Consider the following 41,653-nt stretch of genomic DNA (forward strand, 5'->3'; position numbering starts at 1 on the left):
TCTCTAAACACCGTAAAACAAAAAAGCCCTGCCGAATTGGCAGGGCTTTCTCAATCTAAAGGACCGAGGCCTTAAGCCGTCTGGTCGTCAACTTTCGCATCCGGCGCATTCTTTGCCACGGACGCAATGCCGTTCTCGCAAGCCGAATTGCTTTCGTACATCTCGGACGTGCCGATCACCTGACCGTTCGACGCTTTCAGGTTGAACATCGGCTTACCCGACTTCGACTCCTTGCGCTCAAACCGTGCGTCGCTGGCCGAATTCTTGCGAACGGACTCGATACCGTTCATGCAGCTTGGCTTACGCTTGTAGCCTTCGCTTGCCAAAATCGTCTGGCCATTGCCAGCCTTCAGACGAAAGCGGAACTCACCACCCTTGTCCTTATAGACTTCAAATTTCCCTGCCATCCTGACTGGACCTCTTGCTCTTGGTTAATAGGAGGCACTTCGAGAGTGCGTACCGCCCACTCTACCGCATAGTTTCGTTTCGCCAAGATGCCGCAAGACGTTTTTTTTGACCAGCCCTTGCATTTGGGACTCGGCTGCGGGTTTGGTGTCGCCGTGTTCTTGCCGAGAACAATGCTATCCCCCCAACCCGAATTGTCGCGAAAGCCCGCAAATGGCTCGGCGGGTCTTCGCGTGTTTGTTTAAATTGGATTGATCCGCCTTACGGCTGCCGCAATCTCTTCACAATCGCCTCCCACCTTGATGTCACTCCCAAAGCATAAGTCTTTGGCAAACAAGGGGGCGCAGAAGGCGCAGAAAATGAGCAAAATTCATCGAATTGCAGGTCTCAAAATATCTCGTGTAGCATCGCGGGCCAAATCGACGGATCCGCTTACGGATTACTGGACGCCCGCAGACGCGCTTCCGGACCTTGAGCCGCCCGAGGACAAACTGCGCCGCAACACCCGGCATATCTTCTCTTCAGACACAATCACACTGTCCCATAGCTCTTCTATGGAAGACGTTTTTGATCCGCAGAAACGACCCGAACACAAGAACGTAGTCGCCCGGCTCACGGTCTACGTGCTCAACCTGATCGTCATGGTGATGGCGCTTCCCGTCGGCCTTGCGCTGTTGTTCTTCAATATTCTGTTCGGAGAGAACCTCCGGACGACGGCCCATGTCATCGCTCTGACTGGCATGGCAATGGCCCTATCGACGATGCCCGGCGCGAACGATCTTTTCCGGTTCATCTGACCGAGTAACCAAACGTCTTCCGGCGCACCGCATCCAATCCGGTGCGCTGATCCTCAGTCAAACTGTCGACTTTTACCATGTAGGTGTGGATCAAAAACGCCACGGCACCGCTTTTCGCCAATCGCCGCAGCGTCTGACGCTCTGATCTCAGAAACCGCGGGTTAGCTCCGGTCGTCCGAGAAGGATCGCCCTCGCGGCGCGGCGTAAACAACTCCGGCGTCTCGTATAAAAACGCATTGGCCCGCCACATCGGATACCCGACCTGTATCCGGTCAAACAGCCGCTGCACCCGCCGAGCCGTGTCGTCGTCGTACTCGGCGACCGGGCGGTGAATACGCACCAAAGGCCGCCCGATCTTTTCCGCCAGCGTCCATGCCGACGGAAAACACAAAAGTGCGCCCGTCAGGATATGCCCATCTGGCCCCGGCTGCATCAGGCAGACGTCCTCCTGAATGAGACGCCCCAGAGTGATCAAGGGCGCCTCGCGATCTAAACGGACCTCAACCCCATCCGGGCGGACAACCACGTCGCCATCGACGCGATAATCAGGCTGATCCGCCAGGAACGCCAGACCCAGATCCAGACACTCCTCAGCGGCGGCACGCCCTTCCGGCAATACCGCGTGCACCGCCTTTGGTCGGTCGGCGATGAGGTGGTCGCGCAACGCCATTTGGCCGGAAAATGCCTCGTCCACCAGCAACCATGTCGCGGGATTCAAGACCTGAATTCCCGGCATTTTCCACGTCTGTGGCTGCGACCAAGGCGCATGCGGCAAACTGTTTTGCAAAACGTAAGAATCCATCCGCCTGACTTAGCCGGACAACCAGACCTTCGCCAGTGCGTGTCGCAGACGACCCCTGCTCGTGTCGGTTTCGCATGTGACGACACCGAAATCTCGGACAATCCTAAAAGGAACAAAGGACCGGCGATGAACCAGCATTTTAGCGACTCCCGCAAAATTGATCCGACCCGTGCCGCGACCCTTGGCGATGGCACTCCGAACGACGCCAATCGGATTGAAATCGGCCCGACACGCCTTGCGTTCGGCGAATGGCACGCCGCGGGTCTCGACCTGCCAGACCTTGCTGAAATGCGTCGCTATCGCTGGCAACGCCTGACCGACCATATCGTGGATCGCGACTATGGCGGCCTATTAATGTTCGACCCCCTCAACATCCGCTACGCTACCGACAGCACCAACATGCAACTGTGGAACACCCACAACCCGTTTCGCGCCGTTCTTGTCTGCGCCGACGGCTACATGGTAATCTGGGATTACAAAAACGCGCCCTTCCTGTCGTCCTTCAATCCCCTTGTGCGCGAGGCCCGTGGGGGGGCATCGATGTATTATTTCGCAAAAGGCGACAAGATCGAAGAAACGGCGGAAACCTTCGTCGGCGAGGTCAAAGAGCTCTTGCGCGAGCACGGTGGCTCCAACAATCGGCTTGCGGTCGACAAAATCATGGTCCCCGGCTACCGCGCGCTGGTCGCGGCCGGGATCGACGTTATGGAAGGCGAGGAAGTCACTGAGAAAGCCCGCAGCATCAAAGGCCCGGACGAAATCAAAGCCATGCGCTGCGCCTCTCATGCCTGCGAAGCCTCGATGTACGCGATGGAGGACTTCGCGCGCGCAAACGTGTCGCTTGGCAACACAAGCGAAGACGACATCTGGGCGGTTCTGCACGCCGAAAACATCAAGCGTGGCGGGGAATGGATCGAAACCCGGCTTCTGGCCTCGGGTCAGCGCACCAACCCGTGGTTTCAGGAATGCGGCCCCCGCACGACCCAGAACAACGAGATTATCGCCTTTGATACCGACCTTGTCGGCAGCTACGGCATCTGTGTCGACATCTCGCGCACATGGTGGATCGGCGACCAAAAGCCGCGCCCCGACATGATCGACGCGATGAAGCACTCGGTCGAACACATCATGACCAACATGGAAATGATCCGACCCGGCGCACGTATCGAAGACATGTGTCGCAACACCCACGTACTTGATGACAAATTTCAAGCCCAGAAATACGGCTGTCTGATGCACGGCGTCGGCCTTTGCGATGAATGGCCACTGGTCGCGTATCCTGACAAAATGGTGCCGGGCGCGTTCGACTACGAGCTTGAAGCCGGCATGGTCCTATGCGTGGAAGTGCTGGCCGGCGAAGTCGGCGGGGATTTCTCGATCAAACTGGAAGATCAGGTCTTGGTGACCGAAGACGGCTTTGAAAACCTGACGACATACCCATTTGATCCAGCCTTGATGGGGGAGAGCTAAGCCCTCTCAGTGCCAAGGCATCACCCGCCAATTCCGGCGGCCCACGTGACCGTATCGACCCCAATAAACCGCCGCATCCGGTCCAACTCTGACGTCAGCCTTTCATGGCGGCTGGCGGGCCAGCGAACGCCGTCCTCCGGCCAAAAGCCGATCACTGACAAAACAGATTTCTTACGATCGGCCTTGATCTCGATCCGGCCCACAAACCGGCTCCCCTCAATGATTGGAAACACGTAATACCCCCAGATGCGTTTGGCCGCAGGAACAAACATTTCCACCCGGTAGTCGAACCCGAACAATCGGCTCAGGCGGTTGCGGTCGCGGATAACCGGATCAAATGGATTGAGAATCCGAAGCCGGTTTGTCGGTGGCGTCACCGCAGCCAGCCGTTCCTCGATATTTCCTGGTGCATACCCTTTAACCCACGCGCCCTGCGCCGTTTCGATTTCCACCGCCTGAAGCTTGGACCCAGAGTGTTCCAGCCAACCGCGCACTTCCTTGGCGCTTACCGCGTCCCAGTATCGCTGAACATCACCGGGCGCACCGAACCCGATACGGTCCAATGCGGCATGACACAGCCAGTCGACCTGATCGTGATCCGTCAATCCACCCTCAGACAGGGCCTGTGGGAACACACGCTCGGCAAGGTCATAATACTTGTTGAAATGCACCCTGTGGCACGTCGCAAGCTCGCCGCAATACCACATATAATCCAGCGCCAGTTTGTGCGGCGGGCGCGACCACATTTCCTTCGGCCCGGTGATCTTCGTGTCAAAGGCCTGGGTCGACAAAGCCCCCTCGCGGCGGATGCGTTCTTTGATCGCGTCCCGCGCCGCCAAATCCGGCAGGCTCTTCCACCATCCCCCACGATCCATCTGCGCTTTCTTCCGACGAAACTGCCGCTCCCACATCGGCAAGTAGTCCATCGGAATAACCGAGGCATCATGCGTAAAATGCTCGAAAATCGATCGGTCCTCGGCAAGTAATTGATCAAGCATCGGCTCGCGGTAGTTCTGATTGCGGCTCCAAAGGATGTGGTGATGCGCGCGGGACACGACCTGGATCGAGTCCAATTGCACGAACCCAAGCTTCTTTATCGTCCCCAATACGTCAAGCGTACCAGTCGGCGCTAAAGCAAGTCCCTGCGATGTAAGCCAAAGCTGGCGCGCCGCTTTGTTATCAATCCGTAAAGGTTCCATCCGCTCCACCTCGCGTGCCGAAGGAGCCGCAGTGAATGCGACGGCACGGCACAAGTCCAGTCCCGATCAGCCCAGCCGAATCAAAAACCTGACGTAGGGGCCATCCTACGCCCCGTAACTCTCAGCCCAAAGATGGTGACGTTCTTGCGTAAGTTCACCTGCCTGAGACATCTCGTGCCCTATACATCACGACGTTGACCGGGTAGAGGCGGCCCAACAACGGCGCGCTCGAAACGTGCGCCGCCCATGACTCATTCAGATACCGGAAGTAGAATAGCCGTGAAACAGGCTCTTGCAGATGCTTTAGAAGCACGTGGATACACCACACTCACCGCCGTTCAGGAAGCAGTGACCGATGCCGAAGTGACTGGCAAAGACCTGCTGGTCTCTGCTCAAACTGGCTCGGGCAAGACGCTTGGGTTCGGCCTTGCGATTGCGCCAAACCTGCTTGGCGACGCAGAAACGTTTACTTCTGCAGGGGCGCCTCTGGCTCTTGTCATCGCGCCGACCCGGGAACTTGCGCTGCAGGTCAAACGGGAATTGGCGTGGCTTTACCAAAAGGCAGGCGCGGTTCTTGCCTCTACCGTTGGCGGCATGGACATGCGCGATGAACGTCGCGCCCTGGCACGCGGCGCCCACATCGTTGTGGCGACACCCGGTCGCCTGCGTGATCACATCATGCGCGGTTCCATCGAACTTGGCGGGCTGAAAGCGGTCGTCTTGGACGAAGCCGACGAAATGCTCGACCTCGGCTTCCGCGAGGACCTTGAGTTTATCCTCGAACAGGCCCCGAGCGAACGCCAGACGCTGCTGTTCTCGGCCACAGTGCCGGCCTCGATCGCGAAGCTTGCCAAAAGCTATCAAAATGACGCCGTGCGAATCGCAGCGACATCCGGCGCCTCGCAACACGCAGACATCGACTATCGCGCGCTGCGCGTGTCCGCGCGTGACGGCGAGAACGCCATCATCAACGTGCTGCGCTACTATGAGGCCCCGAACGCCATTGTGTTTTGCAACACGCGCGCCATGGTCAACCGCCTGACCACCCGCCTGTCAAACCGCGGCTTCTCGGTCGTTGCCCTGTCAGGGGAGTTATCCCAAAACGAACGCACCCATGCGCTTCAATCCATGCGTGACGGACGTGCACGCGTTTGTGTTGCGACCGATGTGGCGGCGCGCGGTATCGATCTGCCGAACCTTGAACTGGTGATCCACGCCGAGCTGCCAACAAACCAGGACACCCTTTTGCACCGCTCGGGCCGAACTGGCCGCGCTGGGCGCAAAGGCGTCAGCGTGATGATCGTCCCGCCTGCCGCAGCCAGAAAGGCCGAGCGCCTTCTTAGCTGGGCAAAACTGCGCGCGGACTGGGCCGACGCCCCCTCTGCGGAGGAAGTCTCTGCGCGTGATGACGACCGGATGCTGGCCGATCCTGACTGGATGTCTGAGGTCGAGCCTTCAAACCTTGAGACCGTCGACAAACTCGTCGCAGCCTTCTCAGCTGAACAGATTGCGGCGGCTTACGTTCGCCTCTACCGTGAACGCCATACAGCTCCAGAAGAACTCTCGGACGTCTCAGAGCCGGCCAAGCCTCGCGCCGCGTTTGGGCCAAGTGTCTGGTTCTCGCTTGAAGGTGGCCGCGCAGCCTCAGCTGAGCCGCGTCGCATCCTGCCGATGCTGTGCAAGCTGGGTAACCTGTCGCGCGAAGACATCGGAGCCATCCGCATTCAGCCAGACTCTTCGCTGATTGAAATCCGCGAAAGCGCCGCAAAGAAATTCGTCGACGCCATCGGCCCGAAAATGACCGTAGAAGGCGGCGCGAAACTCGCCCGTCTTGCAAGTCCGCCGAAACTTGATCGTGGCCCACGCCGGGACGGCCCGCCGTCGAAAGATAGAAAACCGCGTTCCTCGGATACGGCTGCTCCTGCCTCCGTTAAACCTGCAAAACCCGCAAGCCATGGTACCACGAAGCCCGTCGACTGGAACGATGATCCGGCACCTCGCGTCAAAAAGCCCAAGGCTGGCGCAAAGCCAACAGGCGGCGCAAAGCCAAAGCGCGACTTTAAGAAGCCTCCAGAGGCTGGAAAAGCTGAACCGTGGAAACCGCACAAACCGAAATCGACCGGGCCAAAAGGCGGGGACGGGAAGCCAACCCAATCGGGCGGCCCGAAGACCCCTGCGGGAAAACCTTCCAGCAAGAAAAACCGCGCGCGCCAAATGGCTAAGGGGGGTGGTGGCGGCACAGGCGCCGCGGCCCGTCCGCATCGGTCGTCAAAACCAAAACCGAATAAGAACAGCGGCAATAGCTAAGCCACGAAGGCGTTCGATCAGCCGTTTTCTTTCATCAACCGCGCTTTCTGGCGGTTCCAGTCGCGCTTGGCCTGCGTTTCACGTTTGTCCGGCGCGGCCTTACCCTTGGCGATACCGATCTTCACCTTCGCCTTACCGCGATGGTTGAAATACATCACCAACGGCACAAGCGTCATGCCCTTGCGCTGCGTCGCGTTCCACATGTCTGAAAGCTGCTTTTTCGACACGAGCAATTTGCGCCGACGCCGATCCTCATGGCCGAACATTGCCTGCTTATATGGCGCGATATAGCTGTTCACCAACCACAATTCGCCATCATCGACTGTGGCGTAGCTTTCGGCAATATTCGACTGACCCGTGCGCAGAGATTTGACCTCTGATCCCATCAGCATGATGCCACACTCAACATCATCCTCGATGGCATAGTCGTACCTTGCGCGCCGGTTCTCGGCGACAACCTTGTAGTTGGGATTGTCTTTTTCTTTTGCCATTATCGAATGCAGATAGGCGCTCGGACGATCCAAGTCCAGTCCACTTGACCTTGCCGCTCAGGCGCGGAACATAGCGGACATGTTTGCACAACTCTTCATCGGCAGCCTGCTTATTCTCTGCTCAATCATGATCGCGACGACCTCGTGGTGGGCGCTTGAGGCGATCCTAATCCGGCTGCATGGATGGTCGGTCCGACCACCGCACGGGCCAAAACTGGTCGCTATCCTGTCGCTTGCGCTGTTTTGGACATTGTTGATGATGACCGTGTCGGTTTGGCTATGGGCGATATCGCTTTATTGGCTGGATATATTCATCACCCTCGAAGCATCTGTCTACTTCGCGCTGGTGGCCTTCACCACGCTTGGCTTCGGCGATATCTTACTTCCGCAGGAATGGCGCCTGCTCGGCGGCTTGGCCGCGGCCAACGGCCTTCTCGTGTTCGGGCTTCTGACGGCTATTCTCGTGGAAATTCTTCGGGATACCCGCGCGCGTCAACGCAAATACTAACGCTGCCCACGCGCCAGAATATAAAGCCCCGACGCCACAATAATCGCGCTTCCTAGCAGCATCTGCGGTTCAAGCACTTCACCGAAAACCAAAACACCAAAGCAGACTCCGAAAAAAATCCGCGAATAGCGAAACGGCGTCACAGTTGACACATCGCCAGTGCGCATCGCGCGGGTCAGGGACGAATAGCCGACCACACCAAACATGCAGGCCCCGATCAAAGACAGCCAGACGCCCGTCGGCCAAACCAGTGCAGCACCTTCCCAGATCGAAAACCCGACGCCGGCAATCAAGATCATCCAGAAGCCCCAGACCCCCAGAACTGACCCGCTCAACGTCTTCGGCGCGGCCCGTGTTGCAAGGTCCCGCCCCGCAAAGCCCAGCATCCCCAACACCGCAAGAAGCGACAAAGGCGCGAAGCTTTCCGCCCCAGGGCGCAAGATCACCAAAACCCCAGAAAGCCCGACCAAAATCGCCGTCCAGCGCCGCCAACCCACTGCCTCGCCAAAAAATAGCGCAGCACCCGCGACCACGACAATTGGCGTCGCCTGCAAAATTGCTGTCGCCGACGATAAGGGCGTCAACACAAGCGCCAGTGTGAAAAACAGCCGCCCCATGATTTCGAAGGCATTGCGCACCAACATCGTGCGCTCGACCACCGCGTGCGGAAATAGCGATTGCCCCTGTGAGATCGCCAAGGCGGAAAAGATCAAAGACCCGCCCAGCCCGAACCAGATCATTACCTGACCAATTGGAACCGTCGCAGCCGCTGATTTCAGAAACATATCCTCAACCGCAAACCCGGCCATCGCGGCAACCATCCAAAGGCTGCCGGTCAGGTTCGCATCTGTGATGCGGGAACGGCCCGCGTTCAGTTGATTAGTCCGGCAAACACCATAGCCTCTTTGATCTTTGCTTTCGTGCTATCCGTGACAGCCAACAACGGCAGGCGCACGTCTTCCGAACACTTACCCAATAGCGACAGCCCATATTTTACACCGCAAAGCCCTGGCTCGGTAAAAATCGCGTCATGCAGCGGCATCAATCGATCCTGAATGGCCAGACCGGTCTTGAAATCGCCTGCCAAAGTGGCGTCCTGGAACGCGGCACACAACTTCGGTGCAACATTCGCCGTCACCGAAATACACCCGTGGCCGCCATGCGCGTTAAACCCAAGCGCCGAAGCATCTTCCGCCGAAAACTGCAAAAAGTCCGTGCCGCACGTTCGGCGCTGCTTGGAAACCCGCGTCACATCCGCCGTCGCATCCTTCACACCGATGATCCGCGGCAGCTTCGCCAATTCCCCCATCGTTTCCGGGCTCATATCGATCACCGAGCGTGGTGGAATGTTGTAAATGATGATCGGAATATCCGCAGCATCGTGCACCGCTTTGAAATGCGCATAAAGCCCGGCCTGCGTCGGACGGTTGTAATACGGCGTCACCACCAGAATCGCATCCGCTCCAACCTTCGCGGCATGTTGCGCCAAACGCACACTTTCAGCGGTGTTGTTCGATCCGGCTCCGGCAACCACTGGAATCCGCCCAGCAGCCGCTTTCACCACAGCTTCGACCACCGCGTCATGCTCGGAATGGCTCAACGTCGGGCTTTCCCCTGTCGTGCCCATAGGAACAAGGCCTTTCGAACCCTGTCCAATGTGCCACTCAACAAGGCGCTTCAGCGTGTCAAAATCCACTTCGCCATTGTGAAATGGAGTAACAAGCGCCGGCATCGACCCTCTTAGCATGACACGCTCCTTAAATGTATGTTCGCTGTGGTTTTACCGCGCGCGGACATTATCCTTGAAGGGATGAATTGCCAAGGCACCGTGACTTGGTTTAGACAGAACCTGCTGAGGGGCAAAGATTGAGCGGACCTGCATCCATGATCAAAACCCTTTTCACATCGATTTTCTTGATTTGGATAGGAATCGGAGCGCCGGCGCAAACCACGCGCGAGGCCGAAGCTTTGTCGCGCGCGTTTGACGCGATGAAGGCTGGAGACTGGTATGGTTCCCTGCGCACCGCCGAAGGCATCAATCCTGTCGCCCGCGACATTATCGAATGGCACCGCCTGCGCGCGCGGCAAGGCGATTTCGACAGCGTCCTGCGGTTCCTGGACCGCCGCCCAGACTGGCCAGGCCTTTCCTACCTACGTCAACGCTCCGAAAGCACTTTGCCGCTCTCGGCCCGCGCCGATGACGTGATCCGTTTCTTCCGCGGTGCGCACCCGCAAACTGGCACCGGCGCCGTCGCGCTGATCGCGGCCTTCCGTGCAAAAGAAATGAACGCCGACGCTGAAACCGAAGCGCTCCACGCCTGGCTCACCCACCGTCTCTCCGAGGCAGACCAAACGAAATTGCTCACGTGGTATGGCCGCGCGCTTGCTCCACACCACGCCGCCCGGATCGACATGCTCCTCTGGCGGGGGGCCGACCAAGACGCTCGTAAAATGATCCCGCTGGTGCCCAATGGCTGGGCCGAACTCGCTAATGCTCGCCTTGCATTGCGTGCGGATAAAAACGGCGTCGACGGCCTTGTGGCCGCCGTCCCCAAAGCCCTCACCGATCATCCGGGCCTGCTCTTTGAACGTATGCAATGGCGCGCCCGCAAAGGGCGCAACGACGGCGCAATCGAGATCATGCTCGCCCAAAGCCCAGACCAACTTGGACAACCCGATCGCTGGGCCGGATGGCGGCGCAGCTTTGTGCGTAGCGAAATGCGGGCCGGGCGCACGACCCAGGCCTACAAACTCGCCTCCGTCCACGGCCTCCAGGCAGGCTCAAGCTTTGCCGACCTCGAATGGCTCTCGGGCTACCTCGCGCTTACGTACCAAAAAGACCCGAAGACAGCCCTTGGTCACTTCCTGCGTTTCCGGGGATCAGTCGACACGCCGATCTCGCTCGGCCGCGCAGGCTACTGGGAAGGCCGCGCGCACGAAGCCTTGGGAGATGCCGAAAACGCAAACCTCGCCTATGCCTTTGGAGCCGAATACCAAACAAGTTTCTATGGCCTCCTTGCCGCAGAAAAAGTGGGCCGCCCGATGGATCCGGCCCTTTATGCACCGGTGCCGCTTCCTGACCTCACAAACGCAGGTTTCGCCGAAAGCTCGGTGTTTGCAGCCGCGCTTATCCTTGATGCTGCGGGCCAAAAAACCCTCGCCAAACGCTTCCTCACCCACCTGACCGAGTCCCTTTCGGAAGGCGACATCATTCGGCTCGGGGCTTTCGTCAACGCCAAGAAGGAACCGCACTACGCCACGATGATCGGAAAGCGCGCAGCCTCCTTTGGCATCACGGTGCCCTTCGTGTACTACCCGGTCACCGACCTCGGCGTAGACCCGATGCCGGTTCCGACAGAACTGGCCCTCGCCATCGCCCGCCGCGAAAGCGAATTTGATCCCATTGTCACAAGCGGCGTCGGCGCGCGTGGCCTTATGCAAGTGATGCCCGCAACTGCCCGCGAAGTCGCGGGCTTCCTCGAAATCCCCTACGACGCTGACCGCCTTCTTGCGGACCCGGTCTACAACGCCCGGATCGGAACCGCCTATCTCGACGAATTGATGACCGTTTTTGATGGCAACATGTTGATGGTCTCGGCGGCCTACAATGCAGGCCCCAGCCGCCCTCTGGGCTGGATGCGTGAGCGTGGCGATCCCCGCCGCGGCGAGGTCGACGTCATCGACTGGATCGAACACATCCCCTTTAATGAGACCCGCAACTACGTGATGCGCGTTGCCGAAAGCCTGCCCGTCTACCGCGCCCGCCTCACAGGACAGCCGCAGCGCATGAACTTGTCACAGGAACTTATGCTTATGCCGGGTCACTCCCGGGCTGCCGCGAAAGGTCTGCTTGTACGCCCCAAGGCCCGCCCGGCATTGCTCACGGACTGATCGGGTATCGCCCGGCGCATTAACGGCCCTACAGCCCGGGCCTTGCACCGTGACATGCGTTAGCAAATCCGTCCCACCAGATCTTTCTGCCGATACATCTTTGCCGGACACCTCCAACGTACCAAAACGCTGAGGGCTCACTTTCCGGCGTTACCCCTAATACCCATTAACCTTAATTGCGGTTCACCTTAACGCGCGCGCCACGCCCCTCCTTCTTTGGGTCCAAAAAAAACCGGGGAGCAGCGAAAGCGGCGGGGGCAGCGCCCTGCAAAACCCTCACCGAAGCGCGCGTCCCTTCACAATTGCATCCGGACCAAATCGTGCACGAATGCTATCCGACGCCCGCTCTGCTCCCGCACGCACACCGGCCCCCGGATCCAAAAGGTCCCCCTCCACGTCCGCTGTGGCCGCTGCGGACAAATGCGAAATACCGACGCCAAGCAGACGAAATGGCCCCTCATTGTCCACTTGATCAAACAGCCGGCGCGCCGTGCGATAAATCCGATCCGCAATCTGCGTCGGACTCCCCAGAGACACCCTCCGCGTCAGCGTCGAATGGTTCGCCCGCTTCAACTTCAACGTCACCACACGCCCCGCCTTGTCCTTCGCTTTTGCCCGGTCCGCGACATTTTCAGCAAGCCGCCAGATATGCCCGTCAAGGATATCCACGTCGCTGGTATCTTCCCCGAACGTCGTCTCATTCGAGATTGATTTCACCGATGCACTTGCTGACACACGGCGCCTGTCTTCCCCGCGCGCCAGATGCCAAAGCCGCTCGCCCATCCCCCCAAAACGCGCGACCAAATCCACCTTCTCCCAGCGCAGTAAATCCCCAAACGTTCGTATCCCGGCCTTGTCCAAAGCCGCTTGGGTCTGCCCGCCGACGCCCCAGATCAAACGCACTTGGCGGTCTTGCAGAAACGCAGCAGTTTCCGCCTTCCCGATTATCGAAAACCCCCGAGGCTTATCCAAATCCGATGCAACCTTTGCCAAAAACTTGTTGTGTGACAAACCGATAGACCCGGTCAGCCCCAGCTCGTCTTCCATTCGCTTCACCAAACGCGCCAACATCACTGCGGGCGGTGCGTGGTGCAATCGCGCGGTCCCGGTAAGGTCTAAAAACGCCTCATCCAAAGACAAAGGTTCCACAATCGGGGTCATGTCATCCATCAGCGCGCGAATGCCCCGCGACGCCTCGACATAGGCGCTCATGCGCCCCTTCACCACCACCGCGTCGGGGCAAAGCTTCAGCGCCTGAAACATTGGCATTGCGGACCGCACGCCTCGAATGCGCGCGATATAGCACGCGGTGGAAACTACCCCGCGCCGCCCACCGCCGATGATCACGGGCTTGTCGCGCAGGCTGGGATCGTCACGTTTTTCGACGCTTGCGTAAAACGCGTCACAATCCATGTGCGCAATCGACAGATCGAACAATTCAGGATGCGACATCACACGCGGCCGCCCGCAATCAGGACAGCGGCTCCCGGAGTCAAAAGTCGTGAGGCAATCGCGGCAAAGGGCGGGCATCGGGCAAACGCTTAGGCTAGGATGACCCCAGACTATCGAACCGGAGCCCCCTGTGACAGAGCCTTTCCACGGCGCAAAAATTGCCATTCTTGTCGGCGATCAGATCGTCACGATATTGCGCGATGACATCCCGACAATACCCTGGCCCGGCCACTGGGATTTACCCGGCGGTGGTCGCGAAACAAGTGAAACACCCACAGAATGCGCCCTGCGCGAGCTTCACGAAGAGCTTGGTCTGATACTCGACCCCAAACACATAACGTGGTTAAGGCGGTATCCATTACCCCCAAGTTCTGTCTGGTTTCTCGCCGCTGAATGGCCCGGCTTTGACGCCTCAAAGGTAAATTTCGGCGATGAAGGGCAGGAATGGCGCCTTGCGACGCTCGGGTGGTTCCTGAATCACGACAGGACTATCCCTTATCACAAAGAGCGTCTGCTCGAGTATCTCGAACAGCGAAAGCCTGACTGTCGATGATCCATTTGAAAATATTCTTAGACACAGAACGCCTAGTATGGCTTGATCTGCTATTTCATGAAACGACCTGAATCTACGGGCAAAATTCGGGTTGTTGCACTGCAAACACGGGCGGCATGCATTCACGTCTCCAGTCCATAAGTCATTGAAACGACGCAATCCAATCCCCATATTCCTTCAATAAATAACAAAAACTATGGGACATTTGATGGAAGAAATTTTTGCAACGCTTGGCGGCGGCGGAATTGCGACGCTTCTTATTGCGGCGTTCATCATTATCTGCCTCTACAAAGGCATCCGGATTGTGTCGCAGTCCGAAAAGCACGTTGTGGAACGCTTTGGACGTCTGCGCTCTGTTTTGGGACCGGGTATTAACTTCATCGTGCCATTCCTCGATCGCGTTGCGCACCAGATTTCAATCCTCGAACGGCAACTTCCAAACGCAAGTCAGGACGCAATCACCGCAGACAACGTGTTGGTGCAGGTTGAAACAAGCGTGTTCTACCGCATCACCGAGCCTGAAAAGACGGTGTACCGAATACGTGACGTGGACGCTGCGATCGCGACCACTGTCGCGGGGATTGTGCGTGCCGAGATTGGCAAGATGGAACTGGACGAAGTGCAGTCCAACCGTTCGACTCTGATGTCGACGATCAAAGAAGCGGTCGAGGGACAGGTCGACAACTGGGGCATCGAAGTGACCCGCGCAGAGCTTCTCGACGTCAATCTCGACCAGGCGACCCGCGATGCCATGCTTCAGCAGCTAAATGCCGAGCGTGAACGCCGTGCCGCTGTAACGCGCGCCGAAGGTGAAAAGCGCGCGGTTGAACTGAACGCGGATGCCGAACTTTATGCCGCCGAACAAGGCGCCAAGGCCCGTCGTGTTCAGGCAGATGCCGAAGCCTATGCGACAAGCGCGGTGGCGCAGGCCATTCAGGACAATGGCTTAGAGGCTGCACAATACCAGGTTGCTCTTAAGCAGGTTGAAGCGCTCAATGCGCTTGGGGCAAGCCCCTCAAGCTCGACCATCGTTGTTCCGGCAAATGCGCTGGAAGCCTTCGGCGATGCGTTCAAAATGCTGAAAGGTCGTGGATAATGCTATCAACGTGGTGGACATGGATTATCGCCGCGATGGTCCTCGCGATCCTCGAGGTGTTCCTGCCGGCGCAAATACTGCTTGGCTTTGCCATCGGCGCCGTTGGCGTCGGGCTTGGCCTGCTGATCGTTGTGCCGGGACTGGCCGGTTCATTCCCGGCGCTGATGCTGGCTTTCGCGGTTATGTCGCTCCTTGGATGGCTCGTTTTGCGTCGGGTTCTTGGCGTCTACAAAGGTCAGGTGAAGGTCTGGAAACGCGACGTCAACGAAGACTGATTGCGTCGCGGGCCCAGTTTTCGACTACTGCACGTCGCCAAACGCTACCTCAAGCCGCGTGATGGCTTCGATCATAGCCGTACGTGGAAGTGCCACATTATATCGCAGATGCCCGGACCCACCGATCCCAAACTGAGTGCCAGGGCTGGGGATGACTTTGGCGTCCTGTGCCGATCGTTTCAACAACTCGGTATCAGCCATGCCCAACCCTTCGAAGTTGACCCATGTCAGATAAGTAGCGTCCATATTCATAACGGTCACACCCGGGATCGCGTCCATACGGTCCTTAAAGATACGGAAGTTTTCACCCAGATAAGCCTGTGCCGCGTCCATCCAGTCGTGGCCACCAGCGAACGCGGCCTTCATCATCACCATGCCGTAGCGGTTCGGCGTGCTTTCCCGGTCCAGAATGACAGGGGCGACCCGCTTTCGCATTTCGGCGTCCGGATAGATCGCGATACCGGTCTCGGCGCCGGCGATATTGAACGCCTTTGACGCGGCCGTCAGGATCGCAATCCGGTCCGCATGTTCAGGGGCTGCGACAAGCGTCGGAACAAAGGTCACGCCCGGAAACGTCAGATCCATATGAATCTCGTCCGAGATCAAAAAAAGATCATGCGCGGCACAGAAATCGGCCACGGCGCGAAGCTCCTCAACGCTCCAAATCCGGCCGCCGGGATTGTGGGGCGAACACAGTGTGACGATCTTTTCATGTCCCTTTAAAGACGCGGCCAGCCCCTCAAGGTCCATCATGAAGCGGCCGTCTTCAATCACCAGAGGGCTTTCTACCACAACGCGGCCCATCGCTTCGATCTGCCGGAAAAAGGCATGATAAACCGGGGAAAACACAATCACCCCATCGCCAGGCTCGGAATAGGCCGAAATGACATCCCCATAACCGCCGATAACGCCATGCGTGTAGCGAACCCACCCAGGATCGATCACGCAATTATGCCGATCTTTCAGCCAACCCGCGACTGCCGCGTCCACAGGCTGAGTATTGCCAAAATACCCACAATACCCACGGTCGATTTCCTCGCGCATCGCATCAAGGATCACCGGTGCCGCTTTGAAATCCATATCAGCCACCCACATCGCAATCGCAGCCGGATCATCTACGCCGTAGTTGCGCGCGATATTGTCATATTTCGAGGTGTGTTTGCCGCGCAGCAGAAGCGGAGTATCAAAGTCGAATGCCATCGTTAGTCCTTCGGTCCTTCTGAGTTAAACGGGACCCTAGCTTTATTAGCACGCGCTGCAAGGTGCCGCATGACTTGTTCGGCGCGGTAGGTTGTCTTAGATGAACGGTATGGCACTTAAATCGATCCTCATTCATCCCGATCCACGGCTAAAATCCGTGGCTGATCCGGTATCCGCGTCCGAGGTCGACAAGGCCTTGAGGCGGCTTGCCGATGACATGCTTGAAACCATGTACGACGCGCCGGGTATCGGTCTTGCCGCACCGCAGGTCGGCGTGGGCAAACGCCTGTTGGTGATGGATTGCGTCAAAGAGGAAAACACCCCACCGCGCCCAATGGTTCTGATCAACCCCGCTGTGACATGGTCGTCAGAAAATCTGAACACCTACGAGGAAGGCTGCCTTTCGATCCCGGAGCAATACGCCGATGTCGAACGCCCCGCCGAGGTTGAAGTCATATGGATCGATCTTGAGGGTGTCACCCATACCGAACGCTTTGACGGCCTTTGGGCGACCTGCGTCCAACACGAGATTGACCACCTGAACGGCAAGCTGTTCATTGATTATCTCAAGCCCCTCAGACGCCAGATAATCACTCGTAAGATGGTGAAGCTGAAACGCGAGCAGGCCCGGGCGTGATCCGTGCTATCGTGCTGTGGCCCGACCCTGTCCTATCCGAAGTCTGTGCGCCAGTGGCTCAGATCGACGCGGCAACTCGCACGCTATGCGACGATTTGCTGGAAACCATGTACGATGCCCCGGGTCGCGGCCTTGCGGCCCCGCAAGTCGGCGTTCTGCAAAGGGTGTTCGTCATGGACACCACTTGGAAAGACGGCGAACGCACTCCGCGTGTGTTCATCAATCCCGAGATCACCGACCGCTCCGAAACGCTCGTAATTGGTTCTGAAGGCTGCCTCTCCATTCCCGGCCTCGCCGCAGATGTAGAGCGCGCGGAGGCAATCACTTTGCGTTGGACCGCACCGGACGGTAGAATCTTAGTCGAACGTCTCACCGGGTTTGACGCAGTCTGCGCGCAGCATGAGTTTGACCATCTTGAGGGTCTGGTGATCTTCGACCGAGTGGCCCCCGAGCTGCGTTCGGCACTGCAAGCCGAGTACTCGCAATGACCCGCCGCCCTTTCGTGCCATGGCCCGACAACCGTTTGCGCACTGCCGCTTCGACAGTCGACACCGTGACCGACGAGATCCGGGTAATTTGGGACGAGATGGTCGAGACGATGGACGCCATGCCCGGATATGGTCTAGCCGCGCCACAACTCGGCGTCATGCTACGCCTCGCGGTCGTCGATTGCTCGACCGACCGTGGGCAGGCCATCCGGCTTGCGAATCCGGAAATCATCCAAGCCTCTGACAGCACCAGCGATTGGGACGAAGCCTCCCCGAATTTGCCGGGAATTGCCGCCAAGATCACTCGACCGGCTGAAGTTACGGTCGCGTTCACAGATATTGCGGGAAATCAGGTTACCCGTGATTTCTCGGGCCTCTGGGCAACGTCGGTCCAACATCAGATCGACCACCTCGCAGGGCGTATGTATTTCTATCATTTAAGTGGGGTAAAACGTCGGATGCTGTTGAAAAAGGCAGGGAAACTCAAGCAATGAAATTAGCATTCATGGGAACCCCGGATTTTTCGGTCCCGGCACTTGAGGCGTTGCATGCGGCAGGTCACGACATTGTGGCCGTTTATACCCAACCCCCAAGACCAGCGGGGCGCGGCAAAAAAGACCGACCCTCGCCGATCCAGCGCCGCGCAGGCGAACTGGGCCTCATGGTCCGCCATCCCAAAAGCTTCCGCGATACCGACGCGCAGGGGGCTTTCGCCGACCTTGATGTAGATGTGGCTGTGGTTGTGGCCTACGGCTTGATCCTACCGGCCCCCGTGCTCGCCGCACCCCGCCTTGGGTGCCTTAACATTCACGCCTCGGTCCTTCCGCGCTGGCGTGGGGCGGCACCAATCCATCGTGCGATCATGTCTGGTGACGCCGAAACAGGTATTTCGATCATGTCGATGGACCTCGGCCTTGATACGGGCCCGGTGCTTTTGACGAAGAAGACACCAATTGGCCCGGCTGAAACCACTGGGGACCTCCATGACCGACTGGCGGCAATCGGGGCAGAGTTGATCGTCGAAACGCTTGCAACGTTCGACACTCTGACGCCGGTTCCGCAACCGGAAGCCGGTGTCACCTACGCGGTGAAAGTCGACAAGTCCGAGGCGCGCATCGACTGGACCTGCGACGCTGATGCGGTGGATCGCCAAATTCGGGCCCTCTCGCCCTTTCCGGGTGCCTGGTGTGACATTGGTGGTGAGCGGGTAAAGCTTCTCAGATCAATCAAAGTTCAGGGTTCCGCTCCTCCCGGAAAGCATCTTGGCGCCTTCACCATTGCCTGCGGTGAAGGCGCGGTACGGATCCTCGATGCTCAACGACCTGGCAAACGCCCGATGACAGCGGAGGATGTCCTGCGGGGCATGACTTTGCCGAAAACTCTATCCTGACCCTTTTACACCCACCCTTTCGAAAATACTTTTAAGGGGTGAGGAAATAGGGACGAGCGCCTGTTTTTCGCATTTTGGGGTTCACCGGTCACAGGCGGCATTACCGCCTACGTCGCCGGAAAATGGGACTTCACCCATCACGGCTACCTTCAGGCGATCATCATCGCGACCGGCGGCGTCCTCTTACTGATCATGACGCGTGTGATGTTCGAACTTTCGTTTGGCAGCCACGGTGGAAATGCCATTGTTGGTGCCTTGGGAGCGCTGATTCTGATCCCTTCCGAAGCCATTGCCCGCAAGCGTCGCAACAAACGCTAGCGCGGCGGGCGCGAGCGATAAACTGGCAAACCCCAGCCAAAGGCAAGCGACCCTGCGCGCAGAAAAAACGTGACCAATCCAGCAACGATCAACGCCGGTCCGGTCGCAAGATATCCCGAGACGTACCACCCCGCCAAGGCGCCCAAAAACGCGGCCGTCATGTAAAGCTCGCCCTGTCGCAGTACCATCGGCACCTCATTGGCAACAACGTCGCGCAGCAAACCTCCAAACGTGCCAGTCAGAACGCCAACGATCGGGGCGACAAAACCTGATTGTCCCGTCGCCAAAGCGACCGCCAGCCCCGCAGGCACAGCAATCGAAAGCGCTGCCGCATCCAGCCAGGCAAGCCAGCGTGCGCGACTTTCAACAAGATGGGCGCTGAAAAAGACAAGCACAGCAGCGGCTGCCGCGATGAATAAGATGGCAGGCTGGTTGATCCAGAACACAGGATTTCGATCTAAAAGCAGATCGCGAACAGTGCCGCCGCCAACCGCCGTCAAGGCCGCAAAAAACAGGAAGCCAACAATATCCAGCTGCGCGCGCGACGCGGCCAACGCGCCTGTCAGTGCAAAAACAAAAACCGACGCCGCATCAAGCGCGAACGAAAGGGTCACAGGTCTTTCGAGGGTTTGAACGCCGCCATGCCTTCGCGCGCCAATTCGTCGGCGCGTTCGTTTTCGGGATGCCCCGCATGGCCTTTGACCCACGCCCAAGTCACATTATGGCCAGCCTGCGCGGCGTCCAGACGTTTCCAAAGGTCATCGTTCTTCACCGGCTTTTTCGCCGAGGTCTTCCAGCCATTGCGCTTCCACCCGTGGATCCAGCTTGTCACGCCGTTTTTCACATAGGTGGAGTCTGTCACAATAGTGATTTCCGTCTCGCGGCCCAAAGCCTCAAGCGCATTGATCGCGGCCAAAAGCTCCATCCGATTGTTCGTGGTCAAGGCTTCGCCGCCCGACAGCGGGCGTTCTTTCACGACCTCATCGCCGTTTTTTGCCTGTAACAAAGCCCCCCAACCCCCGGGTCCGGGATTTCCGGAACACGATCCGTCGGTGTAAGCGAAATACATAGTCATGTGGGGATATCGTCCAGTTCTATATAGCCGGGCAGCGCGGAAATCCGCGCCAGCCAGTCGTTTATTGCCGCGAAACGATGCATCTCAAAGCCACCTTGGGACCCTGCGGTGTGGGTGCACGCATAGAGCGCGATGTCTGCGACGCTTGGGGTGTCGCCAGCCAGCCATGCTTGATCTGCCAGGTGATCTTCCATCACCCTCAAGACCCTATGACCGCTGTCCAATAATTCGACCATTCGCTGGGGAGTCGCCAGATGGGCGCGGCTTTCGTAATTTTGCAAAGCGGCACGCACTGCAATGACTGTCTCATGGCGGTTTTGCTCGAAGAACACCCAACCCAAAGTCCGCGCGCGACCCAAAGCATCGCTTGGCATCCAAGACGTCCCGTCCGCCAGATAGCACAGGATTGCGTTGGACTCGGGCAGTGCCGTGCCGTCGTCCAAAATCAGAACCGGCACTTTGCCCATTGCCAAAGCCCCGGTCGTATGCGCGTCGGCAAGCTCGGGCGTTTCGTATTCCAGTCCGACATGGCTATATGTGCGATCCAAAAGCCCAAGCATCAGCCTGACTTTGCAACTATTACCGGACGAAGGCATGGAATAAAGCGTTAGGGTCATTTGACCTTGCCCGCCAGCAAAATGATCCACGGCGCCAGTGTTCCATCCAGCCCCTCATCGGCGCCAAAACTGCGTTCGATCACAAAGAAACCCGCGTCTACCAGTAACCCGGTGATCTCGGCGTCCGTGTAGTAAGCGTAAAACCGTCCCAGAGCATCCCGCTTTTCGCCGGTTCCTGTCTTCAAGCCTATATGAAGAAAACCACCCGGAACGATCGCCTTTGACACACGGCCCAGATGCTCGGGCATTTCTGCTTTTGGCGCATGCAGCAGAGAGAAATTCGCATAAATTCCATCGTAGGCCGCGTCTGCGTCCAAAGTCTCAAATCCGCCGACAGCCACGTCAACACCATTGGTCTTGCGCGCCAGATCTGCCATTTCAGCCGAGGCATCCAGACCCTCGGCGCGCAAACCAGCCTTGATCATGAAAGCGGTCGAGCGCCCGGTCCCACACCCCAAATCCAGCACACGCCCGTTCTTCGGAACGGCCAACATGAAGGCCGCAAGGTGTAGATCCGGCTTGGCCGTCGTGAACCGTTTCGCGTACTCATCGGCCTTTGCCGCATAGACGTTCAGTGTTTTTTCATCAGGCATCACAGCACCAGTAAGCTTAAGCTGGCCACGACCACTACGGTCAAAAGCACACGCAAGCGCATCCACCATTCAGGCGCAAGCTCCTGGCGCCAAAAATGCCAGTCCAGGGCCAAAAGTCCAAGGAACCCCGCAATCAGGTAAATTGCTGAACTCGCAGGTCCACCTCCGACAGTGAAAAAGACCCACAGTGCTGGCAATACTGACAACCCATATCCTAGGGCCGCGGCCTCTCCGGTGGCGCGGGTGGCAAATCCCCAAAGAACTCCAGACATGAACGCCAATATGATCGTGCCATATTGCAGCAAGACAAAGGGTCCGGCGAACCGTGGCCCGATCGCACGCATGCCCCATTCGGCAAGGCCCGACGACACAAGTGTGGCCGCGCCCCAAAGAAATGGGATCAGGCCAAGAAGTCCCAAAAAAAGCGGTGCGCGCGGGATCGTCATACGCGTTCCAGTGCGAGCCGCCCGGCAAGCGTGGCGAATATGGCGGCAAAGCCGCGGTTTAACCAACGCATTGCACGCTCGCTTTGAAGCAAATAGTCGCGCGCCGCGGCTGCAAAGACGCCATAGGCGACGAAGACTGCAAATGTCATCACCACGAAAACGGCGCCCATCGTCATCATCTCGAAAATGGCTGTCGCCGGGTTCCCGGACAGGAACGGTGGCAACAGGGCGAGGAAGAAGATCGAAAGCTTCGGGTTCAGAATGTTGATCAAGGCACCCTGGCGCGCAATCCGCCAGTCCGCGTCACGGTTGCGGTTGGGTTGAATGGCCATAGCGCCATCCGACCGCACGGCTTGCCAGGCGAGATAAAGCAAATAGCCAACGCCGGCGAATTTGACAGCTGTGAACAAGATCGCACTTGTGTGCAAAATTGCGGCCAACCCAAAGATCGCGGCAAGAAGATGCGGCACGATCCCGAATGTGCACCCGAATGCCGCCGCGACAGACGCACGCCGTCCCTGCCCAAGACCAAGCGCCAGAGTGTAAATCACACCGGCTCCGGGTGCGATCACCACCACAAAGGCGGTCAACAGAAACTGCAGCGTCACGTCACTGGCTCCCGCAGAACACGGGGCACTTTAAATTCGACCCGTTCTTTCGCGGTTTCGACAAGTTCCACAGTGATGTCATAACGGTCCCGGAACGCGTCGATGACTTCATTCACCAGCACTTCCGGCGCACTCGCGCCGGCGGTCAGTCCAACTGATCCGATGCCCTCGAGAGCGCGCCAATCAACTTCGGTTGCGCGCTGAACAAGCTGCGCATAGCCGCAGCCCGCCGTCCGCCCAACTTCAACCAGACGCTTCGAATTGGACGAGTTCGGCGCGCCGATTACCAGCAAGGCATCAATCTTCGGAGCAATGGACTTCACAGCTTCCTGCCGGTTCGTCGTCGCGTAGCAAATGTCTTCTTTGTGCGGGCCGACAATGCTTGGGAACCGCGCCTGAAGGGCAGCGACAATCTCAGCTGTGTCATCAACCGAAAGCGTGGTCTGCGTGATAAACGCCAGCTTTCTAGGATCACGCGGCGTAACGCCGGCAACATCGTGAGGCGTCTCGACAAGGATCACTTCGCCATCTGGAAGTTGGCCCATCGTACCAACCGTTTCGGGATGCCCTTCGTGCCCGATCATCACCATCTGCAGGCCGTTGGCGTGGTGCCGTTCGGCTTCGATATGGACCTTGCTGACAAGCGGGCAGGTTGCGTCAACGAAAAGCATTTCTCGCTTGATGGCGGCTGCCGGAACCGCCTTCGCTACACCATGGGCCGAAAAGATCACCGGGCGATCATCGGGGCAATCGTCCAGTTCTTCGACGAAGATCGCACCTTTTTCACGCAATCCGTCCACCACATATTTGTTGTGAACGATCTCGTGCCGAACATAGACCGGCGCACCCCATTTCTCGATTGCCAGTTCGACAATCTTGATGGCACGATCAACACCGGCGCAGAAACCACGCGGCGCGGCAAGATAAAGGGTCAAAGCTGGTTTGGTCATTGTCATGTTCTCCGCTGTCGAGATCTATGCGTTGCGCGCGGATGCGTCCAGTCCCGGCTTGACCTTCCTGTAGGGCAAACTGGTATCGGTAGGACAATTTTTAAGGAGACGATTCGATGCAGCGGGTTTTGATGCTTGGTCTTCTGGCGATCGTCATCCTTGGAGGGGCCTATTTCTTCGCCACCCCCAAAGAGAGCGATCAAGTAGCTCTCCATCGCGACGCAGACGTCGTGGCTCTCGGGCTTGGCCTATATGAGGAAAACTGCGCCGCGTGCCATGGTGCCGATCTTGCGGGGCAGGCGGATTGGCAGAGCCGCGATGCAGATGGCTATCTTCCAGCACCTCCGCACGACGAAACCGGTCATACATGGCACCACCCAACCGAGCAATTGTTCGCAATCACCAAACTTGGGACCGAAGCGATAGTCGGAGGTTCCTACAAGTCGAACATGACAGGATTTTCGGATCTGATGACAGACGCTGAAATTTACGCCGTTCTAGCCTATATTAAAAGCACATGGCCCCGGCGAATTATCGATCGTCACGATCAATTGGACGTCGATTACGCTGCGGCCACGCGCCCTTGATCATTCTTCGCCAGCGTGCGGCTCGCGTGTTGGCCGCCCGATGACATCGCGCAAGTCTTCAAGTTCGATGAAATTGTCAGCTTGACGGCGCAACTCGTCGGCAATCATCGGTGGCTGGCTGCGAATGGTCGAAACGACCGAAACGCGCACGCCCTGACGCTGAAGGCTTTCGACCAAAGGCCTGAAGTCCCCGTCCCCCGAAAAAATCACGACGTGATCAACATGCGGGGCAAGCTCCATCGCATCGACTGCCAGTTCGATGTCCATGTTGCCCTTCACCTTCCGGCGACCCTGGCTGTCGGTGAATTCCTTGGCCGGTTTGGTGACCATTGAATAGCCATTATAGTGCAGCCAATCGACCAGCGGACGGATTGGCGAGTATTCCTCGCTATCAAGAAGCGCGGTGTAATAAAACGCTCTGAGAAGTTTCCCGCGCCGCATGAATTCCTGGCGCATTAGCTTGTAGTCAATATCAAAACCAAGCGATTTCGCGGCGGCATATAAATTCGCGCCATCGATGAACAGCACAAGGCGTTCGTCCTTGTAGAACATAAATCGTCCTTCCCGACTTTATTGACCGTCGGGGCGATTTTCGTGAGTGTGAGTGGAGAGAAAAGCCCGATCAGTAAATTATTTAAGTCGAAAAAATAGTTAATTGCAACTATCTATTTGACGAGTTCACGAGAGCTAACTTGCCTGCGATTTGGCAACAAAATCGCCACCGCCACAGAAAGTCGGACGCTGGACCTCTTTTCCGCGTCTGTCGTGGCGCGAAATTCGGCGGATTGTAGTGTTTCGGCTCTAAAATTTAGAGCGATGGCATAGAATCAACTTGTGTTTCGCGCGTGTCCCCCCTAGGTGTCCTGCCTGATCCCCTTCTGGACGGAGAGACAAATGGCCCGCGTGACGGTTGAAAACTGCGTTGACAAAGTACCGAACCGGTTCGAGCTGGTAATACTCGCAGCGCATCGTGCCCGCGAAATTGCGGCGGGTGGCGCGCTCACTGTCGAGCGTGACAACGACAAAAACCCTGTAGTCAGCCTGCGCGAGATTGCTGACGAGGCGCAATCCGCCGACGATCTGCGCGAGCGGATGATCGAAAGCCATCAGACGCAGATCGAAGTCGACGAGCCGGAAGAAGACGCCATGGCGCTTTTGATGGGTGCAGAGGCTGACAAGCCGTCTGAAGATGACATGAGCGAAGAGAAACTGCTCCGCGCCCTGATGGAAGCCCAACGGCAGCCATAAGGACCAAAGCGCGGTCCGAGGGGTGGGCCGATGATTGACGCCGACGATCTGATCGCGCTTGTCCGCAACTACAATCCAAAGACCAACGCAAAGCTAATTGAGGCTGCCTATAACTATGGGCAGGAGATGCACGAGGGCCAAAAACGCCACTCGGGGGAGCCCTATTTCACGCATCCCGTCTCGGTTGCGGCGATCCTCACGGAACAACAACTGGATGATGCAACCATCATCACGGCGCTTTTGCACGATACAATCGAAGACACTCGTTCGACCTATTCTGAGATTGAAAAGCTGTTTGGCCGCGAGATCGCTGAATTGGTTGATGGCGTTACCAAACTGACCAACCTGCAGTTGTCGTCCACAGAAACAAAGCAGTCCGAAAACTTCCGCAAGCTGTTCATCGCCATGTCGAAAGACTTGCGCGTGATCCTTGTGAAGTTGGCAGACCGTTTGCACAATATGCGCACGATCCGCTCGATGCGTGCAGACAAACAAGCCCAGAAGGCACGCGAAACAATGGATATCTTTGCGCCGCTTGCCGGTCGTATGGGTATGCAGTGGATGCGTGAAGAACTGGAAGACCTCGCGTTCCGCGTTCTCTACCCGGATGCGCGAAACTCGATTATCCGCCGCTTCATCACGCTTCAGCGCGAAACCGGCGACGTTATTCAAAAGATTACGACAGATATTGAAGGCGAACTGGATAAGGCCGGTATCAAGGCGGAAACATTCGGCCGCGCGAAAAAACCCCACTCGATCTGGCGAAAGATGCAGGAGAAAGACATCGGGTTTTCCCGGCTTTCGGACATCTATGGCTTCCGTATTTTGGTCGACACCGAGGCCGATTGCTATGCAGCGCTGGGCGCGGTGCATCAGCGTTGGCGGTCGGTGCCGGGGCGGTTCAAGGACTATATCAGTCAACCGAAGTCTAACGGCTATCGATCCATTCACACCACGGTATCGGGCCGCGACGGCAAGCGAGTCGAGGTGCAAATCCGCACCCACGTCATGCACGAAGTGGCCGAAGCGGGTGTGGCTGCGCACTGGTCCTACCGCGATGGTGTGCGCGCCGAAAACCCGTTTGCTGTTGATCCGGCAAGCTGGATCGCCACACTGACCGAACGCTTTGACGAGGAAGACCACGACGAGTTTCTCGAGCACGTGAAACTTGAGATGTACGCTGACCAAGTCTTCTGTTTCACGCCCAAAGGCGAGGTGGTGAAGCTGCCACGCGGGGCAACGCCACTCGATTTCGCCTATGCCATTCATACGCGGATTGGCGACGGTTGCGTCGGTGCAAAAGTCGATGCGATTCGCGTGCCGCTTTGGACCCGGCTTAAGAACGGGCAGTCGGTCGAGATCATGACCGCCGAAGGTCAGCGCCCCCAGGCCACATGGATCGACATCGTGGCCACAGGGCGCGCAAAGGCCTCAATCCGACGCAGTTTGCGCGAAGAAGACCGCGAGCGGTTTATCAAACTTGGCCGCGAACTGGTACGCGTGGCGTTCGAGCACGTCGGAAAGCGCGCCACCGAGAAAGCGCTTAGCACGGCCGCCAAACAGCTCAGACTTGAAGACCGCGACACGCTTCTGGCACGAATTGGCTCTGCGGAATTGAACGCGCGGCAGGTGATCGAAACGCTTTACCCCGACCTTGCCCGTAAAACTGGTGACGAGATCGATACGGCCCGGGCCATCGTCGGCCTGAAACCAAGCCAGACCTTTCGCCGCGCCGACTGTTGTCAGCCGGTCCCGGGTGAACGCGTCGTTGGCATCAGTTATCGTGGCAAAGGTGTGATGATCCACGCGATCGATTGCGAAGCTCTGGCCGAGCTTGCCGAGCATTCCAACCGCTGGGTCGACCTCCATTGGCAGGAAGGTCGGCACCCGGCAGCGCATGGTGTCAGCTTTGATTTAACGATTGCGAACGATAGTGGTGTCCTTGGGCGGATTTGCACGTTGTTCGGCGAGCAAGGGGCGAATATCTCTGATCTTGTGTTCATTGACCGAAAACCGGACTTTTACCGCCTCATTGTCGACGCGGAGCTGCGGGATATTGAGCACCTTCATGCAGTGGTGTTGGCCCTTGAAGCCGACAGCGATGTCGCTGCGATAACGCGGCACCGAGATTTGGGCCGCAAACCTTGAGGCGGGGATGGACTAGAAAAAGTGGTTTTTAAGCGACGCACACCAAGGACGTATTTGCAGGCAGTCGTGCAGGCTCTCTATCCGCGCGGAGGATGGTCGCGTGCTGTGCAATACTTGATCCATCGTGTCCGGCGGCTTCCTGACCCAGCCCATAAAATCAGCCGCGGCATCGCCGTCGGCGTATTCACCTGCTTCACACCATTCTTCGGTATGCACTTCTTTGTGGCGGCATGGCTTGCGTGGGTGATCCGTGGAAACGTCATGGCAGCGCTTATGGCGACCTTCTTTGGCAACCCCCTGACGTTCCCATTGATCGCGGCGGTTTCCATGGAGCTCGGCGCGTTCATGCTGGGCCGGCCACCGATCCCGCTGCAATATGTAGTCCCTGCGTTTTCAGACGCGGCGGTCGAGTTGTGGCGCAATCTCATGGCGATCTTTACGACTACTCCGACAGCTTGGGGAAGCCTGTCGGGCTTTTGGTATGAATTTTTCCTACCCTATCTTATCGGCGGGATTATCCCTGGCATTCTGATGGGAATGGCTGGCTATCTACTCTCCAATCCGTTGCTGAATGCCTACCAAAAAGCCCGCGTGGCGCGTCTCAAAAAGAAATTCGCTAAGAAACGCGAGAAGGCGGAAGCCCGGCGCGCAGAATCGCGACTTCTGCATGAGGTAGAAGATCCGCACGACCGCGCTGCCGAGTAACCCCGACTGACTTGCCCTGCGGGGTCAGTCATGCGACCTGATCGTTATGGCGAAGAAAACCACACCCCGAAAACCGCGCAGAACGTCGAAGGCAGCGACCGCTTCAAAGCGCCGTCCGTTGCGTCACGTCACACGCGCCCTTGTGGCATTTGCGGGTGCCATTGTGCTCAGCGTCGGCGTCTATTCGGTCCTACCACCGCCAACCACGCCCTATATTCTAAGCGAAGGTGTCCGTCTTGGCGGTATACGTCGCGACTGGGTTTCGGCCGATACAATCGCCCCAGAGGCGCTTCAGGCCGTTGTTGCCGCTGAGGATGCGAATTTCTGTCTCCATTGGGGGTTCGACATGGCGCAACTGCGTGCCGCCATTCAGGAAGGCGCGGATCGCGGCGCCTCGACGCTGACACAGCAGACGGTGAAAAACGTCTGGCTCTGGCAAGGACGAAGCTGGCCGCGCAAAGCTCTGGAAGCCCTGATGACGCCAGTCGTTGAAGCGATGTGGTCCAAGCGGCGCATCGTCGAGGTTTACATAAATGTCGCGGAATTTGATGAAGGCATCTTCGGCATCGAAGCTGCCGCGCAGCATCACTTCGGGGTCCGCGCGGCAGATTTAACATTGCGCCAAGCCTCGCTTCTTGCCGCCGTCCTGCCCAATCCGAAAGAGCGCCAAGCCGTCAGCCCGTCAAGCTTTGTCGACCGTCGCGCTCGCGCTATTGCCGACGGAGCGGCAACGATCCGCGCAGATGGACGTGCCAGGTGCTTTGCCCGATAGGCATTACACGCGCGTCAGTGTTGAAACCGCGCGCCCGCTGGGGCATTGAAGGAACAGGCACTCAAACAGGCACCGCACACAGATGATCCGACTTTATCACGTCCCTTTGTCTCCGTATTGTCGCAAGGTGCGGCTATCGCTTGCTGAAAAGAAGCTTGAGGTTGAACTTGTCGAGGAACGTTATTGGGAGCGTGATCCCGATTTTCTGCGGCGTAATCCTGCGGGCAAAGTCCCGGTTCTGAAGATTGACGGCCTGACTTTGGCCGAAAGTGCCGCGATTTGCGAATACATCGAAGAGGCGTATCCAGATCCGCCACTTTTGCCGAAGGATTTTGCCGAACGCCACGAAGTGCGTCGCCTCGTCGGTTGGTTTGACGATAAATTCCACTTCGAGGTGACGTCCAAACTGCTTTACGAGCGGGTGAACAAAAAGATCACCAAAGAAGGCTACCCCGACAGCGCGAACGTCAAAGCGGGCGCCCGTGCGATAAAAAAGCATCTGGCCTACATGAGCTGGCTTTTGGATCAACGTCGGTGGCTTGCCGGAAATGAATTGTCGCTCGCTGATTTTGCCGCTGCGGGCCATTTGTCCGCGCTGGATTACATTTCGGATGTGGACTGGAACGCGTATCCGACCGTGCGCGACTGGTATGCGCGGATCAAATCCCGCCCTGCCTTCCGGCGTCTGCTGGCAGACACGGTTCCTGGGTTCCCGCCTCCGGCGCACTATGCCGATCTGGATTTCTGAGGGCCGATGTTTCGGGGAAAAAAGCACTGGTTCGGACCGTTTTCAAGTCGTGTATGGCCCTAGGTGATCTGAAATCTCGCCTTGCCGAAGAGGCGACAGACGCCGGGTTTGCGATGGCGCGCATATGCACGCCCGACTCTGTGCCAGAAGTGCCGGGGCGGCTCACGGCTTTTCTTGAAGCGGGTCGGCATGGGCAGATGACGTGGCTCGAAGATCGCGCGACCTGGCGAGGTGACCCGGCAGCCCTTTGGCCCGACGCGCAGTCGGTCATCATGTTGGCCGAGGCCTATACGCCGGACCACGACCCCCTCGAAGATTTGAAGCGGCAAGATCGTGGCGTTGTCTCTGTCTACGCGCGCAACAAAGACTACCACGATATTGTCAAGAAACGCCTGAAGCGCGTTGCACGCTGGCTTGTGGCCGAGGCGGCTTGCGAGGTGAAGGTTTTCGTCGATACTGCCCCGGTACCAGAAAAGGCCTTGGGGCAGGCGGCAGGTCTGGGCTGGCAGGGCAAACATACAAACCTTCTCAGCCGCGATCTGGGAAACTGGTTTTTTCTAGGTGCAATTTTCACCACTGCGAAACTTCAACCAGATGAACCCGAAGTCGATCATTGCGGCAGCTGCCGCCGTTGCCTGGATATCTGTCCCACCGACGCGTTCCCGGCGCCTTATCAACTTGATGCGCGGCTTTGCATTTCCTACCTCACGATCGAACACAAAGGCCCGGTGGACGAGGCTCTTCGCCCCAAACTTGGCAACCGAATTTATGGCTGCGACGATTGCCTTGCGGTTTGTCCATGGAACAAATTCGCAAACACCGCGCGCGATTATCGCTATGCGGCGCGCGATGATCTGAACGCTCCGCCCCTTGCAGACCTCGCCATGCTGGATGAAACTCAATTCCGCGCCTTCTTTTCAGGCTCCCCGATCAAGCGCATCGGACGAGACCGCTTTGTGCGCAATGTACTCTACGCGATTGGGAACTCGGGCGACCCAGCTCTTTGCGACACTGCCCGGCAGCTAATCGCCGACCCGGACCCGACCGTGAGCGATGCAGCGCTTTGGGCGGTCGGGCGACTTCAGGGGACTTCGTCAAAATAGCGATTTGTGCTAGGATAGGGTGATAAGAGAAAGAGAGGATCAAACATGAACACCCTTCTCTTGCGCCGCAAGCGCACGCGCGGGACGGCTCGCATGAAGCATTTTCGAAGCGACGCAAATGGAATTTCCACTGTATTTCAAAGCTTTCGCAATACGCGGATGCGGGGTGCCGCAAAGCTGAAAGGATACCTGCGGATCGCACGAGCGCAAACCTAGACGACTGGTGGCGCGGCGGAACGGTTGATAAGGGAAGGGCATGAGTATTGCCCAGCCCAACCCCTTTCGCGCCATTGCCCTGAAGGTCGCCTCGGTCATTTTATTCGTTCTGATGGCGACTTTGATCAAGGCAGCATCAGCCGAGGTCCCGCCCGGACAAACCGTGTTTTTTCGATCGCTGTGCGCAATGCCGGTGATCCTAGGATGGCTGATTTGGCAGGGCAACTTCCCGAAAGGACTGTGGACGACAAATCCGGTAGGCCACTTGTGGCGCGGGTTGATCGGATCGACCGCCATGGGTCTCAGCTTTGCAGGGTTGGCCATTTTGCCGCTGTCAGAAGTGAAGGCCATTCAGTATGCGATGCCACTTTTCGTGGTGATCTTGGCCGCATTGATGCTTGGCGAGCGTGTGCGCGCCGTGCGGTTGGGGGCCGTGGGAATGGGGATGGTCGGGGTTTTAATCATTCTGTGGCCGCGCCTTACGTTGTTCACTGGCAACAACGTTGACCCACAACTGGCCTATGGCGCTTTGATCGTCCTGACCGGGTCGATGTGCGCGGCGTTCGCTCAGATATTCGTGCGCAAACTGGTCGAAACGGAACACACAGCCGCCATCGTCTTCTGGTTCTCCGTGACGGCGACGCTTTTGTCGCTGTTCACGGCCCCGTTCGGGTGGAAGGTGCCGTCTGCGATGGTGCTGGCCTGCCTTGTTGGGTCGGGTCTTCTCGGTGGTCTTGGCCAAATTCTCCTTACAAGTGCATATCGGTACGGTGACGCTTCTATCATCGCTCCGTTCGAATATGCCTCGATGCTATTCGCTATTGCCATCGGCTATGCCGTGTTCGGAGAAGTGCCCACAATGTTCATGCTTCTTGGGGCCAGCATTGTGATCGCTGCGGGTGTGATGATTATCCTTCGCGAGCATTATCTGAAGTTGAAGCGCGGCAAGGGTCGCCAACATGTCACAAAATACGGCTAGGCTTTGGTGTGGTGTTGTTGTCCTGACGATAATCTGTTTCCGCCCATTCGGAACTCTTTCATGGACCTGTGCCACAGGCGTGGTGCAGAGTATCGGCATTGATTTAGGTATATTAATGCGGGGTTTCCTTGGGCTACGACCTTCATATAACCCGAAAAGACGATTGGTCTGACACTGACGGGCCGGCGATCACCCGTGAAGAGTGGTTGGATTATGTTGGCAGTGACAAGTCGATGCGTCCCGAACGCGAGGCCGTCGTCGTCGCAAACGAGCGCGGCGAAGAATTCAGCGTACAGGATGAGACACTGGCCACATGGAAAGACTGGCCGAACCGTAAAGATGGAAAAAGCGCCGCGCTGCTGTGGTATTCCGCTGGAAACATTGTGGCGACAAATCCGGATGATCTGATGATCCAGAAGATGTTCCTGATTGCGGATGCCCTTGGCGGCAAACTTCAGGGCGACGATGGCGAGATCTACAATTCCATCGGCATGGTGGACCGGCAGGATCGCTCGAAGAAGCGGTGGTGGAAATTCTGGTAGGATGGCGATTGTCTTCTGGGCGTTCGCCTACTTAGCCGTGATTAATCTGCTGGCTTTTCTAGCGTTTGGTTGGGACAAGAAAAAAGCCCGGAACGATAAACAACGCATTCGCGAAAGCGCGTTGCTGAACTTTGCATTTTTTGGCGGCAGCATTGGGTCCAAGATCGCGCAGAGGCGTTTTCGGCACAAAACACGTAAGCAACCCTTTGCCCTACAACTGAATGCAATTATCGCGCTTCAGGTCATCGCCATTTGCGCCGTGATCTTTTGGCTTTGGCGCCGTGGGATTGATCCCTGAAACACAAAACGCCCGGCCAATGAAAGCCGAGCGCTGTGTTAAGTTCAATCAGCGGATCAGATCCGAACCAACTTCTCATAGCTCTCCGCTACATCGCGCGCCAGCGCGCCAACCTCGAAGTTGTAGTCGCCGATATGACCAACGGGCGTCACTTCAGCAGCCGTTCCGGTTAGCCAGCATTGCTCGAAGCTTTCAAGTTCCTCGGGCAAAATGTGGCGTTCATGCACGATGATTTGCCGATCCTTAAGCATTCTCACGACGGTCTGCCGCGTGATGCCGTTCAGGAAGCAATCGGGAGTTGGCGTGTGCACTTCCCCGTCTTTCACAAAGAAGATATTCGCGCCGGTCGCCTCGGCAACATAGCCACGATAATCGAACATCATGGCGTCTGAGCAGCCCTTGGCTTCGGCGGCGTGCTTTGAGAGCGTGCAGATCATGTAAAGGCCGGCCGCCTTCGCGTGACATGGAATAGTTTCAGGCGAGGGGCGTTTCCATTTGGCAATATCAAGCTTCGCGCCCTTCATTTTCGCATCGCCATAATAGGCACCCCATTCCCACGAAGCGATGGCAAGGCGGACCGGATTTCTGGCGGAAGCGACTCCCATATCTTCGCCCGCACCGCGCCAGGCAATCGCGCGAACATAGGCGTCGGTGTAGCCGTTTGCGGTCAGGACTTCCTGTTTTGCAGCCTCGATTTCGTCGACGGTCCAGGGGATCTGAAAGTCGAGCTGCCCGGCCGAAAAATGCAGACGCTCTGAATGCTTCCGACTTTCAAAAATCTTGCCGTTGTAGGCCCGCTCACCCTCAAAGACGCTGGAAGCATAGTGCATCGCGTGGGTCAGGATATGCACATTTGCCTCGCGCCAATCCACCATTTTCCCATCCATCCAGATCAGTCCGTCGCGATCATCATATGCGCCTGCCATAGCGGCCTCCGTTTGCAAAAGTTGCGCGTTTAGGTCCACAACGGTCATAAAGTTGCGGAAAATTCGAGAATCGCTACCAGTAGAGGCTTGGAATGTCAACAAGGCTGACATAATGTTGGGGCCAATGATGAGAGGTCGTGATGGCAGACAGCAGTGGTTCCCCAAGCGGCGAGAACCTACTTTTTTTGACCGACGATCAGTTGCGCAAAGGCATTGAGGCGATGTTCTTTGCCTATCGTGGCTTCACGGCGGATCCCGATCGGATCCTCTCCGAAAAAAGCTACGGTCGCGCCCATCACCGGGCCATCCACTTCATCAACCGTTCCCCCGGGACAACTGTGAACAATCTTCTGTCCATTCTTGGTGTGACCAAACAATCCCTCAATCGCGTGCTTCGCACACTGATCAGCGATGGTTTGGTCGAAAGCCGGATTGGAAAACAAGACAAACGGGAACGTCATCTCTTTCTCACTGATCTGGGCCAGGCACTTGAGCGCGAATTGTCCAACGCACAGCGTGACCGGATGCGCAGCGCCTTTCGTCAGGCCGGTCCTGACGCGGTATCAGGTTTTCGTCAGGTCCTGGAAGCGATGATGGACGCCGACATACGACGGCACTACAAGCGCCTTAAGGAGGGCGGCACATGAGCCAGTCTGATGTCCATCTGCTAATCGTCGATGACGACGAACGAATTCGCGGCCTGCTTCAGAAGTTCCTGATGCGGAATGGGTTCCTTGTGACGTCTGCGCGCGACGCGGCCCACGCTGAACGCATTCTCAGCGGGCTGGATTTCGACCTTCTGGTGCTTGATGTGATGATGCCCGGCGAAGACGGCGTCAGCTTCTGCAAACGCCTACGCGAAACCCGCGACCTTCCGATCATGCTATTGACTGCCAAGAATGAAGCCGATGATCGCGTTGCGGGTTTGGAAGCTGGTGCTGACGATTATCTTGCTAAACCGTTCGAGCCGAAAGAGCTTCTCCTCCGGATCAATTCTATTCTACGACGAGTTCCTGCGGCCGAACCGGTCGATGTTGCGCCGAAAGTTCTGCACCTTGGGGCACTGCGCTATGACGTCGAAAAGGGCTCGCTTTGGCAGGGTGAAGACCCTGTGCGATTGACGCCCACAGAATCCCAACTGATGCGAATTTTCTCTGGCTGTGCGGGCGAAGCGATCGCGCGCGCGAAGCTTGTCGAAGATCTGGGTCGCGACGGCGGACAAGCGCAGGAGCGCGCCGTGGATGTGCAGATCACACGCCTACGCCGCAAGCTAGAAACCGATCCGAAACAACCTCGCTACCTTCAGACGGTGCGCGGTGCGGGATATATGCTGTCCCCTGACTGAGGCGACGCAACGCCTCCCGCTCTGTCTGCGCGTATTTGGATTTAGATGAAAATGACCACAGCGCTTTATTCCCACAAATCCGCCCTCAGTCACGTCACGCCGACGGGCCATCCGGAAAGCACGCTTCGCTATGAAGCGGTGCAAAATGCTCTGTCCGCGAGCCGCTTTGCGTCGCTTGATCGCCGTATCGCACCGCTAGCGGATCGCGCCGAAGTATTGCGGTGCCATCCCGAAAGATACGTCGATCGGGTCGAAGCCTCGATCCCTAAATCGGGATCCGCCGCCCTTGACGGCGACACCCACGTTGTGCCGGGTTCGCTTGAAGCGGCTCTGCGCGGCGTCGGCGGGTGTTGCGCCGCAGTGGATGCGGTCCTTGCGGGCGAAGTGGCCAACGCCTTCGTTGCTATGCGCCCACCCGGACACCACGCGGAAGCCGAAACCGCGATGGGGTTTTGCCTATTTGGGAACGCGGCCATCGCTGCTAAACGCGCGCTGGACCATCATGGCCTGACGCGTGTGGCCGTACTTGATTTCGACGTCCACCACGGCAATGGCACACAAGACCTGCTTTGGGACGAGGCGCGCTGCCTGTTCGCGTCTTCGCATCAGATGCCGCTTTATCCGGGGTCCGGTGCGGTGCATGACACTGGCCTTCATAATAACATCCTGAATATGCCATTGGCTCCGATGACGGGTGGGGCCGAGATGAAGCGCGCCTGGGGCGACATCATTCTGCCCGCCGTTTATGATTTCGCGCCCGAGCTTGTCATTGTCTCGGCAGGCTTTGATGCTCACGCTGCTGACCCATTGGCCAACCTGAACTGGAGCACCGAGGACTTCGCTTGGTTAACCCATGCAATCTGCGACGTGGCGGACGCGCAGGCAAAGGGTCGCGTGGTCTCGACACTTGAGGGCGGGTATGATCTGAGCGCATTGGCCGCAAGCGTTGCGGTGCATGTGGATGTGCTGATGGAGCGAGGGGCATGAGCGACAAACCTGTAGCCGAAATGAGCTTTGAGGACGCAATGGGCGCCTTGGAAGGTGTCGTAAATCGCCTTGAAGCCGGAGATGTTCCGCTTGAGGACTCGATCAAACTCTACGAGCGCGGGGCCGAGTTAAAGGCCCACTGCCAGAAGAAACTGGCCGAGGCCGAAGAGAAGGTCGCTCAGATTACGCTGGACGAAAGCGGCCAGCCCAAAGGGACGACACCGGTCGATCCGCAGTGAGCTTTGAAAGCGAATTGAAGGCAGAAGGTGCGCGCATTGGAGCGGCGCTTGAGGGTTATCTGTCCGCTCTTGGCGCAGACAACGTCGCCGAAGGAATGCGTTATGCGGCCACCGGCGGGAAACGGTTGCGCGGATTTCTGGTTACACACACCGCGAAATTGTTCGAGCCCGCGCGCGAAGGCCACCTGATTGCCGCCGCCGCCATCGAATGTATCCACGCCTATTCGCTGGTCCACGACGATCTGCCTTGCATGGACGATGACGACTTGCGGCGCGGCATGGCCACGGTTCACAAGAAATGGGACGACGCAATTGCGGTTCTTGTGGGGGACGCGCTGCAAACTTTTGCGTTCGAGTTGTTGGCGCGCGACGACGTGCATCCTGATGCGGACGTGCGTATCAAGCTCATCCGCACTCTCGCCAAATCGTCAGGTGCCGAAGGCATGGTGCTTGGTCAGGCGCAGGATATCGCGGCCGAAACCGCAGGGCGCGCGCTGACGCTTGAACAGATCATGACGCTTCAATCCAACAAAACCGGCGCTCTGATCCGATGGTCCGCCGAGGCCGGCGCGATCATCGCCGGCGAAGATTCCGAACCCCTTAGGCGGTATGCCACCGCGCTTGGGCTGGCCTTTCAGATTGCCGACGACATCCTTGACGAAACCGGCGACGAAGCAAAAGCAGGCAAGCGGCTTCACAAAGACGCCGAGGCAGGCAAGGCAACCTTTGTTTCACTTCTAGGCCTTAGTGGGGCCCAAGCACGCGCGCGCGACTTGGTCGCAGAGGCAGTCGACGCGCTCTGCATATATGATGCGCGAGCGGACGGTTTGCGTGACGCCGCTAATTTCGTTATCTCGCGCGAACACTGACGCGCCGGAGCCTTCATGACTGACCGACCCAACACCCCAATCCTTGACCGTGTGAACGTGCCTGCCGATATGAAACGGCTCTCGGACGCCGAGTTGCACCAACTCGCGGACGAACTGCGCGCCGAGACGATCAGCGCGGTAAGCGAGACCGGCGGGCACCTTGGCGCAGGACTTGGTGTCGTCGAATTGACCGTGGCTTTGCATGCGGTTTTCGACACGCCGAAAGACAAGTTGATCTGGGACGTTAGTCATCAGTCTTACCCGCACAAGATCCTCACAGGACGCCGGGACCGCATCCGGACACTGCGCCAAAAAGATGGGCTTAGCGGCTTCACCAAACGCTCTGAATCTCCCTATGATCCGTTTGGCGCAGCACACAGCTCGACCTCGATTTCTGCGGCCCTTGGCTTTTCGGTTGCGCGCGATCTGGGAGGTGGGACGCCCGAAGGCATTGGTGACGGTATCGCGGTCATTGGCGACGGTGCAATCAGCGCGGGCATGGCCTACGAGGCGATGAACAACGCGGGCCATCTGGGCAAGCGCCTGATTGTCATTCTAAACGACAACGAAATGTCGATTGCGCCACCGGTTGGGGCCATGTCATCTTATCTGTCGCGACTTTATGCCGGCGATCCATTTCAGGAATTCAAGGCCGCCGCCAAAGGCGCGGTCAGCCTCCTGCCGGAGCCCTTTCGCGAGGGCGCAAAGCGGGCCAAGGACCTGTTGAAACACACGGTCGTTGGCGGAACGCTGTTCGAAGAACTTGGATTCAGTTACCTCGGCCCCATTGACGGCCATGACCTTGACCAATTGTTGCCGGTTCTGCGGACCGTCAAGGCGCGGGCGCAGGGTCCGATCCTGATCCACGTAATCACCAAAAAGGGCAAAGGGTATGCTCCTGCGGAATCCGCCCGCGACAAAGGCCACGGTGTTTCCAAATTCAACGTTGTCACCGGCGAGCAAAACAAAGCACCCTCAAACGCGCCGTCTTACACCAAGGTTTTTGCCAACGCGCTGTTGGACGAGGCATCTCGTGACGACAAGATTGTTGCTGTCACCGCCGCTATGCCCGACGGCACCGGATTGAACCTGTTCGCCGAACGCTATCCCAGCCGCTGCTTCGATGTCGGAATTGCCGAGCAACACGGCGTCACCTTTGCGGCCGGTCTCGCTGCGGGGGGCATGAAGCCGTTCTGCGCAATTTACTCGACCTTCCTGCAACGTGGGTACGATCAGATCGTGCATGACGTTGCGCTTCAGCGTCTTCCTGTACGATTTGCCATCGACCGCGCCGGGCTTGTTGGCGCCGACGGCGCGACTCACGCTGGTGCCTTTGACATCGGCTACATGGCAAGCCTGCCGGGCATGGTGGTTATGGCCGCCGCCGACGAGGCCGAGCTTGTCCACATGGTCGCCACCGCTACCGCCCACAACGATGGCCCCATCGCTTTCCGCTATCCGCGCGGCGAGGGCGTTGGCGCCGAGATGCCGGAACGCGGAAAGGTGCTTGAGATCGGCAAAGGCAGGATCGTGCGCGAGGGCACCCAGGTTGCAATCGTTTCTTTCGGTACGCGCTTGTCGGAAGTTGAAAAGGCGGCCGAGGCCCTCGCGGCAAAAGGCATTTCCCCCACCATCGCAGATGCACGTTTTGCCAAGCCTTTGGACCGCGACCTGATCCTTGATCTGGTCAGCCGCCACGTTGCATTGATCACTGTCGAGGAGGGCGCGATTGGCGGCTTTGCAAGCCATGTGGCTGACCTTCTTGCGAATGAAGGCGTCTTCGACAACGGGTTGAAATTCCGCTCGATGATTTTGCCCGACACCTTCATTGACCACGCCAGTCCGAAAGACATGTACGACAGCGCGGCGATGAATGCCGAGCATATCGAGGCAAAAGTGCTGGACTTGCTGGGCATCACGGATATCTCGAAGCGGGCCTAGACGCGCGCGTTTTCGCCCGCAAGCAAGGCACGCAATCCCGCCCGGTAGTCCGGATAGATCAGCGTTACACCCAGTTCGTCTTTGATCCGGTCGTTGCGAACGCGCTTGGACTCGGCATAAAAACTGCGCGCCATCGGGCTTAATTCGGCATCCTTGAAATTGATCGCTTCCGGCACCGGCAGACCCAACAATTCGGCGGCGTAGGCAATAACGTCCTGCGGCGGGGCCGGATCATCGTCGCAAACATTGTAAGCGCGACCAGCGTTCGGGTGCCTTATCGATGCCTCAAGAACCTGCGCGATGTCATCCACATGCGCGCGACTGAAAACCTGACCGTCCTTTATGATCCGGCGCGCGCTTCCGGACCGTACCTTGGCAAACGGACCGCGCCCCGGACCATAAATCCCGGCCAGTCGAAAAATGTGCAGCGGCAGATCAAGTTCGGCCCATTCGGCTTCGGCCTTCTTACGCGCAAGCCCGCGTTCTGTCGCCGGGGCCAGGGGCGTATCCTCGTCAACCCAGCCGCCCTGATGGTCGCCGTAGACGCCTGTCGTTGACAGATACCCGAGCCACTCAAGATGCCGCGTGCTTGAAATCGCGGACCTATGCGTCGCCAATACCGGGTCGCCGTCCTCGCCGGGCGAAACCGACGTCAAAACATGTGTGACCTCCCCAAACGGAAGCGCGGTCCCAGGCCAAACAACGGCTTCGATCCCGGTTTCCCGCAAGCTGACGGCCTTTTCTTCGTTCCGCGTCGTCCCGATAATGCGCCATCCATGTGGTAATAGTCGCCGCGCCAGAGCTTTGGCCGAATAACCGTGACCGATTGAAAGAAGCGTTTTTGTCATGACCCGCACGCAATCTGAATTGACCGAAAGAGGCAAGCGGGATTGCACAAATCAACCTTGCAGCCGCCTCGGTTCGATGGCATTTTCAGGGATGGAAAAAAGAAAAAATCCCCCAATAAAATTCATTCGGAGGGCATTGCTATGAGCGACGCAAGAAGCTTGTCGGTCGCAGCCCCCGAGACCCCAGACCACGAATTCTTCAGCGATCCGGCTGCCGCCGTTGATCGGTTGATCGAGCTTTACGAGATTGCCTCGAACTTTTTGTGTCAGCGGTTCAACGACGCCCTGAGCACCGGACAACCCGATGTCCGCTATCGCGCTTATTATCCCGAGATCCGGCTAACCACGACAAGTTTCGCGCCGATTGATAACCGCCTAAGTTTTGGCCATGTCAGCGAGCCCGGGCGGTATTCGACGACCATCACCAGACCCGACCTTTTCGCCGGTTATCTACGGCAGCAAATCGGGCTTTTGGTCGACAACCACGGCGCTTCAGTTGAAATTGGAACTTCTCTCACGCCGATGCCGGTGCATTTCGCTGTCGCCAACGACGCCTCGCTTGCGGTGCCGCAGGAAGGCGTGATGGAGTTCACGCTGCGCGATGTTTTTGACGTGCCGGACTTGTCCACAACGCATGACGATATCGTAAATGGCTTTGGCTTCGTCCACGCGGATGGATCGCACCCGCTTGCTCCGTTCACCGCGCAACGCATCGATTATTCGCTCGCGCGGCTGTCCCACTACACGGCGACCACTCCGGAGCACTTTCAGAACCACGTTCTGTTTACTAACTACCAATTCTACGTCGATGAATTCGAGATGATCGCCCGCGCTGCTCTCAAAGATCCCGACAGCGGTTACATCGGATTCGTAGGGCCCGGCAATATCGAGATAACCGATCCAGACGCGCCGCTTCCGGCCCCGGCAAAGCTTCCCCAGATGCCGACCTATCACCTGAAGCGCCAAGGCGGCGGCGGCATTACTTTGGTCAATATCGGTGTTGGCCCGTCGAACGCAAAAACTGCAACCGATCACATCGCCGTTCTGCGGCCGCACGCCTGGCTGATGCTTGGTCACTGCGCTGGTCTGCGCAGCAGCCAGCGGCTTGGTGACTTCGTCCTCGCGCACGCCTATCTGCGCGAAGACCATGTGCTTGATGATGACCTTCCGACCTGGGTGCCGATCCCGGCGCTTGCCGAAATTCAAATCGCTCTGGAAACGGCCGTCGCTGACGTGACCCAACTTCGTGGATACGAGTTGAAACGCATCATGCGAACCGGCACGGTTGCGACGATCGACAACCGAAACTGGGAACTGCGCGACCAATCCGGTCCCGTGCAGCGCCTCAGCCAGTCACGAGCAATTGGTCTTGATATGGAAAGCGCGACGATTGCGGCGAACGGCTTTCGCTTCCGCGTGCCTTATGGAACGCTGCTGTGTGTGTCGGACAAACCTCTCCACGGAGAGCTGAAATTGCCTGGCATGGCGAGCGATTTTTATCGTACACAGGTGTCGCGCCACCTTCAGATTGGCATCAAGGCGATGGAGACAATTCGCGCTATGCCGCTTGAACGCATCCATTCA

48 protein-coding genes are annotated in these 41,653 nt (G+C 57.9%); 30 read left to right on the forward strand and 18 right to left on the reverse strand.

What is annotated here, in order from left to right; genetic code table 11:
• Positions 1–71: 71 nt before the first annotated feature.
• A complete protein-coding gene (locus Q1B15_RS15430) occupies positions 72–407 on the reverse strand; it encodes a YegP family protein (protein ID WP_299755174.1) in 336 nt (111 codons plus the stop codon).
• 357 nt (positions 408–764) lie between these two features.
• Between Q1B15_RS15430 and Q1B15_RS15435 the strand changes: the two genes are divergently transcribed.
• Positions 765–1,202, forward strand: a complete 438-nt coding sequence (locus tag Q1B15_RS15435; protein ID WP_299755176.1) for a hypothetical protein — start codon at positions 765–767, stop codon at positions 1,200–1,202.
• Here Q1B15_RS15435 and Q1B15_RS15440 read toward each other — a convergent pair.
• Positions 1,195–2,004: a DUF3445 domain-containing protein gene (locus Q1B15_RS15440; RefSeq protein WP_299755178.1), complete on the reverse strand. Its 810-nt coding sequence runs from the start codon at positions 2,002–2,004 to the stop codon at positions 1,195–1,197. The two genes, Q1B15_RS15435 and Q1B15_RS15440, sit on opposite strands and share 8 nt — an antisense overlap.
• Positions 2,005–2,130: 126 nt before the next feature.
• Here Q1B15_RS15440 and dddP point away from each other — a divergent pair, with 126 nt between their 5' ends.
• Entirely contained in the window at positions 2,131–3,474 is a 1,344-nt protein-coding gene (dddP, locus tag Q1B15_RS15445) for a dimethylsulfonioproprionate lyase DddP (protein ID WP_299755180.1), read from the forward strand.
• A 20-nt stretch (positions 3,475–3,494) separates the two neighbouring features.
• Here dddP and Q1B15_RS15450 read toward each other — a convergent pair whose 3' ends face one another.
• Positions 3,495–4,673: a crosslink repair DNA glycosylase YcaQ family protein gene (locus tag Q1B15_RS15450; protein ID WP_299755182.1), complete on the reverse strand. Its 1,179-nt coding sequence runs from the start codon at positions 4,671–4,673 to the stop codon at positions 3,495–3,497.
• 279 nt (positions 4,674–4,952) lie between these two features.
• Here Q1B15_RS15450 and Q1B15_RS15455 point away from each other — a divergent pair, with 279 nt between their 5' ends.
• Complete coding sequence (locus Q1B15_RS15455) at positions 4,953–6,980, forward strand: DEAD/DEAH box helicase (protein ID WP_299755185.1); 2,028 nt, start codon at positions 4,953–4,955, stop codon at positions 6,978–6,980.
• A 17-nt stretch (positions 6,981–6,997) separates the two neighbouring features.
• Here the strand turns inward: Q1B15_RS15455 and smpB are convergent, their stop codons facing one another.
• Positions 6,998–7,471, reverse strand: a complete 474-nt coding sequence (gene smpB, locus Q1B15_RS15460) for an SsrA-binding protein SmpB (RefSeq protein ID WP_299755188.1) — start codon at positions 7,469–7,471, stop codon at positions 6,998–7,000.
• Between the two features lie 79 nt (positions 7,472–7,550).
• On the opposite strand from smpB, the gene Q1B15_RS15465 reads away from it, so the two are divergent.
• Positions 7,551–7,979 (forward strand): ion channel, encoded by a 429-nt coding sequence (locus Q1B15_RS15465; RefSeq protein ID WP_299755191.1) that lies wholly within the window; start codon positions 7,551–7,553, stop codon positions 7,977–7,979.
• Here Q1B15_RS15465 and Q1B15_RS15470 read toward each other — a convergent pair.
• Both Q1B15_RS15470 and dapA read right to left on the reverse strand, forming a co-directional pair.
• Positions 7,976–8,833 (reverse strand): DMT family transporter, encoded by an 858-nt coding sequence (locus tag Q1B15_RS15470; RefSeq protein ID WP_299755278.1) that lies wholly within the window; start codon positions 8,831–8,833, stop codon positions 7,976–7,978. The two genes, Q1B15_RS15465 and Q1B15_RS15470, sit on opposite strands and share 4 nt — an antisense overlap.
• A 17-nt stretch (positions 8,834–8,850) precedes the next feature.
• Positions 8,851–9,726, reverse strand: coding sequence for a 4-hydroxy-tetrahydrodipicolinate synthase (gene dapA / locus Q1B15_RS15475; RefSeq protein ID WP_299755193.1), 876 nt, complete (start codon positions 9,724–9,726; stop codon positions 8,851–8,853).
• Between the two features lie 137 nt (positions 9,727–9,863).
• Here dapA and Q1B15_RS15480 point away from each other — a divergent pair, with 137 nt between their 5' ends.
• Positions 9,864–11,870, forward strand: a complete 2,007-nt coding sequence (locus Q1B15_RS15480) for a lytic transglycosylase domain-containing protein (RefSeq protein WP_299755195.1) — start codon at positions 9,864–9,866, stop codon at positions 11,868–11,870.
• A gap of 276 nt (positions 11,871–12,146) precedes the next feature.
• Here the strand turns inward: Q1B15_RS15480 and Q1B15_RS15485 are convergent, their stop codons facing one another.
• A complete protein-coding gene (locus tag Q1B15_RS15485; protein WP_299755197.1) occupies positions 12,147–13,400 on the reverse strand; it encodes a DNA polymerase IV in 1,254 nt (417 codons plus the stop codon).
• A gap of 52 nt (positions 13,401–13,452) precedes the next feature.
• Between Q1B15_RS15485 and Q1B15_RS15490 the strand changes: the two genes are divergently transcribed.
• From Q1B15_RS15490 to Q1B15_RS15500, 3 genes are all read left to right on the forward strand, one after another.
• Positions 13,453–13,875, forward strand: coding sequence for an NUDIX hydrolase (locus Q1B15_RS15490; RefSeq protein WP_299755200.1), 423 nt, complete (start codon positions 13,453–13,455; stop codon positions 13,873–13,875).
• Between the two features lie 208 nt (positions 13,876–14,083).
• Complete coding sequence (locus Q1B15_RS15495; protein ID WP_299755202.1) at positions 14,084–14,971, forward strand: SPFH domain-containing protein; 888 nt, start codon at positions 14,084–14,086, stop codon at positions 14,969–14,971.
• On the forward strand, positions 14,971–15,246 hold the full coding sequence (locus Q1B15_RS15500) for a hypothetical protein (protein WP_299755205.1): 276 nt from the start codon (positions 14,971–14,973) through the stop codon (positions 15,244–15,246). The genes Q1B15_RS15495 and Q1B15_RS15500 overlap by 1 nt, the downstream gene beginning before the upstream one ends.
• Before the next feature lie 24 nt (positions 15,247–15,270).
• On the opposite strand, the gene Q1B15_RS15505 is transcribed toward Q1B15_RS15500, so the two are convergent.
• Positions 15,271–16,446 (reverse strand): aminotransferase class I/II-fold pyridoxal phosphate-dependent enzyme, encoded by a 1,176-nt coding sequence (locus tag Q1B15_RS15505; RefSeq protein ID WP_299755207.1) that lies wholly within the window; start codon positions 16,444–16,446, stop codon positions 15,271–15,273.
• 109 nt (positions 16,447–16,555) lie between these two features.
• On the opposite strand from Q1B15_RS15505, the gene def (Q1B15_RS15510) reads away from it, so the two are divergent.
• The 4 genes from def (Q1B15_RS15510) to fmt are packed head-to-tail and all read left to right on the forward strand — an operon-like array spanning position 16,556 to position 18,961.
• Complete coding sequence (def, locus tag Q1B15_RS15510) at positions 16,556–17,083, forward strand: peptide deformylase (RefSeq protein ID WP_299755282.1); 528 nt, start codon at positions 16,556–16,558, stop codon at positions 17,081–17,083.
• On the forward strand, positions 17,080–17,571 hold the full coding sequence (def, locus tag Q1B15_RS15515; RefSeq protein WP_299755210.1) for a peptide deformylase: 492 nt from the start codon (positions 17,080–17,082) through the stop codon (positions 17,569–17,571). The genes def (Q1B15_RS15510) and def (Q1B15_RS15515) overlap by 4 nt, the downstream gene beginning before the upstream one ends.
• The gene (def, locus tag Q1B15_RS15520; RefSeq protein ID WP_299755213.1) at positions 17,568–18,065 is read left to right on the forward strand and encodes a peptide deformylase; all 498 of its coding nucleotides are present in this window, start codon (positions 17,568–17,570) and stop codon (positions 18,063–18,065) included. The genes def (Q1B15_RS15515) and def (Q1B15_RS15520) overlap by 4 nt, the downstream gene beginning before the upstream one ends.
• Complete coding sequence (gene fmt, locus Q1B15_RS15525) at positions 18,062–18,961, forward strand: methionyl-tRNA formyltransferase (protein ID WP_299755215.1); 900 nt, start codon at positions 18,062–18,064, stop codon at positions 18,959–18,961. The genes def (Q1B15_RS15520) and fmt overlap by 4 nt, the downstream gene beginning before the upstream one ends.
• Before the next feature lie 314 nt (positions 18,962–19,275).
• Here the strand turns inward: fmt and Q1B15_RS15530 are convergent, their stop codons facing one another.
• The 7 genes from Q1B15_RS15530 to ispH are packed head-to-tail and all read right to left on the reverse strand — an operon-like array spanning position 19,276 to position 23,568.
• Entirely contained in the window at positions 19,276–19,893 is a 618-nt protein-coding gene (locus Q1B15_RS15530) for a trimeric intracellular cation channel family protein (RefSeq protein ID WP_299755217.1), read from the reverse strand.
• Complete coding sequence (gene rnhA, locus Q1B15_RS15535; protein ID WP_299755219.1) at positions 19,890–20,354, reverse strand: ribonuclease HI; 465 nt, start codon at positions 20,352–20,354, stop codon at positions 19,890–19,892. Before rnhA ends, Q1B15_RS15530 begins: the two co-directional genes overlap by 4 nt.
• The gene (locus Q1B15_RS15540) at positions 20,351–20,971 is read right to left on the reverse strand and encodes a glutathione S-transferase family protein (protein WP_299755221.1); all 621 of its coding nucleotides are present in this window, start codon (positions 20,969–20,971) and stop codon (positions 20,351–20,353) included. Before Q1B15_RS15540 ends, rnhA begins: the two co-directional genes overlap by 4 nt.
• Positions 20,968–21,564, reverse strand: coding sequence for a class I SAM-dependent methyltransferase (locus tag Q1B15_RS15545; RefSeq protein WP_299755223.1), 597 nt, complete (start codon positions 21,562–21,564; stop codon positions 20,968–20,970). Before Q1B15_RS15545 ends, Q1B15_RS15540 begins: the two co-directional genes overlap by 4 nt.
• Positions 21,564–22,010 carry a DUF3429 domain-containing protein gene (locus tag Q1B15_RS15550; protein ID WP_299755226.1) on the reverse strand — a complete coding sequence of 149 codons (447 nt, stop codon included), beginning with the start codon at positions 22,008–22,010 and terminating at the stop codon, positions 21,564–21,566. Before Q1B15_RS15550 ends, Q1B15_RS15545 begins: the two co-directional genes overlap by 1 nt.
• A complete protein-coding gene (locus Q1B15_RS15555; RefSeq protein ID WP_299755229.1) occupies positions 22,007–22,618 on the reverse strand; it encodes a LysE family translocator in 612 nt (203 codons plus the stop codon). Before Q1B15_RS15555 ends, Q1B15_RS15550 begins: the two co-directional genes overlap by 4 nt.
• A complete protein-coding gene (gene ispH, locus Q1B15_RS15560) occupies positions 22,615–23,568 on the reverse strand; it encodes a 4-hydroxy-3-methylbut-2-enyl diphosphate reductase (protein WP_299755231.1) in 954 nt (317 codons plus the stop codon). The genes Q1B15_RS15555 and ispH overlap by 4 nt, the downstream gene beginning before the upstream one ends.
• Before the next feature lie 116 nt (positions 23,569–23,684).
• Between ispH and Q1B15_RS15565 the strand changes: the two genes are divergently transcribed.
• A complete protein-coding gene (locus Q1B15_RS15565; RefSeq protein WP_299755233.1) occupies positions 23,685–24,155 on the forward strand; it encodes a cytochrome c in 471 nt (156 codons plus the stop codon).
• Here Q1B15_RS15565 and Q1B15_RS15570 read toward each other — a convergent pair whose 3' ends face one another.
• Positions 24,156–24,707, reverse strand: a complete 552-nt coding sequence (locus tag Q1B15_RS15570) for an NYN domain-containing protein (RefSeq protein WP_299755236.1) — start codon at positions 24,705–24,707, stop codon at positions 24,156–24,158.
• A gap of 342 nt (positions 24,708–25,049) precedes the next feature.
• Between Q1B15_RS15570 and rpoZ the strand changes: the two genes are divergently transcribed.
• From rpoZ to Q1B15_RS15620, 10 genes are all read left to right on the forward strand, one after another.
• Complete coding sequence (gene rpoZ, locus Q1B15_RS15575) at positions 25,050–25,403, forward strand: DNA-directed RNA polymerase subunit omega (RefSeq protein ID WP_299755239.1); 354 nt, start codon at positions 25,050–25,052, stop codon at positions 25,401–25,403.
• Between the two features lie 30 nt (positions 25,404–25,433).
• Entirely contained in the window at positions 25,434–27,551 is a 2,118-nt protein-coding gene (locus tag Q1B15_RS15580) for a bifunctional (p)ppGpp synthetase/guanosine-3',5'-bis(diphosphate) 3'-pyrophosphohydrolase (RefSeq protein ID WP_299755242.1), read from the forward strand.
• 105 nt (positions 27,552–27,656) lie between these two features.
• Positions 27,657–28,256, forward strand: coding sequence for a DUF2062 domain-containing protein (locus Q1B15_RS15585; protein WP_366141736.1), 600 nt, complete (start codon positions 27,657–27,659; stop codon positions 28,254–28,256).
• Positions 28,257–28,302: 46 nt separating this feature from the next.
• Positions 28,303–29,028: a monofunctional biosynthetic peptidoglycan transglycosylase gene (gene mtgA / locus Q1B15_RS15590; RefSeq protein ID WP_299755247.1), complete on the forward strand. Its 726-nt coding sequence runs from the start codon at positions 28,303–28,305 to the stop codon at positions 29,026–29,028.
• Between the two features lie 82 nt (positions 29,029–29,110).
• Positions 29,111–29,776, forward strand: a complete 666-nt coding sequence (locus tag Q1B15_RS15595) for a glutathione S-transferase family protein (protein WP_299755249.1) — start codon at positions 29,111–29,113, stop codon at positions 29,774–29,776.
• A gap of 53 nt (positions 29,777–29,829) precedes the next feature.
• Complete coding sequence (gene queG / locus Q1B15_RS15600) at positions 29,830–30,879, forward strand: tRNA epoxyqueuosine(34) reductase QueG (RefSeq protein WP_299755251.1); 1,050 nt, start codon at positions 29,830–29,832, stop codon at positions 30,877–30,879.
• A 45-nt stretch (positions 30,880–30,924) separates the two neighbouring features.
• Positions 30,925–31,095 carry a hypothetical protein gene (locus tag Q1B15_RS15605; RefSeq protein WP_299755254.1) on the forward strand — a complete coding sequence of 57 codons (171 nt, stop codon included), beginning with the start codon at positions 30,925–30,927 and terminating at the stop codon, positions 31,093–31,095.
• Positions 31,096–31,135: 40 nt separating this feature from the next.
• Positions 31,136–32,074 (forward strand): DMT family transporter, encoded by a 939-nt coding sequence (locus Q1B15_RS15610; RefSeq protein WP_299755256.1) that lies wholly within the window; start codon positions 31,136–31,138, stop codon positions 32,072–32,074.
• A gap of 128 nt (positions 32,075–32,202) precedes the next feature.
• Positions 32,203–32,616 (forward strand): hypothetical protein, encoded by a 414-nt coding sequence (locus Q1B15_RS15615; RefSeq protein WP_299755257.1) that lies wholly within the window; start codon positions 32,203–32,205, stop codon positions 32,614–32,616.
• Between the two features lies 1 nt (position 32,617).
• Complete coding sequence (locus Q1B15_RS15620) at positions 32,618–32,914, forward strand: DUF1294 domain-containing protein (protein WP_299755260.1); 297 nt, start codon at positions 32,618–32,620, stop codon at positions 32,912–32,914.
• 56 nt (positions 32,915–32,970) lie between these two features.
• On the opposite strand, the gene Q1B15_RS15625 is transcribed toward Q1B15_RS15620, so the two are convergent.
• Complete coding sequence (locus Q1B15_RS15625; RefSeq protein ID WP_299755262.1) at positions 32,971–33,840, reverse strand: branched-chain amino acid aminotransferase; 870 nt, start codon at positions 33,838–33,840, stop codon at positions 32,971–32,973.
• Positions 33,841–33,980: 140 nt separating this feature from the next.
• On the opposite strand from Q1B15_RS15625, the gene Q1B15_RS15630 reads away from it, so the two are divergent.
• Genes Q1B15_RS15630 through dxs form a run of 6 tightly spaced genes read left to right on the forward strand, consistent with a single transcriptional unit; the run spans position 33,981 to position 39,221 of the window.
• Positions 33,981–34,487 (forward strand): MarR family transcriptional regulator, encoded by a 507-nt coding sequence (locus tag Q1B15_RS15630; protein WP_299755264.1) that lies wholly within the window; start codon positions 33,981–33,983, stop codon positions 34,485–34,487.
• Positions 34,484–35,185, forward strand: a complete 702-nt coding sequence (locus Q1B15_RS15635; RefSeq protein WP_299755266.1) for a response regulator — start codon at positions 34,484–34,486, stop codon at positions 35,183–35,185. Before Q1B15_RS15630 ends, Q1B15_RS15635 begins: the two co-directional genes overlap by 4 nt.
• Positions 35,186–35,236: 51 nt before the next feature.
• Complete coding sequence (locus Q1B15_RS15640) at positions 35,237–36,172, forward strand: histone deacetylase family protein (RefSeq protein ID WP_299755284.1); 936 nt, start codon at positions 35,237–35,239, stop codon at positions 36,170–36,172.
• Positions 36,169–36,411: an exodeoxyribonuclease VII small subunit gene (locus tag Q1B15_RS15645; protein ID WP_299755268.1), complete on the forward strand. Its 243-nt coding sequence runs from the start codon at positions 36,169–36,171 to the stop codon at positions 36,409–36,411. The genes Q1B15_RS15640 and Q1B15_RS15645 overlap by 4 nt, the downstream gene beginning before the upstream one ends.
• A 35-nt stretch (positions 36,412–36,446) precedes the next feature.
• Positions 36,447–37,280 carry a farnesyl diphosphate synthase gene (locus Q1B15_RS15650; RefSeq protein ID WP_299755287.1) on the forward strand — a complete coding sequence of 278 codons (834 nt, stop codon included), beginning with the start codon at positions 36,447–36,449 and terminating at the stop codon, positions 37,278–37,280.
• 15 nt (positions 37,281–37,295) lie between these two features.
• A complete protein-coding gene (gene dxs / locus Q1B15_RS15655; RefSeq protein WP_299755271.1) occupies positions 37,296–39,221 on the forward strand; it encodes a 1-deoxy-D-xylulose-5-phosphate synthase in 1,926 nt (641 codons plus the stop codon).
• Here the strand turns inward: dxs and Q1B15_RS15660 are convergent.
• Positions 39,218–40,069, reverse strand: coding sequence for an SDR family oxidoreductase (locus Q1B15_RS15660; protein ID WP_299755273.1), 852 nt, complete (start codon positions 40,067–40,069; stop codon positions 39,218–39,220). The genes dxs and Q1B15_RS15660 overlap by 4 nt on opposite strands.
• Positions 40,070–40,210: 141 nt before the next feature.
• Between Q1B15_RS15660 and Q1B15_RS15665 the strand changes: the two genes are divergently transcribed.
• Positions 40,211–41,653: AMP nucleosidase (locus Q1B15_RS15665; protein ID WP_299755275.1), on the forward strand; the 1,443-nt coding region annotated here is incomplete at its 3' end.

This window comes from uncultured Boseongicola sp. (genome assembly GCF_937988555.1).
GTDB lineage: Bacteria > Pseudomonadota > Alphaproteobacteria > Rhodobacterales > Rhodobacteraceae > Boseongicola.

What these genes read in the sequence shown, in the direction of transcription:
- Q1B15_RS15645 (WP_299755268.1), top strand. Translation starts at nt 36,169, where the DNA reads ATGAGCGACAAACCTGTAGCCGAAATGAGCTTTGAGGACGCAATGGGC.
- rpoZ (WP_299755239.1), top strand. Translation starts at nt 25,050, where the DNA reads ATGGCCCGCGTGACGGTTGAAAACTGCGTTGACAAAGTACCGAACCGG.
- def (WP_299755282.1), top strand. Translation starts at nt 16,556, where the DNA reads ATGGCACTTAAATCGATCCTCATTCATCCCGATCCACGGCTAAAATCC.
- rnhA (WP_299755219.1), bottom strand. Translation starts at nt 20,354, where the DNA reads ATGACTATGTATTTCGCTTACACCGACGGATCGTGTTCCGGAAATCCC.
- Q1B15_RS15500 (WP_299755205.1), top strand. Translation starts at nt 14,971, where the DNA reads ATGCTATCAACGTGGTGGACATGGATTATCGCCGCGATGGTCCTCGCG.
- dddP (WP_299755180.1), top strand. Translation starts at nt 2,131, where the DNA reads ATGAACCAGCATTTTAGCGACTCCCGCAAAATTGATCCGACCCGTGCC.
- dapA (WP_299755193.1), bottom strand. Translation starts at nt 9,726, where the DNA reads ATGCTAAGAGGGTCGATGCCGGCGCTTGTTACTCCATTTCACAATGGC.
- Q1B15_RS15550 (WP_299755226.1), bottom strand. Translation starts at nt 22,010, where the DNA reads ATGACGATCCCGCGCGCACCGCTTTTTTTGGGACTTCTTGGCCTGATC.
- Q1B15_RS15440 (WP_299755178.1), bottom strand. Translation starts at nt 2,004, where the DNA reads ATGGATTCTTACGTTTTGCAAAACAGTTTGCCGCATGCGCCTTGGTCG.
- Q1B15_RS15570 (WP_299755236.1), bottom strand. Translation starts at nt 24,707, where the DNA reads ATGTTCTACAAGGACGAACGCCTTGTGCTGTTCATCGATGGCGCGAAT.
- ispH (WP_299755231.1), bottom strand. Translation starts at nt 23,568, where the DNA reads ATGACCAAACCAGCTTTGACCCTTTATCTTGCCGCGCCGCGTGGTTTC.
- Q1B15_RS15435 (WP_299755176.1), top strand. Translation starts at nt 765, where the DNA reads ATGAGCAAAATTCATCGAATTGCAGGTCTCAAAATATCTCGTGTAGCA.
- Q1B15_RS15595 (WP_299755249.1), top strand. Translation starts at nt 29,111, where the DNA reads ATGATCCGACTTTATCACGTCCCTTTGTCTCCGTATTGTCGCAAGGTG.
- def (WP_299755213.1), top strand. Translation starts at nt 17,568, where the DNA reads ATGACCCGCCGCCCTTTCGTGCCATGGCCCGACAACCGTTTGCGCACT.
- Q1B15_RS15610 (WP_299755256.1), top strand. Translation starts at nt 31,136, where the DNA reads ATGAGTATTGCCCAGCCCAACCCCTTTCGCGCCATTGCCCTGAAGGTC.
- dxs (WP_299755271.1), top strand. Translation starts at nt 37,296, where the DNA reads ATGACTGACCGACCCAACACCCCAATCCTTGACCGTGTGAACGTGCCT.
- Q1B15_RS15660 (WP_299755273.1), bottom strand. Translation starts at nt 40,069, where the DNA reads ATGACAAAAACGCTTCTTTCAATCGGTCACGGTTATTCGGCCAAAGCT.
- Q1B15_RS15465 (WP_299755191.1), top strand. Translation starts at nt 7,551, where the DNA reads ATGTTTGCACAACTCTTCATCGGCAGCCTGCTTATTCTCTGCTCAATC.
- Q1B15_RS15630 (WP_299755264.1), top strand. Translation starts at nt 33,981, where the DNA reads ATGGCAGACAGCAGTGGTTCCCCAAGCGGCGAGAACCTACTTTTTTTG.
- Q1B15_RS15635 (WP_299755266.1), top strand. Translation starts at nt 34,484, where the DNA reads ATGAGCCAGTCTGATGTCCATCTGCTAATCGTCGATGACGACGAACGA.
- Q1B15_RS15545 (WP_299755223.1), bottom strand. Translation starts at nt 21,564, where the DNA reads ATGCCTGATGAAAAAACACTGAACGTCTATGCGGCAAAGGCCGATGAG.
- Q1B15_RS15565 (WP_299755233.1), top strand. Translation starts at nt 23,685, where the DNA reads ATGCAGCGGGTTTTGATGCTTGGTCTTCTGGCGATCGTCATCCTTGGA.
- Q1B15_RS15450 (WP_299755182.1), bottom strand. Translation starts at nt 4,673, where the DNA reads ATGGAACCTTTACGGATTGATAACAAAGCGGCGCGCCAGCTTTGGCTT.
- Q1B15_RS15625 (WP_299755262.1), bottom strand. Translation starts at nt 33,840, where the DNA reads ATGGCAGGCGCATATGATGATCGCGACGGACTGATCTGGATGGATGGG.
- Q1B15_RS15580 (WP_299755242.1), top strand. Translation starts at nt 25,434, where the DNA reads ATGATTGACGCCGACGATCTGATCGCGCTTGTCCGCAACTACAATCCA.
- smpB (WP_299755188.1), bottom strand. Translation starts at nt 7,471, where the DNA reads ATGGCAAAAGAAAAAGACAATCCCAACTACAAGGTTGTCGCCGAGAAC.
- mtgA (WP_299755247.1), top strand. Translation starts at nt 28,303, where the DNA reads ATGGCGAAGAAAACCACACCCCGAAAACCGCGCAGAACGTCGAAGGCA.
- Q1B15_RS15480 (WP_299755195.1), top strand. Translation starts at nt 9,864, where the DNA reads ATGATCAAAACCCTTTTCACATCGATTTTCTTGATTTGGATAGGAATC.
- Q1B15_RS15505 (WP_299755207.1), bottom strand. Translation starts at nt 16,446, where the DNA reads ATGGCATTCGACTTTGATACTCCGCTTCTGCTGCGCGGCAAACACACC.
- queG (WP_299755251.1), top strand. Translation starts at nt 29,830, where the DNA reads ATGGCCCTAGGTGATCTGAAATCTCGCCTTGCCGAAGAGGCGACAGAC.
- Q1B15_RS15620 (WP_299755260.1), top strand. Translation starts at nt 32,618, where the DNA reads ATGGCGATTGTCTTCTGGGCGTTCGCCTACTTAGCCGTGATTAATCTG.
- fmt (WP_299755215.1), top strand. Translation starts at nt 18,062, where the DNA reads ATGAAATTAGCATTCATGGGAACCCCGGATTTTTCGGTCCCGGCACTT.
- Q1B15_RS15605 (WP_299755254.1), top strand. Translation starts at nt 30,925, where the DNA reads ATGAACACCCTTCTCTTGCGCCGCAAGCGCACGCGCGGGACGGCTCGC.
- Q1B15_RS15430 (WP_299755174.1), bottom strand. Translation starts at nt 407, where the DNA reads ATGGCAGGGAAATTTGAAGTCTATAAGGACAAGGGTGGTGAGTTCCGC.
- Q1B15_RS15485 (WP_299755197.1), bottom strand. Translation starts at nt 13,400, where the DNA reads ATGCCCGCCCTTTGCCGCGATTGCCTCACGACTTTTGACTCCGGGAGC.
- Q1B15_RS15540 (WP_299755221.1), bottom strand. Translation starts at nt 20,971, where the DNA reads ATGACCCTAACGCTTTATTCCATGCCTTCGTCCGGTAATAGTTGCAAA.
- Q1B15_RS15640 (WP_299755284.1), top strand. Translation starts at nt 35,237, where the DNA reads ATGACCACAGCGCTTTATTCCCACAAATCCGCCCTCAGTCACGTCACG.
- Q1B15_RS15495 (WP_299755202.1), top strand. Translation starts at nt 14,084, where the DNA reads ATGGAAGAAATTTTTGCAACGCTTGGCGGCGGCGGAATTGCGACGCTT.